The organism is Streptomyces sp. NPDC024632, from assembly GCF_055559175.1.
Genome location: NZ_JBVHLD010000001.1, coordinates 365,412 through 413,237 on the forward strand (window position 1 = coordinate 365,412; position 47,826 = coordinate 413,237).

General features: G+C 72.7%; 40 protein-coding genes. 30 read left to right on the forward strand and 10 right to left on the reverse strand.

Going from position 1 to position 47,826, the window contains the following annotated elements:
• Positions 1-123: 123 nt before the first annotated feature.
• Positions 124-333 carry a hypothetical protein gene (locus ACZ37P_RS01625; RefSeq protein WP_355334309.1) on the reverse strand — a complete coding sequence of 70 codons (210 nt, stop codon included), beginning with the start codon at positions 331-333 and terminating at the stop codon, positions 124-126.
• A 188-nt stretch (positions 334-521) separates the two neighbouring features.
• On the opposite strand from ACZ37P_RS01625, the gene ACZ37P_RS01630 reads away from it, so the two are divergent.
• From ACZ37P_RS01630 to ACZ37P_RS01685, 12 genes are all read left to right on the forward strand, one after another.
• Positions 522-1,706: a bifunctional adenosylcobinamide kinase/adenosylcobinamide-phosphate guanylyltransferase gene (locus ACZ37P_RS01630; RefSeq protein WP_391159828.1), complete on the forward strand. Its 1,185-nt coding sequence runs from the start codon at positions 522-524 to the stop codon at positions 1,704-1,706.
• Positions 1,707-2,257: 551 nt separating this feature from the next.
• Positions 2,258-3,448, forward strand: coding sequence for a nicotinate-nucleotide--dimethylbenzimidazole phosphoribosyltransferase (gene cobT, locus ACZ37P_RS01635; protein ID WP_467344281.1), 1,191 nt, complete (start codon positions 2,258-2,260; stop codon positions 3,446-3,448).
• A 90-nt stretch (positions 3,449-3,538) separates the two neighbouring features.
• Positions 3,539-5,293 (forward strand): phosphatidylglycerol lysyltransferase domain-containing protein, encoded by a 1,755-nt coding sequence (locus ACZ37P_RS01640; protein WP_355334317.1) that lies wholly within the window; start codon positions 3,539-3,541, stop codon positions 5,291-5,293.
• Between the two features lie 46 nt (positions 5,294-5,339).
• Entirely contained in the window at positions 5,340-6,071 is a 732-nt protein-coding gene (locus ACZ37P_RS01645; protein ID WP_391043852.1) for a hypothetical protein, read from the forward strand.
• Positions 6,072-6,170: 99 nt separating this feature from the next.
• Positions 6,171-6,965, forward strand: coding sequence for an adenosylcobinamide-GDP ribazoletransferase (locus ACZ37P_RS01650; protein ID WP_467344613.1), 795 nt, complete (start codon positions 6,171-6,173; stop codon positions 6,963-6,965).
• Positions 6,966-7,706: 741 nt separating this feature from the next.
• Positions 7,707-9,212 carry a leucyl aminopeptidase gene (locus tag ACZ37P_RS01655; RefSeq protein ID WP_355334322.1) on the forward strand — a complete coding sequence of 502 codons (1,506 nt, stop codon included), beginning with the start codon at positions 7,707-7,709 and terminating at the stop codon, positions 9,210-9,212.
• A gap of 238 nt (positions 9,213-9,450) precedes the next feature.
• Positions 9,451-10,839 carry a dihydrolipoyl dehydrogenase gene (gene lpdA, locus ACZ37P_RS01660; RefSeq protein ID WP_355334324.1) on the forward strand — a complete coding sequence of 463 codons (1,389 nt, stop codon included), beginning with the start codon at positions 9,451-9,453 and terminating at the stop codon, positions 10,837-10,839.
• Positions 10,840-10,890: 51 nt separating this feature from the next.
• The gene (sucB, locus tag ACZ37P_RS01665) at positions 10,891-12,723 is read left to right on the forward strand and encodes a 2-oxoglutarate dehydrogenase, E2 component, dihydrolipoamide succinyltransferase (RefSeq protein ID WP_467344285.1); all 1,833 of its coding nucleotides are present in this window, start codon (positions 10,891-10,893) and stop codon (positions 12,721-12,723) included.
• 162 nt (positions 12,724-12,885) lie between these two features.
• Positions 12,886-13,524: a GntR family transcriptional regulator gene (locus ACZ37P_RS01670; protein ID WP_355334328.1), complete on the forward strand. Its 639-nt coding sequence runs from the start codon at positions 12,886-12,888 to the stop codon at positions 13,522-13,524.
• A gap of 226 nt (positions 13,525-13,750) precedes the next feature.
• Positions 13,751-16,417 carry a pyruvate dehydrogenase (acetyl-transferring), homodimeric type gene (gene aceE / locus ACZ37P_RS01675; protein ID WP_467344287.1) on the forward strand — a complete coding sequence of 889 codons (2,667 nt, stop codon included), beginning with the start codon at positions 13,751-13,753 and terminating at the stop codon, positions 16,415-16,417.
• 343 nt (positions 16,418-16,760) lie between these two features.
• Entirely contained in the window at positions 16,761-17,756 is a 996-nt protein-coding gene (locus ACZ37P_RS01680) for a GNAT family N-acetyltransferase (RefSeq protein WP_467344289.1), read from the forward strand.
• A gap of 119 nt (positions 17,757-17,875) precedes the next feature.
• Complete coding sequence (locus ACZ37P_RS01685; protein ID WP_467344290.1) at positions 17,876-18,388, forward strand: DUF4240 domain-containing protein; 513 nt, start codon at positions 17,876-17,878, stop codon at positions 18,386-18,388.
• A 145-nt stretch (positions 18,389-18,533) separates the two neighbouring features.
• On the opposite strand, the gene ACZ37P_RS01690 is transcribed toward ACZ37P_RS01685, so the two are convergent.
• Positions 18,534-19,034, reverse strand: coding sequence for a GNAT family N-acetyltransferase (locus tag ACZ37P_RS01690; RefSeq protein WP_401303883.1), 501 nt, complete (start codon positions 19,032-19,034; stop codon positions 18,534-18,536).
• A gap of 73 nt (positions 19,035-19,107) precedes the next feature.
• Here ACZ37P_RS01690 and ACZ37P_RS01695 point away from each other — a divergent pair, with 73 nt between their 5' ends.
• Together ACZ37P_RS01695 and ACZ37P_RS01700 are read left to right on the forward strand one after the other, a co-directional pair.
• Entirely contained in the window at positions 19,108-20,001 is an 894-nt protein-coding gene (locus ACZ37P_RS01695) for a TIGR01777 family oxidoreductase (RefSeq protein ID WP_355334341.1), read from the forward strand.
• Positions 20,002-20,315: 314 nt separating this feature from the next.
• Positions 20,316-21,611: an NAD(P)/FAD-dependent oxidoreductase gene (locus ACZ37P_RS01700; protein ID WP_355334343.1), complete on the forward strand. Its 1,296-nt coding sequence runs from the start codon at positions 20,316-20,318 to the stop codon at positions 21,609-21,611.
• A 614-nt stretch (positions 21,612-22,225) separates the two neighbouring features.
• Here ACZ37P_RS01700 and ACZ37P_RS01705 read toward each other — a convergent pair.
• Entirely contained in the window at positions 22,226-23,731 is a 1,506-nt protein-coding gene (locus tag ACZ37P_RS01705; protein WP_467344293.1) for a regulator, read from the reverse strand.
• A 292-nt stretch (positions 23,732-24,023) separates the two neighbouring features.
• Between ACZ37P_RS01705 and lipB the strand changes: the two genes are divergently transcribed.
• The 4 genes from lipB (at position 24,024) to ACZ37P_RS01725 (ending at position 27,337) form a co-directional block, all read left to right on the forward strand.
• On the forward strand, positions 24,024-24,860 hold the full coding sequence (gene lipB / locus ACZ37P_RS01710; RefSeq protein ID WP_467344295.1) for a lipoyl(octanoyl) transferase LipB: 837 nt from the start codon (positions 24,024-24,026) through the stop codon (positions 24,858-24,860).
• 237 nt (positions 24,861-25,097) lie between these two features.
• Positions 25,098-26,087 carry a lipoyl synthase gene (lipA, locus tag ACZ37P_RS01715; protein ID WP_355334351.1) on the forward strand — a complete coding sequence of 330 codons (990 nt, stop codon included), beginning with the start codon at positions 25,098-25,100 and terminating at the stop codon, positions 26,085-26,087.
• A gap of 322 nt (positions 26,088-26,409) precedes the next feature.
• Positions 26,410-26,616, forward strand: a complete 207-nt coding sequence (locus ACZ37P_RS01720; RefSeq protein ID WP_355334353.1) for an SCO2195 family GlnR-regulated protein — start codon at positions 26,410-26,412, stop codon at positions 26,614-26,616.
• A 31-nt stretch (positions 26,617-26,647) separates the two neighbouring features.
• Positions 26,648-27,337, forward strand: a complete 690-nt coding sequence (locus ACZ37P_RS01725; protein ID WP_355334356.1) for a DUF4191 domain-containing protein — start codon at positions 26,648-26,650, stop codon at positions 27,335-27,337.
• Positions 27,338-27,430: 93 nt separating this feature from the next.
• Here the strand turns inward: ACZ37P_RS01725 and ACZ37P_RS01730 are convergent, their stop codons facing one another.
• Positions 27,431-27,898, reverse strand: coding sequence for an RDD family protein (locus ACZ37P_RS01730; RefSeq protein WP_188283232.1), 468 nt, complete (start codon positions 27,896-27,898; stop codon positions 27,431-27,433).
• A gap of 241 nt (positions 27,899-28,139) precedes the next feature.
• Here ACZ37P_RS01730 and glnA point away from each other — a divergent pair, with 241 nt between their 5' ends.
• On the forward strand, positions 28,140-29,549 hold the full coding sequence (gene glnA, locus ACZ37P_RS01735) for a type I glutamate--ammonia ligase (protein WP_188283233.1): 1,410 nt from the start codon (positions 28,140-28,142) through the stop codon (positions 29,547-29,549).
• Between the two features lie 245 nt (positions 29,550-29,794).
• Here glnA and ACZ37P_RS01740 read toward each other — a convergent pair whose 3' ends face one another.
• Together ACZ37P_RS01740 and ACZ37P_RS01745 are read right to left on the reverse strand one after the other, a co-directional pair.
• Complete coding sequence (locus ACZ37P_RS01740) at positions 29,795-30,331, reverse strand: DinB family protein (RefSeq protein WP_467344298.1); 537 nt, start codon at positions 30,329-30,331, stop codon at positions 29,795-29,797.
• A 149-nt stretch (positions 30,332-30,480) separates the two neighbouring features.
• Positions 30,481-30,645, reverse strand: coding sequence for a hypothetical protein (locus tag ACZ37P_RS01745; RefSeq protein ID WP_391043825.1), 165 nt, complete (start codon positions 30,643-30,645; stop codon positions 30,481-30,483).
• A gap of 196 nt (positions 30,646-30,841) precedes the next feature.
• Here ACZ37P_RS01745 and ACZ37P_RS01750 point away from each other — a divergent pair, with 196 nt between their 5' ends.
• The 5 genes from ACZ37P_RS01750 to ACZ37P_RS01770 all read left to right on the forward strand — a co-directional run bounded on the left by ACZ37P_RS01750 (position 30,842) and on the right by ACZ37P_RS01770 (position 37,422).
• Positions 30,842-31,633 (forward strand): VOC family protein, encoded by a 792-nt coding sequence (locus ACZ37P_RS01750; protein WP_467344299.1) that lies wholly within the window; start codon positions 30,842-30,844, stop codon positions 31,631-31,633.
• Between the two features lie 91 nt (positions 31,634-31,724).
• Complete coding sequence (locus tag ACZ37P_RS01755; protein ID WP_467344301.1) at positions 31,725-32,663, forward strand: Fpg/Nei family DNA glycosylase; 939 nt, start codon at positions 31,725-31,727, stop codon at positions 32,661-32,663.
• Positions 32,664-33,194: 531 nt separating this feature from the next.
• Complete coding sequence (locus ACZ37P_RS01760) at positions 33,195-33,875, forward strand: response regulator transcription factor (RefSeq protein WP_467344303.1); 681 nt, start codon at positions 33,195-33,197, stop codon at positions 33,873-33,875.
• 298 nt (positions 33,876-34,173) lie between these two features.
• Positions 34,174-36,039, forward strand: coding sequence for a hypothetical protein (locus tag ACZ37P_RS01765; protein WP_467344304.1), 1,866 nt, complete (start codon positions 34,174-34,176; stop codon positions 36,037-36,039).
• Positions 36,040-36,177: 138 nt separating this feature from the next.
• Positions 36,178-37,422: a serine hydrolase domain-containing protein gene (locus ACZ37P_RS01770; RefSeq protein WP_467344305.1), complete on the forward strand. Its 1,245-nt coding sequence runs from the start codon at positions 36,178-36,180 to the stop codon at positions 37,420-37,422.
• Between the two features lie 42 nt (positions 37,423-37,464).
• Here the strand turns inward: ACZ37P_RS01770 and ACZ37P_RS01775 are convergent, their stop codons facing one another.
• Complete coding sequence (locus ACZ37P_RS01775; RefSeq protein WP_467344307.1) at positions 37,465-39,447, reverse strand: galactose-binding domain-containing protein; 1,983 nt, start codon at positions 39,445-39,447, stop codon at positions 37,465-37,467.
• A 294-nt stretch (positions 39,448-39,741) separates the two neighbouring features.
• Here ACZ37P_RS01775 and ACZ37P_RS01780 point away from each other — a divergent pair, with 294 nt between their 5' ends.
• Positions 39,742-40,929 carry a serine hydrolase gene (locus ACZ37P_RS01780; RefSeq protein ID WP_467344309.1) on the forward strand — a complete coding sequence of 396 codons (1,188 nt, stop codon included), beginning with the start codon at positions 39,742-39,744 and terminating at the stop codon, positions 40,927-40,929.
• 69 nt (positions 40,930-40,998) lie between these two features.
• Here ACZ37P_RS01780 and ACZ37P_RS01785 read toward each other — a convergent pair whose 3' ends face one another.
• Positions 40,999-41,484 carry a DUF5990 family protein gene (locus ACZ37P_RS01785; RefSeq protein WP_467344310.1) on the reverse strand — a complete coding sequence of 162 codons (486 nt, stop codon included), beginning with the start codon at positions 41,482-41,484 and terminating at the stop codon, positions 40,999-41,001.
• An 89-nt stretch (positions 41,485-41,573) separates the two neighbouring features.
• Between ACZ37P_RS01785 and ACZ37P_RS01790 the strand changes: the two genes are divergently transcribed.
• Together ACZ37P_RS01790 and ACZ37P_RS01795 are read left to right on the forward strand one after the other, a co-directional pair.
• On the forward strand, positions 41,574-41,777 hold the full coding sequence (locus tag ACZ37P_RS01790; RefSeq protein WP_355334380.1) for a helix-turn-helix domain-containing protein: 204 nt from the start codon (positions 41,574-41,576) through the stop codon (positions 41,775-41,777).
• An 8-nt stretch (positions 41,778-41,785) separates the two neighbouring features.
• The gene (locus ACZ37P_RS01795; RefSeq protein WP_355334382.1) at positions 41,786-42,256 is read left to right on the forward strand and encodes a Clp protease N-terminal domain-containing protein; all 471 of its coding nucleotides are present in this window, start codon (positions 41,786-41,788) and stop codon (positions 42,254-42,256) included.
• A gap of 21 nt (positions 42,257-42,277) precedes the next feature.
• Here ACZ37P_RS01795 and ACZ37P_RS01800 read toward each other — a convergent pair whose 3' ends face one another.
• Both ACZ37P_RS01800 and ACZ37P_RS01805 read right to left on the reverse strand, forming a co-directional pair.
• A complete protein-coding gene (locus ACZ37P_RS01800) occupies positions 42,278-43,063 on the reverse strand; it encodes an ArsR/SmtB family transcription factor (protein ID WP_355334384.1) in 786 nt (261 codons plus the stop codon).
• Between the two features lie 306 nt (positions 43,064-43,369).
• Complete coding sequence (locus ACZ37P_RS01805; protein ID WP_391159978.1) at positions 43,370-44,386, reverse strand: NADPH:quinone reductase; 1,017 nt, start codon at positions 44,384-44,386, stop codon at positions 43,370-43,372.
• 236 nt (positions 44,387-44,622) lie between these two features.
• On the opposite strand from ACZ37P_RS01805, the gene ACZ37P_RS01810 reads away from it, so the two are divergent.
• The 3 genes from ACZ37P_RS01810 to ACZ37P_RS01820 all read left to right on the forward strand — a co-directional run bounded on the left by ACZ37P_RS01810 (position 44,623) and on the right by ACZ37P_RS01820 (position 47,704).
• Positions 44,623-45,096, forward strand: a complete 474-nt coding sequence (locus ACZ37P_RS01810; RefSeq protein ID WP_355334388.1) for a group II truncated hemoglobin — start codon at positions 44,623-44,625, stop codon at positions 45,094-45,096.
• 208 nt (positions 45,097-45,304) lie between these two features.
• Positions 45,305-46,531, forward strand: coding sequence for a cytochrome P450 family protein (locus ACZ37P_RS01815; protein WP_402712169.1), 1,227 nt, complete (start codon positions 45,305-45,307; stop codon positions 46,529-46,531).
• 333 nt (positions 46,532-46,864) lie between these two features.
• Positions 46,865-47,704, forward strand: a complete 840-nt coding sequence (locus ACZ37P_RS01820; protein WP_467344314.1) for a putative RNA methyltransferase — start codon at positions 46,865-46,867, stop codon at positions 47,702-47,704.
• Positions 47,705-47,826 lie beyond the last annotated feature (122 nt).

The window sequence follows — 47,826 nt, forward strand, 5'->3', positions numbered from 1 at the left end:
TGGCTACACAGCACCCTCCACTCCCCTCTTTCCTCCCCTACCGCCAAGCCCCCCCCCCCCCCCCCCCCCCCCCCCCCCCCCCCCCCCCCCCCCCCCCGCCGTCGTTCCGGACAGGCCCCGAGGTCAGTCCTCGTCGCCGTGCAGGCTCATCGGGCCGTAGATCTTGGTGTCGCCGTCGAATAGGTGGACCTGGTCGGTGCCGCCTTCCAGCAGTTCCTTCCAGACCTCGCCCACCCAGGACTCCGCGTCGCCCTGTGTGGTGAACTCCTCGGGCTGCACCGCGGGCTGCACCTCGGTGCCGTCGGCCTTCTCGAACCGCCACGTCCACGCCATGTGTGTCTCTCCTCGGTCCCGTCGGTCCACCGTGCCGCCCGCACTCCCGTTCCCGCCGCCGCGAGCTGCGGGGATCACCGGGCGCGTGCCGCCTGCACCGCAGCGTATCGGGAGTCCTCGCCGTATCGGGAGTCTCCGCATGGCGGACCCCGCGCGCCCGGCGCGGCAGGACGCGAGACGATCGTCCCGTGGAACTGACTCTGCTCGGCACCGGCGGCCCCGAGGGGCTGCCGCTGCCCGACTGCCCCTGCGCGGCGTGCGCGCTCGCCGTCGGCGCGGGCGCGCGCGGCGCGACCGCCGTTCTGGTGGACGGTGTGGTGCTGCTCGACCTGACGCCCGGGGTGGCGCTGGCCGCGGCGCGGGCCGGGCACACGCTCGGCGGGCTGCGCCTGGTGCTGCTCTCGCACCCGCACGACGGCCCGGCCGTGGAGATCCCGCCGGGGCTGCCCGCCCCGACCCGCGTCCCCGACGGGCAGCGGCTCGCGCTGATCACCGGGCACCATGTGCAGGCCGTCGCCATGGACGCGCCCGGCACCGGGTACGCCGTCGAGTCCCCCGACGGGCTGCGCGTGCTCTACCTCCCGCCGGGCGGCGCGCCCGCCGGGACGCCGGACGGGCAGGTGCCGTACGACCTCGTCCTGCTCGACGCCGTCGGACGGCCGGACGCCCTCGCCCGGCTGCGCGCCGCGGGCGCCGTCGGGCCGACGACCGATGTGGTCGCCGTCCACCTCGACCACGGGGCGCCGCCGCGGCCGGAGCTGGGCCGACGGCTGGCGGCCCTCGGGGCCCGCGCGGTCCCCGACGGTACGACGCTGACCGTCGGGGACTACCAGGAGGTGCCGGACATCCCGCGCCGGACCCTCGTGCTGGGCGGGGCCCGCTCGGGCAAGTCCGCCGAGGCCGAGCGGCGGCTGGCCGGTTTCCCCGGGGTCCTCTACGTCGCCACCGGGGGGTCTCGCGACGGCGACGACGAGTGGGCCCGCCGGGTGGCCGCCCACCGCGAGCGCCGGCCCGCCTCGTGGCGCACCGAGGAGACCTGCGACCTCGTCCCCCTGCTGACCGCCCCCGGCCCGCCCCTGCTCATCGACTGCCTCGGCCTCTGGCTCACGTCCGTCCTCGACAAGGCCGACGCCTGGGCGCCGGGGGCTTCCCTCGACGAGGTCCGCGGCCGTACCGCCGAGCTCGTCGCCGCCTTTCGCCGCACCCCGCGCACCGTCGTCGCCGTCTCCAACGAAGTCGGCTCCGGCGTTGTCCCCTCCCACCCCTCCGGCCGCCTCTTCCGCGACGAGCTCGGCCGTCTCAACGCCGCCGTCGCCGCCGAATCCGAATCCGTCCTCCTCCTCGTATCCGGCCTCCCCCTCCCCCTCCGCTGACCCCTTCGCCCGGACGGCGAACCGACCTTCTAGCGGCGCGGGGAACGCTCCCGCACGACACCACCCGCCCCGGCGGGGCAATGCGGCCGTCCCCGGACCACCCGCCGATGGTGGGTCGCCCGCGCAGTTCCCCGCGCCCCCCACGGGGCGAGGCGTCTCTTGTCCGGGCGCCAGCCACGTGTCTTTAGGGGCGCGGGGAACGCTCCCGCACGACACCACCCGCCCCGGCGGGGCAGATCGGTCGTCCCCGGACCACCCGCCGGTGGTGGGTCGCCCGCGTAGTTCCCCGCGCCCCCCACGGGGCGCACCGTCCTTCGCGCGGACGGCGAACCGACCTTCTAACGGCGCGGGGAACGCTCCCGCACGTCACCACCGGCCCCGACGGGGCAATTCGGCCGTCCCCGGACCACCCGCCGGTGGTGGGTCGCCCGCGCAGTTCCCCGCGCCCCTGACGGGGCGCACCGTCCTTCGCGCGGACGGCGAACCGACCTTCTAGCGGCGCGGTGAACCCGTGAGGCCACGCCGGCGAGGCGACCGGTAGGGTTCCACGGGTGAGCGGCATCGACTTGGACGACTTCGGCTCCCTCGTGGAGCGGCCCGACGCTGGGGTTCGACGCGACTCGCAGGAGCGCTGGCAGAAGCTGGTGCGTCCGGCGGGAGGGCTGGGGAAACCGGCCGAGCTGGCGGACTGGCTGGCGGCGGTGCGCGGCGAGGTGCCGACCGGGCCGATCGCGGCGCCGCGTGCGCTGATCTTCGCGGCCGACCACGGCGTGGCCTCGCTGGAGGTGTCGGCGCGGAAGGCCGGTACGGCCACCGAGTTGGTGAAGGCGGTGCTGGACGGCACCGCACCGGCCAGCGTGCTGGCGCGCCAGTACGGCGCGCACGTCGACGTCATCGACATGGCGCTGGACTGCGACCCGTCCGAGCTGCCGGACTACGTGACGGCGCACCGCGTGCGCCGCGGCTCCGGCCGGATCGACATCGAGGACGCGCTGACGCGGGAAGAGGCCGAGCAGGCGTTCCGGGTCGGCATGACCGTCGCGGACGAGCAGGCGGACTCCGGCACGGACCTCGTACTCCTCGGCGACCTGAGCGTCGGCGGCACGACGCCCGCCGCCGTACTGATCGCGGCGCTGTGCGGCACGGACGCCTCCGTCGTCACCGGCCGCGGCTCCGGCATCGACGACCTCGCGTGGATGCGCAAGTGCGCCGCGATCCGTGACGCGCTGCGCCGGGCCCGCCCGGTCCTCGGCGACCAGCTCGCGCTGCTGGCCGCGGTCGGCGGCGCCGACTTCGCCGCGATGACCGGCTTCCTGCTCCAGGCGGCGGTCCGCAAGCTCCCGGTGGTCCTCGACGGAGTCGTCAGCGCCGCGTGCGCGCTGGTCGCCCAGCGGATCGCCTTCCGGGCGCCGGACTGGTGGCTGGCGGGTCACGCCAGCGGCGAGCCGGGCCAGGCGAAGGCGCTGGACCGGATCTCCCTCGAACCGCTGCTCGACCAGGGCGTGCACCTCGGCGGCGCGGCCGGCTCCCTGCTGGCCCTCCCCCTCCTCCAGGCCGCGGCGGCGCTGTCGGCCGAACTCCCGTACCCGGCGGAGAAGCCGGCCCCGGAGCCGGAGCCGGACCCGGAGCCGGAGAAGGACACCGAGGACGCTGAGGAAGCCAAGGACGCCGAAGAGGCAGAACCGCAGGCAAAGGCCGAGACGGAGCCGGCGCCGCAGCCGGAAGCCGACCCCGCCTCGTAACCGAAAGCCCCTCGGCGGAACCGTCCCCGCCGAGGTGCGAGCGGCCCGGCGCGACCCCAAATCGGGCATTACGTCATAAAATCCCCTCCTATGGGAACGGGCAGCACCACCAGCACACAGCCGCGCCCTCACGCGTGTCCGGGACGCGCGGCCACCTTCGCCGTCCGCTACCTGCGCACCGTCGCGTGCGTGAATCTCCTCGGCGCCGTCTGGGTCTCCTTCGGCCAGGACATCCGCCGCCACAACGTCGAGGACTACTTCACCCCGTACCTGCTGAGCGCGGGCTTCACCTCCGGCGCCTTCGCCCTCTTCCTGGCCGTCACCATGCGCCGCCGCAAGCGCGCCGCGTGGATCCTCAACCTCGTGCTGTGCGGGCTGTTCCTGGCCGCGCTGTCGGTCAGCATGGTGTGGCCCGACATCCACCGGCACGCGCAGAACTGGATCTCGCTGGCGCTCACCGCCGCCTTCCTGGCAGCGCTGCTCGTCGGCCGCGGCGAGTTCCGGGCGAAGGGCGACCCCGCCAACCCGCGGGACGCGGCCCTGGTGGCCGCCGCCGGTCTGCCGCTGGCCGCGCTGCTCGGCACCGCGCTGGTCACGGTCACCAACGACGACCAGGGCGCGGGTTTCGGCGACTGCCTCGGCTACGCGGTCCTGCGGCTAGTGTCCCTGGTGCCGGACGACAGCGGCTCGCTGACCATCTCCACGCCCGGCTGGGTGGACGTCGTCATCAACGCCATGAGCGCCCTGCTCTTCCTGCTCGTGCTCTTCGTCGCGTTCCGCTCGCCGCGCGGCCGGGCGCTGCTGTGCCCGGCGGACGAGGAGCGGCTGCGCGGCCTGCTCGACCGGCACGGCGACCGCGACTCGCTCGGCTACTTCGCGCTGCGCCGCGACAAGAGCGTCATCTGGTCGCCCAGCGGCAAGTCGGCCATCGCCTACCGGGTGGTGGGCGGTGTCTCGCTGGCGTCCGGCGACCCGATCGGCGACCCCGAGGCATGGCCCGGCGCCATCGAGGCGTGGCTGGCGGAGGCGGCGGGGCACGCGTGGGTGCCCGCCGTGATGGGCGCGAGCGAGGAGGCCGGTACGGTCTACGCCCGGCACGGCCTGGACGCGCTGGAGCTGGGCGACGAAGCCATCGTGGACACCGCCGAGTTCACCCTTGAGGGCCGCGCGATGCGGACGGTCCGGCAGGCGTACAACCGGGTCGCGCGCTCCGGCTGCACCGTACGCATCCGCAGGCACGCCGACATCCCGGCCGCGGAGATGGCGGCGCTGCTGGAGCGGGCCGACCGGTGGCGGGACGGCGGCACCGAGCGCGGCTTCTCGATGGCGCTGGGGCGGCTGGGCGACGCGGGCGACGGGCAGTGCGTGATGGTCGAGTGCCACGACGGCGACGGCGTGCCCCGGGCGCTGCTGAGCCTGGTGCCGTGGGGTCCGCGCGGGCTGTCGCTTGACCTGATGCGGCGTGACCGGGGCGCGGACAACGGGCTGATCGAGTACATGGTGATCGAACTCGTCCAGCGGGCGGACGAGGTCGGCGTGGAGCAGATCTCGCTGAACTTCGCGATGTTCCGGTCGGTCTTCGAGCGCGGCTCACGGCTCGGCGCGGGGCCCGTCCTGCGGGTGTGGCGATCGCTGCTGACGTTCTTCTCGCGCTGGTGGCAGATCGAGTCGTTGTACCGGGCGAACGCCAAATTCCGCCCGATCTGGGAGCCCCGCTATCTGCTCTTCGGCAAGTCCAGCGAACTGCCCCGGATCGGTATCGCGGGCGCCCGCGCCGAGGGTTTCCTCGAAGCGCCCAGAATGCCGTCGCCACTGCGCCGCAGAGAACGGTTCACCGCCAAGTGAGGGGCCCCGCGCGGGCCGCCGGGGGGCCCGGCCCCGCGGAGGCGCGGTGAGCGCGTCCGACAAGGTGCGGGAGTTCGCGCGCGCCGAGTGGGGGCAGATGGCGTACGACGTACGCGACCGGCTCTGGGCGCGCGGGCTGCGGGCGATTCCGCTGACGCTGTGGTCCTGCGTGGGCATCCTCTGCCTCCAGCTCGTCCAGCACGCGCAGGGGCCGAGCGACTGGGTGGACCGGCTCGGCGGCATCTACTGCACCCTGCCGTGGTGGAAGGCGCTGCTGCGCACGCCCCTGTCGCTGTTCATCCCCGATCCGACGCTGCCGATCTGGGGGCTTGTCATCCAGGTCGTGGTGGTCTTCGGGATCGCCGAGACGACGCTGGGCGCGCGCCGGACGCTGGCCATCGCGCTGTACACGACGCTGGCCGGCACGACCTTCGCCCGCTACTCGTACTGGGTCGGCCCCGACGGCTTCCTCGGGCTGCCCGTCGTCGAACTCATCGGCCGCGACACCGGGCCCTCCGCCGCGGTCGTCGCGCTCGGGGTGTACGTCGCCTGCCGGTACCACGCCTGGTGGACGGCGGCGGCCGTGGCCATGTCCATGGTCATCGAGGTGCTCGCCCTCGCCAATCTCGCCGGTTACGAGCACCTGACCGCGATCATCGCCGTCCTGCTGCTCTTCGCCGTCGAGACCTGGTGGGCGCGGCGGCGGCGCCGTACCGATTCCTCCGGGGACGGCCCCTCGGGGGACGGCGGCGACGACCACGCCGACCTGGTGCGCTGAGCCCGCGGCCACGCTGACCTGGCGCGATAGCCTCACGCGGTGACCGAACCCGAACCCGAACCCGTGTCCGGGCCCTTGCCCGAGCCTTTGCCCGAGCCCTTGCCCGAGCCCGGCGGCAGGGCGACCGTCGGCGACGCCCTGCGCTTCGCCTTCGGCACGCTCAGCGTGCTGCCGGTGACGGTGACGCGCTGGGACCGGGCGGCGGCGCGCGGCGGGATGCTGGCCGCGCCGCTGGTCGGCGCCGTCGTCGGTCTCGGCGCCGCGCTCGGCGGCGGCGTCCTGACCGCACTCGGCGCGAGCCCGCTGCTCGCCGCCGTCGGGGCGGTCGCCGTGCCCGCCGTCGCCACTCGCGGCCTGCACCTGGACGGGCTCGCCGACACCGCCGACGGTCTCGGCAGCGGGCTGCCCGCCGAGGGGGCGCTGCGCGTCATGAAGCAGTCCGACATCGGGCCCTTCGGCGTCCTCACCCTCGTGCTGGTCGTGCTCGCCCAGACCGCCGCCCTCGCCTCCTGCTACGCGCACGGCTGGCGTTACGGCTGCACCGCCGCCGTGCTGTCCGCCGTCCTCGGCCGCGCCGCCATGACGCTCGCCTGCCGTACGGGTGTACGCGCCGCCCGGCCCGGCGGCCTCGGCGCCGCCGTCGCCTCCGCCGTGTCCCTGCGGGGGGCCTGGTCGGCCGGCGTCCTCTGCTGCGCCCTCGCCTGCGCCGCCGGCCTCCCCTTCGGCGGCCTCACCCCCCTCCGCGCCGGCCTCTCCGCCGCCCTCGCCCTCCTCTGCGCCGAACTCCTCCTCCGCCACGCCGTCCGCCGCCTCGGCGGCACCACCGGCGACGTTTTCGGCGCCCTCTGCGAAACCGCCACCACCACCTCCCTCCTCCTCCTGGCCCTGCGCTGACCCCCTCCGGGCCGTGCGGTGACCCGCGACAGCGTTCCCCGCACCCCTGAAAAGACCGGCTCGCCACCCGGACGAAAGACAGTGCGCCCCACCAGGGGCGCGAGGAACTGCGCGATCAGCCCCCACCGGCGGGTGATCCGGGGACAACCGAACCGCGACGCCGGGGCGGGTGGTGACCCGCGGGAGCATCGTGGCTTGTCGCGCAGTTCCCCGCGCCCCCAAAAAACTCGGCGCACCGCCCTGCGCCACGCGACGCCTCGCCCAGGACGTGCCCCGAAGGGGCGCGAGGAACTGCGCGAGCAACCCCCCACCGGCCGGTGGCCCGGGAACAACCGAACTGCCCCCCCCGGGGCGGGTGGTGACCCGCGGCAGCGTTCCCAGCGCCCCTCAAAAGACCGGCCCGCCGCCCGGACAAAAGACAGTGCACCCCACCAGGGGCGCGAGGAACTGCGCGAGCAACCCACCACCGGCCGGTGGCCCGGCGACAACCGAACTGCCCCGGGGCGGGTCATGACCTGCCGAAGCGTCGTGGGTGAGCGCGCGCACGCGGCGGCAGGTGGGGGGCGGGGAGGAGTGGCGGGAGAGGGGTGGGTGGGGGAGCGCGCCGCAGGCGTAGGGTCGGGGATTGGGCAACGGGCGCGTGCCGCCCCGCTGATGTGGCGGAATACGATGCCCGGGGCCGGGCCGGGCCAACCAACCGGCCGCAGCACAGGACCTCGACCGAATAGGACCCCCTCCACCGTGACTGCTCTGACACTCAGTACCTCCTCCGCCGCAGCGTTGCGTGCGGACGCCGTCGTCGTGGGCGTGACCAAAGGGGCCAAGGGCCCCAAGGTCGCACCGGGGGCGGAGGCGGTGGACAAGGCGTTCGACGGAAAGCTGGCCGCCGTACTGGAGACGCTGGGCGCCTCGGGTGCGGACGGCGAGGTGACCAAGCTCCCGGCACCCGCGGGCCTGAAGTCCGCGGTGGTGGTCGCGGTCGGCCTCGGCGACACCCCCGAGGACGGCACCGGCTTCGACGCCGAGGCGCTGCGCAGGGCCGCGGGCGTCGCCGCCCGCGCGCTCGGCGGCGCGAAGAAGGCGGCGTTCGCGCTGCCCGCCGCCGACCCGGCGGACCTGGAAGCGGTCGCCACCGGCGCGCTGCTGGGCGCGTACGCGTTCACCACGTACCAGGCCGAGAACGGCAAGGGCACGCTCGGCGAGGTCGCCGTGACCGGTGCCAAGCCGCGCGACAAGGCGCACAAGGCCGCGGCGGCCCGCGCCGTCGCGGTGGGCGCCGAGGTGAACCGGGCGCGCGACCTGATCAACACCCCGCCCAACGACCTGAACCCGAAGGCGTTCGCCGCCGCCGTACAGGCGGCGGGCAAGGAGCACGGCCTCAAGGTCGAGGTGCTGGACGAGAAGGCGCTGGCCAAGGGCGGCTACGGCGGCATCCTCGGCGTCGGCCAGGGCTCGGCGACGCCGCCCCGGCTGGTCCGGGTGGCGTACACCCACGCCAAGGCGACCCGTACCCTCGCCTTCGTCGGCAAGGGCATCACGTACGACTCGGGCGGCATCTCGCTGAAGCCGCCGGGGCACAACGAGACGATGAAGTGCGACATGAGCGGCGCCGCCGCGGTGTTCGCCGCGGTCGTGGCGACCGCGAAGCTCGGCCTCGAGGTCAATGTGACCGGCTGGCTCGCGCTGGCCGAGAACATGCCGGGCGGCGGCGCCACGCGCCCCGGCGACGTGCTGAAGATGTACAGCGGCACGACGGTGGAGGTGCTGAACACCGACGCCGAGGGCCGTCTGGTGCTGGCCGACGCGCTGGCCCGCGCCTCCGAGGAGGCCCCGGACGCGATCGTCGACGTGGCGACGCTGACCGGCGCGATGGTGCTGGCGCTGGGCGAGGGCCGGTTCGGCATCATGTCGAACGACGACGGCTTCCGTACCCGGATCCACACCGCGGCGCTGGCCGCGGGCGAGGACTCCTGGCCGATGCCGCTCCCCAAGGAGCTGCGCAAGACCTTCGACTCCCCCACCGCCGACATCGCCAACATGGGTGTGCGGCCGGGCGGCGGCCTGATCGCGGGGCTGTTCCTGAAGGAGTTCGTCGGCGAGGGCATCACCTGGGCCCACCTGGACATCGCGGGCCCCGCCTTCCACGAGGGCGCGCCCTTCGGCTACACCCCCAAGGGCGGCACCGGCACCGCGGTCCGCACCCTGCTCAGCCTGGCCCACCAGGCCGCGGACGGCGATCTCCTCTGACCGCCGCGCCGCACCCTGCTCCGAACAGGTGAGATAGGTCACTTACGGCCCCGGACGGCGCGTCCGGGGCCGTATTCGACGGGTCTCACCCCACAGGCCGATGACCCGTCCGCCGCGAACAAGTGCGAAGATGTGGTTCGGCACGACAGGGCCCCCTTTTAGACAAAGCGGCCGAACCAAAGCCGCCGCCCGGTCATGGTGGACCGGCTCCGGCGAACCCATGCATGGAGGACGTGACGTGGCGAACGACGCCAGCACTGTTTTCGACCTAGTGATCCTCGGCGGCGGCAGTGGCGGCTACGCAGCCGCGCTGCGTGCCGCGCAACTGGGACTGGACGTCGCCCTGATCGAGAAGAACAAGCTCGGGGGCACCTGTCTGCACAACGGCTGCATTCCCACCAAGGCGCTGCTGCACGCCGGTGAGATCGCGGACCAGGCTCGCGAGAGCGAGCAGTTCGGCGTGAAGGCCACCTTTGAGGGCATCGACATCGCGGCCGTCCACAAGTACAAGGACGACGTGATCGCGGGCCTGTACAAGGGCCTCCAGGGCCTGGTGGCCTCGCGCAAGGTGACGTACATCGAGGGCGAGGGGAAGCTGTCCTCCCCCACCTCGGTGGATGTGAACGGCCAGCGGATCCAGGGCCGGCACGTCCTGCTCGCGACCGGTTCCGTACCGAAGTCGCTGCCGGGCCTGACCATCGACGGCGACCGGATCATCTCCTCCGACCACGCGCTGGTCCTGGACCGGGTGCCGCAGTCGGCGATCATCCTGGGCGGCGGCGTGATCGGCGTCGAGTTCGCCTCGGCGTGGAAGTCCTTCGGCACCGACGTGACCATCGTCGAGGGTCTGCCGCACCTGGTGCCGGTCGAGGAGGAGAACAGCTCCAAGCTGCTGGAGCGCGCCTTCCGCAAGCGCGGCATCAAGTTCAACCTGGGCACCTTCTTCCAGAGCGCCGAGTACACCGACAGCGGTGTGAAGGTCACCCTGGCGGACGGCAAGACCTTCGAGGCCGAGGTGCTGCTGGTCGCCATCGGCCGCGGCCCGGTCTCGCAGGGCCTGGGGTACGAGGAGCAGGGCGTCGCGATGGACCGCGGCTATGTCCTGGTCGACGAGTACATGCGCACCAACGTGCCGACGATCTCGGCCGTCGGCGACCTGGTCCCGACGCTCCAGCTCGCGCACGTCGGCTTCGCCGAGGGCATCCTCGTGGCGGAGCGGCTGGCCGGTCTCAAGACCGTGCCGATCGACTACGACGGTGTCCCGCGCGTCACGTACTGCCACCCGGAGGTCGCCTCCGTCGGCATCACCGAGGCGAAGGCCAAGGAGCTGTACGGCGCGGACAAGGTCGTCACGCTGAAGTACAACCTGGCGGGCAACGGCAAGAGCAAGATCCTCAAGACGTCCGGCGAGGTCAAGCTCGTCCAGGTGCGCGACGGCGCCGTCGTCGGCGTCCACATGGTCGGTGACCGGATGGGTGAGCAGGTGGGCGAGGCCCAGCTCATCTACAACTGGGAGGCGCTGCCCGCCGAGGTCGCGCAGCTCATCCACGCGCACCCGACCCAGAGCGAGGCGCTCGGCGAGGCCCACCTGGCCCTCGCGGGCAAGCCGCTGCACTCGCACGACTGACCCTCCTCCACGCCACCCCATCCGCACAGATCGTTAGGAGTAACCGCAACCATGGCGGTTTCCGTAACCCTGCCGGCGCTCGGCGAGAGCGTGACCGAGGGCACTGTCACCCGCTGGCTGAAGGCCGAGGGCGAGCGCGTCGAGGCCGACGAGCCGCTGCTCGAGGTCTCGACCGACAAGGTCGACACCGAGATCCCCTCCCCCGCGTCCGGCGTGCTCGCGTCCATCAAGGTCGCCGAGGACGAGACGGTCGAGGTCGGCGCCGAGCTGGCCGTCATCGACGACGGCAGCGGCGGCGGCGCGCCCGCGGCTGCCCCGGCTGCGGCGGCCGAGCCCGAGCCCGCCCAGGCGCCCGCGGCTCCCGAGCCCGCCCAGGCACCTGCGGCTCCCGAGCCCGCTCAGGCGGCTCCGTCCACCGAGCAGGCGGCGCCCGCGCCCGCCCCGACCGCCGAGGCGGCCAGCGGTGGCGGCGGCGCGAGCGGCACCGACGTCGTCCTGCCCGCGCTCGGTGAGTCCGTCACCGAGGGCACCGTGACCCGTTGGCTGAAGGCCGTCGGCGAGAGCGTCGAGGCCGACGAGCCGCTGCTGGAGGTCTCGACCGACAAGGTCGACACCGAGATCCCGTCGCCGGTGGCGGGCACCCTGCTGGAGATCCTGGTCCAGGAGGACGAGACCGCGGAGGTCGGCGCGAAGCTGGCCGTGGTCGGCGCCGCTGGTGCCGCCCCGGCCGCGGCTCCCGCGCCCGCGGCCCCGGCTCCCGCCGAGGCACCCGCCCCGGCTCCGGCTCCGGCCCCCGCGGCTCCCGCCCCCGCCGCACCGGCTCCCGCACCGGCCGCTCCGGCACCGGCCCCCGCGCCTGTCGCCGCCGCACCGGCTCCCGCGCCCGCCGCACCCGCGCCCGCCGCTCCGGCTCCGGCGCCCGCTCCGGTGGCCCCGGCCGCCCCGGCTCCCGTCGCCACCAGCGGTGACGACGGCGCCTACGTCACCCCGCTGGTCCGCAAGCTCGCCTCGGAGAGCGGCGTGGACCTCGGCTCGGTGCGCGGCACCGGCGTCGGCGGCCGCATCCGCAAGCAGGACGTCATCTCCGCCGCGGAGGCCGCCAAGGCCGCCGCGTCGAAGCCGGCGCCCGCCGCGGCCCAGAAGGCGGCGCCCTCGGTGTCGCCGCTGCGCGGCCAGACGGTCAAGATGACCCGGATGCGCAAGGTCATCGGCGACAACATGATGAAGGCCCTGCACTCGCAGGCGCAGCTCACCAGCGTCGTCGAGGTGGACCTGACCCGCGTGATGCGGCTGCGCAACGCGGCGAAGGACGCCTTCGCGGCCCGTGAGGGCGTGAAGCTGTCCCCGATGCCGTTCTTCGTCAAGGCGGCGGCCCAGGCGCTGAAGGCCCACCCGGTCATCAACGCCCGGATCAACGAGGACGAGGGCACGATCACCTACTTCGACTCCGAGAACATCGGGATCGCGGTGGACTCCGAGCGCGGTCTGATGACCCCGGTCATCAAGGGTGCGGGCGACCTCAACATCGCCGGTATCGCCAAGAAGACCGCGGAGCTCGCGGGCAATGTGCGGGCCAGCAAGATCACCCCGGACGACCTGGCGGGCGCGACCTTCACGATCAGCAACACCGGTTCGCGCGGCGCGCTGTTCGACACGGTCATCGTGCCGCCGAACCAGGCCGCCATCCTCGGTGTCGGCGCGACCGTCAAGCGCCCGGTGGTCGTCGAGACCCCCGACGGCACGGTCATCGGCGTCCGGGACATGACGTACCTGGCGCTCTCCTACGACCACCGGCTGGTGGACGGCGCGGACGCCGCCCGTTACCTGACGGCGGTCAAGGAGATCCTCGAAGCGGGCGAGTTCGAGGTCGAGCTGGGCCTGTAAGGCCGCACACGGGCCTGTACGGCGTGTATGACGGAGCCCCCGTCCCTCTTCCGGGACGGGGGCTCCTTCGCGTCCCGGCGGGCCCCCGCAGCTGCCTGCGGGGAGGCAGCGCCGCTTCCTGGTCGTATCGTCTATGTCACGCAAACCGTGAAGGAGCGCCCCATGGCCCCTGCCGTCGTCCAGCACCTGGTCGTCCACAGCCTGCGTGAGCAGATCCGGGAGCACATCCTCGAAGGCATCGTGAGCGGGCGCTGGAAGCCGGGCGAGCGGATCGTGGAGCGCCGGATCGCGGTGGAGCTCCAGGTCAGCCAGACGCCGGTGCGGGAGGCGCTGCGGGAGCTGGAGACGCTGCGGCTGATCGAGTCCGCGCCCAACAAGGGCGTACGCGTACGGAGCCTGACCGCCGCCGACCTCAAGGAGAGCTATCCGGTGCGCGCCGGGCTCGAACAGGTCGCCGCGGAACTGGCCGCGGCCCGGCTCGCCGCCGACCCCGCCGCCCTCGAACGCGAGGTGGCCGCCCTGCGCGACGCCGACGCCGCCCTGGACAGCGAGGCCCAGGTCAGGCACACCGTCGCCTTCCACCACGAGCTGGTGCGCGCGGCCGACAACGCCGTATTGCTGCACGCCTGGGAGTCGCTGGGCATCGAGGTCTGGACGACGCTGTCCATCCGCTGGCTGAGCCCGGAGCCCCGCCCGTACGCGGCCGAGCACCAGGACATAGTCGACGCCTTCGTACGCCGCGACCCGGACATCTGCGGTCTCATCAAGTCCCACGTCCTGAGCTGCGCTCCCCAGGTCTGACGACACCCCCGCGGCCCCGGCGGCCGGCGGTTTCCGTGACATGCAAGGCCACAAGGCCGAGGCACCCCGTGCCTTAAGGTCTGGCACCCCGTGCCGTCTTGGAATTACTGGCCCGGAAGCCATTGATCGATCATCGATCGTCGGCGTATCGTCGTCGGTGGGGAACAGCCCTGTCGTGCCGACAAGCGCATTCCCCACCCCCAACCTCCGTTCGAAGGCGGCACCCATGCCCGACGACGTACGCCCCCCGCGGGGCCAGCTCGACCAGATCCCGGACCGCGACCCGGAAGAGACCTCGGAGTGGCTCGCGTCGCTGGAGGCGGTCGCCAAGGCGGCCGGTCCGCACCGGGCCGCGTATCTGATGCGTCGCACCCTGGAAAGCGCCGGGGCGGGCGTCGGGCTTCCGTCGCTGCTCGAAACCGAGTACATCAACACGATCCCGACCTCCGCCGAGCCCGCCTACCCGGGCGACGAGGCACTGGAGGCGCGGATCACCGCGTGGAACCGGTGGAACGCGGCGGCCATGGTCACCCGCGGCAGCCGCCTGGGCCTCGGCGGCCACATCGCGACCTTCGCCTCGGCGGCCTGGCTCTACGAGACCGGCTTCCAGCACTTCTTCAGGGGCAAGGAGGGCGCGGGCAGCGGGGACCAGCTCTACCTCCAGGGCCACGCCTCCCCCGGCATCTACGCCCGCGCGTTCCTCGACGGGCGGCTGACCGAGGGCCAGCTCGACCGCTTCCGCCAGGAGGCGAACGGCGACGGCCTGCCCTCGTACCCGCACCCGCGACGGCTGCCCTGGCTGTGGGAGTTCCCCACCGTCTCGATGGGCCTCGGCCCGCTGTCGGCGATCTACCAGGCGCGGTTCAACCGCTATCTGGAGCACCGCGGCATCAAGGACACCTCGGACTCCCACGTGTGGGCGTTCCTCGGTGACGGCGAGATGGACGAGCCCGAGTCGACCGCCGCCCTGGCGCTGGCCGGCCGCGAGGGCCTGGACAACCTCACCTTCGTCATCAACTGCAATCTCCAGCGGCTCGACGGCCCGGTCCGCCCCAACTTCAAGATCGTGCAGGAGCTGGAGTCCCAGTTCCGCGCGGCGGGCTGGAACGTGGTCAAGTCGCTGTGGGGCGCGGCCTGGGACGACGTGCTCGCCCAGGACGTGGACGGCGCGCTGCTCAAGCGGCTGCGCGAGGTCCCGGACGCGCAGTTCCAGACGTACGCCACGCGCGACGCGGTCTATCTGCGCGAGCACTTCTTCGGCGCGGACCCCTCGCTGCGCACCATCGGCGCCCGGCTGACCGACGCCAAGCTGACCGAGCTGTTCCAGAGCTCGCGCGCGGGGCACGAGCCGCGCAAGGTCTACGCGGCCTACCGCGCGGCCGTCGAGCACAAGGGCGCGCCGACGGTGATCCTGGCGCAGACCGTCAAGGGCTGGACGCTGGGCGCGGGCTTCGAGTCGCGCAACGCCAACCACCAGATGAAGAAGCTGACGGGCGCTCAGTTCCGTACGATGCGCGACCTGTTGGAGCTGCCGATCCCGGACAGTGCGCTGGACGCGGACGTGGTCCCGTACTGGCACCCCGGGGAGAACTCGCCCGAGGTGCGGTACCTGCGCGAGCGGCGGGCGGCGCTCGGGGGTCTCGCCCCGGCCCGCAAGGTGGTCGCCAAACCGCTGCCGCTGCCGCCGGACAAGGCGTACAAGGCACTGGAGAAGGGTTCAGGCACGCAGGAGATCGCCACCACGATGGCGTTCGTGCGGCTGGTCAAGGACCTGATGCGGGAGAAGGAGACCGGCCGCCGCTGGGTGCCGATCGTCCCCGACGAGGCCCGCACCTTCGGCATGGAGTCGCTGTTCCCCTCCGCGGGTCTGTACTCGCCGAAGGGGCAGACGTACGACCCGGTCGACCGCGACCAACTCCTGTACTACAAGGAGGCGAAGGACGGTCAGATCCTCAACGAGGGGATCACCGAGGCCGGTTCGCTCGCCGACTTCACGGCCGCCGCGACCGCGTACGCGACGCACGGCGAGCCGATGATCCCGTTCTACATCTTCTACTCGATGTTCGGCTGGCAGCGGACCGCCGACCAGTTCTGGGCGCTGGCCGACCAGCTCGGCCGCGGCTTCGTGATCGGCGCCACCGCGGGCAAGACCACGATGACCGGCGAGGGCCTGCAACACGCCGACGGCCACTCGCACTTGATCGCCTCCACCAACCCGGCGGCGCTCTCGTACGACCCGGCGTTCGCGTACGAGGTCGCGGTGATCGTCCGCGAGGGTCTGCGGCGGATGTACGGGCCGGACGCCGAGGACGTCTTCTACTACCTGACGGTCTACAACGAGCCGAAGGTGCAGCCCGCGATGCCCGAGGGCGTCGAGGACGGCATCCTCAAGGGCCTCTACCGCTTCCAGCAGGCGCAGGACCCGGCGGCGGACGCGGCCAGGCTGCAACTGCTGGCCTCCGGCACCGCGATCCACTGGGCGCTGGACGCGCAGCGGATACTGGCGCAGGAGTGGGGTGTGGCCGCCGACGTGTGGTCCGCGCCGTCCTGGACCGAGCTGCGGCGCGAGGCGCTGGAGTGCGACGCGGCCCGGCTGCGCGGCGAGGAGCGGGTGCCGTACGTGACGCGGGCGCTGGAAGGCGCGCCGGGTCCCGTGGTCGCGGTCAGCGACTGGATGCGGGCGGTGCCCGACCAGATCGCGCAGTGGGTGGAGCAGGACTGGACGTCGGTGGGCACCGACGGCTTCGGCCTGTCCGACACCCGCGACGCGGCCCGCCGCCACTTCGGGGTGGACCCGCGGTCCCTGGTGGTCGCGGCGCTCGCCGCGCTCGCCCGGCGCGGCGACATCAAGCCCGAGACGGTCAAGGAGGCCGCCGAGCGGTACGGCCTCTAAGGCCGATGGCGGACGGGCGCGGTACGCGTCCCGTCCGCGCCCCGAACAGCCCTGGTACGGCCGCGCGCGGACCTTCGCACCCCGCGCGGCCGTATCCGCCTCAGAGAATATTCATAGGTTTCAGCAGACGTTTCCGGCCACCCCCGAGTCACCCCGTGCCACCGGCCGCGGCGGCCCTCCGCAGAGCCCGCGAAACCGCGCGCGGCCCGTACCGTACGGGTTGTGCGGCGGTACGGGTGCGGCCCGGTGGAACGCGAGAGGTGCGTGAATCGGCTAGCGCCCGCTCCCGTCCTGGCCGGAAAGAGATTGCGGGCGCATACAGCTACCGGCTACGTTCCCTCGGATGCCACCAAATCCCAGCCCTCTGACGGCTCCGACCGCCGAGGATTTCCGCGCCTGGCACCGGGTGCAGTCGGCCGCTCTCGCACACGACCGGCCAGGTGAGCCCGTGCTGTCCGCCACCGCCCTCCAGGCGAAGCTGACGACGACGGGGAACCGCAGCAGGCTGCTGCTGTGGCTGGTGCGCAACGCGAACGAGGAGCCGGTGGCCACCGCGACCCTGCGGCTGTTCAGCGAACCGGGGCGCAGCCACCTCGCCGAGGTCAGGATGACCGTCCACCCCGCCTACCGGCGGCTGGGCACCGGCTCGCGGCTGCTGTCCACGGTGACCGAGGCCGCGGCCGAGGCGGGCTGCCGCAGCGTGGTCACCGAGGTCATGGCGGGTACCCCGCACGAGGGATTTCTGGCCACCCGCGACTTCCATCCGGTCCTGCGGCTGACCTGGCAGCGGCTCGCGCTCGACGACGTACCCGACCGTATTCACAAGCTCCCCGACGTCCCGCACCCCGGCTACCGGCTGACGTCCTGGGACGGCGTCGTCCCCGACGCGCTCGCCGAGAGCTTCGCGGACGCCCGGCGCGCCATGGACGACATGCCGACCGGCGCAATGGACTTCGGCGAGGTGCGCTGGGACGTGGCCGCGGTCCGCGAGGCCGCCGAGGTGATCGCCCGGCGCGGCGAGCAACTGCTGACGGTCGCCGCGGTGGACGCGCTCGACGGCTCCGTCGCCGGTTACACCGAGCTGGTGATCCCGGCGGAGGGCGCGGGCACCGCCCAGCAGTACGACACGGCCGTCCTCCCCGCGCACCGCGGCCACGGCCTCGGGCTGTGGGTGAAGGCCGAGATGCTGCGCCGGGTACGGGAGGAATTCCCGCAGCTCACCGCCGTGCAGACGGACAACGCCGACGACAACCGCCACATGCTGGCCCTCAACACCGCGCTCGGCTTCCGGCCGCTGCGCCGCACGGTCGAGTACCAGCTCACCCTCGGTCGGCGCTGACCCCCCGGACCTCGTACAGTGGGCGACCCACCCCGCACGGATGGAGTCCGTAACGACACGGGCGCATCCGGGGCACTCCGCGTGCGGGTGCGCGCGGCAACCGGGAAGCTGGACCAGTGATGGACGAGACGGAGTTCTGGGAGATCGTCGACCGTACGCGAGAGGCGGCGGACGGCGATCCGGAGGAGCATGCCGACCTGCTGATCGAGCGGCTGGCCCAGCTCGACCCGGATTCCGTGGTGGACTTCGCCCGGCACTTCGAGACCCGGTTCGTCCGGGCCTTCCGCTGGGATCTGTGGGGCGCCGCCGACATCATGCTGGGCGGCGCGGACGACGAGTCCTTCGACTACTTCCGCTGCTGGCTGATCGGCCAGGGCCGCCATGTCTTCGAGGGCGGTCTGGCCGCCCCCGACGACCTGGCCTTCCTCGTCACCGAGTTCGACCCGGAGACGGACGGCGACGCGGAGGATCTGGGCTACGCGGCGGACGAGGCGTACGAGCAGCTCACCGGGGTCCGGCTGCCGGACCTCGAACTCCCGCAGCCGGACCAGCCGGAGGGCGAGTCGCTGGACATGGACGACGAGCGGGCGATGGCGGAGCGGTATCCGCAGCTGTGGTCGCGCTTCGGCTGAGCCGGTTCTGGCGGCGCGGTTCTGTCGGGTTCTGTCGGTTCTGTCGGTTCTGTCGGCGCGACTCTGTCGCTCGACTCGGCTTTGTCGGCGGGGCTCTGTCGACGGGGCACCGTCGGCTCGGTTCTGGCGGCGCGGTTCTGTCGGCTCAGACCGCCGTGAGGTCGACCGCCCGGCCCATCAGGACGTCGTCCACGTAGGCGCCGTCCAGCAGGAACTCCCCCGGCAGCACGCCCTCCACGGCGAAGCCGACCGACTCGTAGAGCCGTCGGGCCGGGGCGTTGTGCCCCAGCACCCGCAGGGTGATCCGGACGGCGCCCTGCCGCCGCGCCTCGGCGACGGCGGCGTCCATCAGCGTGCGCGCGATGCCGCGGCCGCGCGCCCAGGTGTCGACGGCCAGACCCTGTATCTGCCGCACATGCGCGTTGCAGGCCAGGGCGGTCGGCGGGACCAGCTTGAGATATCCGGCCAGCCGGCCCTCGGCCTCGGCGACCAGGACGTACCGGTGTCCGTCGGGCGAGCCGTAGAAGGCGGCGCCGGGCGCCGGGGCTGGCTGTACGGAGTGCAGCGGGGACCAGGTACGGGCGTCGAGGGCCGCGAGGGCGGAGTCGTCGGCGCGGGTCGCGGGCCGGACGGTCGCTGAGGTCATGCCGGTCACTGTGCCATGGCGCGCCGCGCGCCGGCATCGGACGTCCCGGGCCGTCGGCGGGCACAATGCGACTATGCGTATCGCAGTCACGGGTTCCTCCGGTCTGATCGGCTCCGCCCTGTCCCGCTCGCTCGCCGCGGACGGCCACGACGTCGTACGGCTGGTGCGGCGCGCGCCCGTCGGTCCCGCCGAGGTGCGCTGGGATCCGGCGCGCGGCACGGTGGACACCGCGGGTCTCGAGGGCTGCGAGGCCGTCGTGCACCTGGCGGGCGCCGGGATCGGCGACCGCCGCTGGACCGACAGCCGCAAGAAGGAGCTGGTGGACAGCCGGGTGCTCGGCACCGGCGCCGTCGCCAAGGCCGCCGCCGCGCTCGACACCCCGCCTCGGGTCCTGGTCAGCGCGAGCGCGATCGGCATCTACGGCGACACCGGCGACACGGCCGTCGACGAGGACAGCCCGGTGGGCAGCGGCTTCCTGGCCGAGCTGTGCCAGGAGTGGGAGGCCGCGGCCGATCCCGCCCGCGCGGCCGGCATCCGTACCGTCCACCCCCGTACGGGCCTGGTCGTCGCCAAGGGCGGCGGCGCTTGGGCGCGGCTGTTCCCGCTGTTCAAGGCCGGGCTCGGCGGACGCCTGGGCGACGGGCGGCAGTTCTGGAGCTTCATCGCCCTGCACGACGAGGTGGCCGCCATTCGCTACGCGCTGGACACGGCCGATCTGTCCGGGCCGGTCAACCTCACCGCGCCCGAGCCGCTGACCAACCGTGAGATCACCGCCGAGATGGGGCGCGTCCTGCACCGCCCCACCGTGGCCGCGGTCCCGGAGTCCGTCCTGCGCCTGGTCCTCGGCGAACTGGCCCAGGACGTCACGGGCAGCCAACGCGTCCGCCCCAAGCGCCTCTTGGACTCCGGCTTCCGCTTCGCCTTTCCCGAATTCGCGCAGGCCGTGACGGCGGCTCTCGCCGAATAGCCGCTGCCGCGGCGCCTACGACGGCGGGGCGGGGCGTCGCGCGGGCGGAGGGGCGGCTCGCGAGCGGCGGGCCGTCGCGCGGGCGGCGGCCGGATTGGCGACCGGGCCGGAGAGGCGACCGGGCCGGAGAGGCGACCGGGCCGGAGACATTCGGCCGGGGGTGCCGAAAAGCGCTGGATAAGGGCTGGAATCGGCGGGTTGCCCCGGCATCAGATGGCTTTGATGAGGGCATGACCTTTACCAGCGTTCTGCGACGCCTCGGGCGTGACGCCGACGTGAGCGGGGATTCGAACCCGACCTCGGGGAGGGGCACAGTGCTCTCACCAGCACGCCGTGACGTCGCGGGAATCGTGGACGTCGTCGTGATCGGCGCAGGCATATCCGGGCTGTCCGCCGCGCATCAACTCATCGGCGGCGGCCTGTCGGTCACCGTCCTGGAGGCCGCCGACCACGTCGGCGGCCGCATGGCCACCGACGTGGTGGACGGCTTCCGGCTCGACCGCGGCGCTCACCTGCTCAACACGTCCTATCCGGAACTGCGCCGCACGCCGGGGCTGCGGGGGCTGCCGCTGGCGCCGCTCGCGCCCGGCGCCCTGGTCAGAGCCGACGGGCGCGGTTACCGGGTCGGAGACGCGCGCGGCTCCCGTACCGTTCGCGGCTCGGCCCGTGCCCCGATCGGCTCCACGCTGGACCGGGCCCGGCTCGGCACCACCCTCAACCGCCTTGCCGCGACGCCCGCCTCACGGCTCGCCAGCCGCCCCGAGACGACCGCCGCGCGGGCGCTGAGCGCACGCGGTTTCGCGCCGCGGACCGTCGAGGGCTTCGTACGGCCGCTGCTGGCCGCCCTGTTGTGCGACCCGGAGCTGCAAACCTCCAGCCGCTGCGCCGACTTGGTACTGCGCGGCTTCGCCCGCGGCCGTACGTGCCTGCCCGCGACGGGCGCGGCGTCCGTACCGCGGCGGCTCGCCGCGGGGCTCCCGCCGGGCGCGGTACGGCTCGGCACGCGCGCGGTGCGGGTCGCCGTCAACTGCGTGCAGACCGAGGACGGCACCGAACTGCCCTGCCGGGCCGTGCTGGTGGCCACCGGGGCGCGGGCCGCGGCCGAACTCCTGCCGGGGCTGCGGGTGCCGTCCTTCCACGAGGTCACCGTGCTGCACCACGCGGCGCCCGTCCCACCCGTACGCGAGCCGGTGCTCGTCCTCGACGCCGACCGCATGGGGCCCGTCTCGCACACTCTCCCGGTCAGTGAGATCGACCCGAGCCGGGCGCCGGCCGGGCGCGCCCTCGTCACGTCCGTCGTCCTCGGGCCGCCGCCCGACGGGGCGGGCGACAAGACCGTCCGCGCTCACCTCGCCGAGCTGTACGAGACCTCCACCGACGCGTGGGAGCTGCTCGCCGTCCACAACGATCCCGAGGCCGTGCCGGCCATGCCCGCGCCCCACGATTTGCGGCGTCCCGCCCGGCTCCTCGACGGTCTCTACATCTGCGGTGCCCACCGCACCACCAGCACCCCCCAGGGCGCCCTTCTCTCCGCGCGCCGCGCCGCCCACAGCATCCTCCGCGACGCCGTCCCCCACCCCGCCGACACCCCCACCCCCCAGGCCGCCTAGCCCCTGCCCCACCGGGGCCTCTTCTTCGCCCGCGCCACCGTCAGTGGCCGAGCGCGCAGTTCCCCGCGCCCCTGAAAAGATCGGCTCGCCGCCCGGCCGAAAGACAGTCGCCCCGCCAGGGGCGCGAGGAACTGCGCGGCCCGCCCCCACCGGCCCGGTGGACCGAACACAACCGAGCTGCCCCGCCGGGGCCGGTGGTGACCCGCAGGAGCATCGTGGCTGAGCGCGCAGTTCCCCGCGCCCCTAAAAGACCGGCTCACCGCCCCAACGAAAGACAGTCGCCCCGCCAGGGGCGCGAGGAACTGCGCGAGCAACCCACCACCGGCCCGGTGGACCGAACACCGCCGAGCTGCCCCGCCGGGGCCGGTGGTGACCCGCAGGAGCATCGTGGCTGAGCGCGCAGTTCCCCGCGCCCCTCAAAAGACCGGCTCACCGCCCGGCCGAAAGACAGTCGCCCCGCCAGGGGCGCGAGGAACTGCGCGGCCCGCCACCACCGGCCGGTGGTCCGGGGAGCCACCGAACCGCCCCGGCGGGGCGGGGGGAACGTCAGGGGACCGCGCCCCTGGGGGGGACCCACTTGCGGGAGGTGGGTAAGGGACCGTGACCGGAGGTCGTCATGGGGCGACCAGCCCCAAGGCGACGGCGCGGTCGCGGAAGGCGCGAACGGCCGCGGCATCGCGATACGGCTCGAGGCGCCGCCCGAAGTCCCGCACGTACTCGACGGCGCGAGCCGACCGCATCTCGGTGGCCTGATGCATGACCTCGATGCCGAGAGCACAGGCGACGTCCACCTCCCCGAGCCCGAGGCGAGCGGAAGCGAGCACGGTGCGGCAGAAGAGCCGGCTGCGGGCGTACGCGGGGGCGCGGAGCTGGAGGGAGCGCTCGGCGTGCTGCGCGGCGGCCCGGTGCAGTTGGAGGTCCCGGTGGCAGTGCCCGAACTCGTCGGCGAGCTGGGCCTCGTCGAAGAAGCGCGCCCAGGAGGGCACCTCGTCACCGGGGCGGGCCGCCCCGAGCGAGCGTTCGGCCCGCGCGAGCGCCGCGGAACACGCGCGGATCTCACCGAGCAGCCCGTGCCCGCGCGCCTCGGCACTGTGCAGCAGGGCCTGGACGACGGCGGGCGCGCCGGAGCCGACGCCCTGCTGGGCGACCCGGGCGAGCTGGACGGCCTCGCGGCCGTGCCCGAGGTAGACGGCCTGGCGGCTCATGGTGACGAGCACGTAGCCGCCGTAGACCCGGTCCCCCGCGGCCTGCGAGAGCCGTAGCGCCTGGACGAAGTAGCGCTGCGCGAGCCCGTGCGCGCCGATGTCGTACGACGTCCATCCGGCGAGCCGGGTGAGGTCGGCGACGGAGGAGAACAGGCGGCGGCCGAGTGCCTCGCCGTAACTGCCGCGCAGCATCGGCTCGGCCTCGTGCTCCAGGTAACGGACGAGGGCCTGGCGGGCGTGGCCGCCGCCGTACGCGTGGTCGAGGCCGCGGAAGAGGTCGCCGACGGCGCGCAGGGCGGCGATGTCACCGGCCCCGACCTTGGCGCGGGGCGGCCCGGCCTTGGCCGCGAGCCCCGGCCCCGGCGCGGGTCCGGGCGCGGCGGACGGTGGGAGCCCCAGGGGGCCGGGGCCGCGGCTCTGCGCGGGCACCCGTACCGGCGTGGCGTCGGCGCCCCGCGCGACCCTCTCGTCGGCGCGGCCGATCAGCCAGTCGCGGCTGGGCACAACGAGCCCGGCCGCGGTGAAGGCGATCTTCCGCAGCTCCGTCTGGTTGCCGGTGTCCTTGCGCCACAGGCCACTGACGATGTCCACCGCCTCGTCGGGCGACCCGGCGAATTCGAGGCCCGCGTAGACCGGCGCGCACGCGTCGAGCCCGAGGTCCTGGGCGGAGAGCCGGCGGCCGAGCCGTTGGGTGAAGACCTCGGCGATCAGCGCGGGTGTGGTGCCGCGTGGCTGCTGGCCGCGCAGCCAGCGGGTCACCGAGGTCTTGTCGTACCGCAGGTCGAGGCCGTGCTCTATGCCGAGCTGGTCGACCCGGCGGGCGAGCCCCGCGTTGGAGAAGCCTGCCTCCGCGATCAACGAGGCGAGTCTGCTGTTGGGACGGGTCGGGGTTCGCTGCGTGGAACGGTCCGTCATCGGCAGTGCGGTCCACTTCCTGGGACTGGGGAGGTAACCGGAACGGCGTGAATGTAACGGTCGGTACCGGGAAGCTCACCGTAAGACCTCGTTATTCGCCCGAATGGGCGATAAGGACCCTCAAGGGTCGGTAAACCGCCCCGGTCGGTCGGAGGCACCGTGCTATGGCGCCGCTCTCAAGCCCCGCCCCCACAGGACGGGAAGCTTCGGCCCCGCTCGGGCCCCACAGACCCGCCGCCGTACAGTGGCAGAGGCGCGAAACAAGCACCGCCGGGCACGCAGAGGAGTGGTCATGGGGTTTCCGCAGAACGCCGCGCGGACGGACGAGCTGCGCTTCGTCCACCTGGGGTTCGGGGCCGACGCCGTCGAGTACACCGAGGCGTGGCAGGAACAGCGCCGGGTGCACGCCGCACGCGTCGAGGACGAGATCCCCGACACCTGCCTGCTCCTCGAACACCCGCCGGTCTACACGGCGGGACGCCGTACGACCGACAGCGAGCGCCCGCTGGACGGCACCCCCGTGGTCGACGTGGACCGCGGCGGCAAGATCACCTGGCACGGCCCCGGCCAGCTCGTCGGCTACCCGATCCTGAAGCTGCCGCGCCCGGTCGACGTGGTCGCGCACGTACGCCGCCTGGAAGAGGCGCTGATCCGTACCTGCGCCGAATTCGGTCTGGAGACCACGCGCGTGGAGGGCCGCAGCGGGGTGTGGGTGCTCGGTGACCCGGTGGCGGACCGCCCGGCGGTCAACGGCCTGACCCTCGACCTCGACCCGCGGGTGGGAGCGGGCTCCCCGTCGAAGGGGGGCGAGGACAGCGAGTTCGACCCGCGACTGAACGGCCCCGAGTACGCGCCCTCCAACGCCGGACAGCGCCGCGAGGACCGCAAGCTCGCCGCGATCGGCATCCGCGTCGCCAAGGGCGTGACGATGCACGGCTTCGCGATGAACTGCGACCCCGACAACACCTGGTTCGACCGAATCGTGCCCTGCGGCATCCGCGACGCGGGCGTCACCTCGCTCTCCAACGAACTGGGCCGCGACATCGGCGTCACCGAGGTGCTGCCGGTGCTGGAACGGCACCTGGCGGACGTCCTGGGCGCGGTCGTGCCGCTGCCGCGGGCCGTATAGCCGGGGCGGTGGGCCGTACGACGGGGGCTCACGGGCCGTATCGCCGGCCGTACAACCGGGGGCTGACGGCCGGGGCCGGTGGCCGTACCGCCGGGCCTCGGCGGTAGCAGGTATCCGGCCGGGAATGCGGCTACGACACGGCTGGTTGCTTCCAGAGGAAGCCGCACGGATCAAGCCGTACGAATCACGGGCGTACTCTGGTGTTCGCCGAAGAATCGAAGCTTTAGGGAGCCGGTCGTGTCCGCAGTCGCACCCGACGGACGCAAGATGCTGCGCCTGGAGGTCCGCAACAGCCAGACCCCCATCGAGCGCAAGCCCGAGTGGATCAAGACCCGCGCCAAGATGGGCCCCGAGTACACCCAGATGCAGAAACTCGTGAAGAGCGAGGGGCTGCACACGGTGTGCCAGGAGGCCGGCTGTCCCAACATCTACGAATGCTGGGAGGACCGCGAAGCGACCTTCCTCATTGGCGGCGACCAGTGCACGCGGCGCTGCGACTTCTGCCAGATCGACACCGGCAAGCCGCAGGCGCTCGACCGTGACGAGCCGCGCCGCGTCGGCGAGTCCGTCGTCACGATGGACCTCAACTACGCCACGATCACCGGCGTCGCCCGCGACGACCTGGAGGACGGCGGCTCCTGGCTGTACGCGGAGACCGTCCGGCAGATCCACGCCATGACGGCGGCGCGCGAGGGCGGCCACACCAAGGTCGAGCTGCTCATCCCCGACTTCAACGCCGAGCCCGCGCAGCTCGCCGAGGTCTTCGGCTCCCGCCCCGAGGTGCTCGCGCACAACGTCGAGACGGTGCCGCGGATCTTCAAGCGGATCCGCCCCGGCTTCCGCTACGAGCGCTCGCTCGAAGTGATCACCCGCGCCCGCGAGGCCGGCCTGGTCACCAAGTCCAACCTGATCCTGGGCATGGGCGAGGAGCGCGAGGAGATCAGCCAGGCGCTCCAGGACCTGCACGACGCGGGCTGCGAGCTGATCACCATCACGCAGTACCTGCGGCCGTCCGTGCGGCACCACCCCGTGGAGCGCTGGGTGAAGCCCGCGGAGTTCGTGGAGCTGAAGGAGGAGGCCGAGGAGATCGGCTACGCGGGCGTCATGTCCGGGCCGCTGGTCCGTTCCTCGTACCGCGCCGGACGGCTCTTCCAGCAGGCCGTGGACAAGCGGCTGCGGGAGGGCGAGCGGCTGGCCGTGGGCCCGGTGGCGGCGCCCTCCGTATGACCCGGCCGTGACCCCGTCATGGCCCCGGCCGTGACCCCCGTCATGGCCCCGTTCCGACTCTCGGTTCCGACCCTCGTCGTGTGAGTCCGCTCACCGCCGACGACGCCCCGCCGGGCGAGTGACCTGGCGGGGCGCCGTGCTGCCGGACCGATGCTTTCATGCGAGATTGACCGAGTGGTCACCGACTGGTAACACGTTGTGGCGACCCTGGTGTCACGCACGGGGCTCTTCGAGTCACCGGCGCTGCCCGCACCACGCGCGTCATCACGTACCGCCCGCACCTTCCTACTCTCAGCTCTCAGCCGCATATGAGGGGGACGCCATGCCGTCCGAGTCCGTGCACATCCGTCCGGCCGTGGCGCTGCGCGCCGTGGAGTCCTTTCTGCTGCGCGGCGGGCAGCAGACAGCCCGCCGTAACGCCTGGGCAGCCGTCGTCGAGGACCGCCGCAGGGCCCGGGACCGGCGGGAGGCGCAGCACGAGATGGACGCCCTTGTGAGCGCCGCACGGGGAAGCGCCCTCAACGACTGAGCGGGCACCCCCCTCGCGTATCCTGAGCGGCATGGCGAGGAAGGAAACACCCGAGAACCCCGAGAATTCTGGACGACTGAAGCAGATCGTCCAGACCTACAAGATGACCAGGCAGGCCGACCCCAAGGTCGGGCTTGTCGTTGCGGCTGTGGGAATCGTCACCTTCGGTGTCATCCTCGCCCTCGGCTTCTTGATCGGTCACCCCATCTACGCAGGCATCCTTGGCTTCCTGCTGGCCTTCCTCGCGATGGCGGTCATCTTCGGCCGCCGGGCCGAGAAGGCCGCGTTCGGGCAGCTCGAAGGCAAGCCGGGCGCCGCCGCGGCCGTTCTGCAGAATGTCGGACGCGGCTGGACCGTCACCCCGGCCGTCGCGATGAACAAGAGCCAGGACGTGGTGCACCGCGCCGTCGGCAAGGCCGGTGTCGTCCTGATCGGTGAAGGCAACCCGAACCGTGTGAAGGGCCTGCTGGCCGCCGAGAAGAAGAAGGTCAACCGGGTCGTCTTCGACGTGCCGGTGCACGACTTCATCGTCGGCAACGGCCCGGACGAGCTGTCGCTGAAGAAGGTGCGCACCACGCTGCTGAAGCTGCCGCGCGTGCTGTCCGGCCCGAAGACGACCGAGGTGAACGACCGGCTGCGGGCGCTCGGGGATCTGATGAGCAACATGCCGATCCCGAAGGGCCCGATGCCCAAGGGGATGCGGATGCCGAAGGGCCGCTAGGCGGTCGGGGCACGGAGGTCGTTGTACGAAGGGGGTCCGGGGACAGCGTCCCCGGACCCCCTTTTCTGCGCCTTCTTCTGCGTCCCGGCTGGGTCAGATCCGTACCTGTACGGACTTGGCGGCCTTGTCGTGCAGGCCGCGGGTGTCGCGGTCCCAGATGACGGCGGGGACGACGAGCAGCAGCAGCGCCGTACGGATGACGACGGCGACGGCTCCCAGACGGCCGCCGTCGAGGCGTACGACGCGCAGGCCCATCAGCCGCTTGCCCAAGGTGGTGCCGACGGTCAGCAGCAGGACGACGCTGACCACGCCGAAGACGACGAGTGTCCAGGTATTGGACTTGCCGGCGTCACGGTGCGCGATCAGGCCGTATGCGATCAGCAGGCAGAGGAACCAGTCGATGAAGAGCGCCACGACGCGGCGCCCCACCGGCGCGATGGAACCCGGCCCGTTCTCCGGCAGTCCGAGGCGCTGCCCGCGGTAGCCGAACTCCACGCCCATCTGCTCGGCGGCGGCACCCGGGCCCGACAGCCACGATCCGATTGCATCCCTGTTGTCCACCCGACCACGGTAACCCGGCGCCGTCCGCGGCCCTACAGCGCGGTCGCGGACGGGGCCTTCCGGACGCCCACCCGTACGGCGCTGCCCGGGTGCCGCCCCGGCGTCGCGGTTAACGCCTCGGAAACAAATGGGTCATGCTGGAGAAATCCCTGATCCCTATGGTCGGGGCAGTGTGCGCCACCGCACTGGCGCGCCTCGAGTTGTCAACCCGACCCGTGGGGCCGGGCCTAGGAGGAGTGGGATGTTCCAGAACGCCGACGACGTCAACCGGTTCATTACGGACGAGGACGTCAAGTTCGTCGACGTCCGGTTCTGTGACCTGCCCGGCGTCATGCAGCACTTCACGGTCCCGGTCTCGACGTTCGACCCGACCGATGAGCTTGCTTTCGACGGCTCGTCGATCCGCGGCTTCCAGGCCATCCACGAGTCGGACATGGCGCTGCGCGCCGACCTCTCGACGGCCCGCGTGGACCCGTTCCGCCGGGACAAGACGCTCAACATCAACTTCTTCATCCACGACCCGATCACCGGCGAGGCGTACAGCCGTGACCCGCGGAACGTGGCGAAGAAGGCCGAGGCGTACCTCGCCTCCACCGGCGTCGCCGACACCGCGTACTTCGGCCCCGAGGCCGAGTTCTACGTCTTCGACAGCGTCCGCTTCCAGACGTCGGCGAACGAGTCCTTCTACCACATCGACTCCGAGGCCGCGGCCTGGAACACCGGTGCGGTCGAGGACAACCGCGGCTACAAGGTCCGTTACAAGGGCGGCTACTTCCCGGCCCCGCCGGTCGACCACTTCGCCGACCTGCGCGCCGAGATCTCCCTCCAGTTGGAGGCCTCCGGCCTCCAGGTCGAGCGCCAGCACCACGAGGTGGGCACCGCGGGCCAGGCGGAGATCAACTACAAGTTCAACACGCTGCTCGCCGCGGCCGACGACCTGATGCTCTTCAAGTACATCGTGAAGAACGTCGCGTGGCGCAACAACAAGACCGCGACCTTCATGCCCAAGCCGATCTTCGGTGACAACGGCTCCGGCATGCACGTCCACCAGTCGCTGTGGCAGGGCGGCACGCCGCTCTTCTACGACGAGCAGGGTTACGCGGGCCTGTCCGACATCGCCCGCTACTACATCGGCGGCATCCTCAAGCACGCGCCGTCGCTGCTCGCCTTCACCAACCCGACGGTGAACTCGTACCACCGCCTGGTCCCCGGCTTCGAGGCCCCGGTCAACCTGGTCTACTCGCAGCGCAACCGGTCCGCCGCGATGCGCATCCCGATCACGGGTTCCAACCCGAAGGCCAAGCGCGTCGAGTTCCGCGCCCCGGACCCGTCCTCGAACCCGTACCTCGCCTTCTCCGCCCTCCTCCTCGCGGGCCTCGACGGCGTCAAGAACAAGATCGAGCCCGCCGAGCCGATCGACAAGGACCTCTACGAGCTCGCCCCCGAGGAGCACGCGGGCGTCCCCCAGGTCCCCACCTCCCTCCCCGCCGTCCTCGACGCCCTCGAGGCCGACAACGAGTACCTCCAGGCCGGCGGCGTCTTCACCTCCGACCTGATCGACACCTGGATCGACTACAAGCGCACCGCCGAAATCGCCCCGATCCAGCTCCGCCCGCACCCCCACGAGTTCGAGCTGTACTTCGACATCTAAGCCCGGGCTGCCGCCCCGTGCGGCAACCCCCACCAGATGCACCGGAGCCCCGCCACCTCCCTCCCGGAGCGTGACGGGGCTCCCTCGCGTCGGCGGTGGAATCGATCCCCGGGACAGCTCCCGTCAGGCCGGAGAAAGCCAGCTGGCTGCGAGGATGACGTCCGCGTGGGCATCGGGCCGCGCTGCCCGTGGTCGTGGTCGGCCGGGTGGCTTCTGCTGATGGTGGTGTGTGCGAGGGGCGTCGGTTATTCGCCGGTGGCGCCGTCGATGGCCTCGCGGAGGAGATCGGCGTGGCCGAGGTGGCGGGCGTACTCCTCGATCACGTGCTCGAGGACGAAGCGCACGTCGGTGGCGCCGAATTCCGGGTTCGGCATGATGCGGGTGAGGTCGGCGGTCACCTTCGTGAAGAGCTGCCGCGACTCCTCGCACGACGTCAGGTAGTCCTCGTAGACGTCCTCGGCGGACGTGGCGTCCGACTCGTCGTACCACTCGTCGCCGTCGGGGGTGGTGTAGATCCGGTAGGGGAAGAAGCGAGGCGCGGTGTCGGCCAAGGTCCGCTGGAACCAGGCACGTTCGACTCCTTGCAGGTGGCGCATGAGTCCCAGCAGCGTCAACGCCGAGGATCGCAGCGGGCGTTGGCGCAGTTGGGCGTCCGTGAGGCCCTCGCACTTCCACAGGAAGGTCGCCCGGTGGTAGTCGAGATTCGAGGCGATCACCTCCAGCCAGGAGCCCGACAGCACGCGGTCGGGCCGGACGATGTTCTGCACCACGATGTCGCTCACGCTGGGGTCTCCCTACCGGTCGTGCTCGGCCGAGTTCGTACGTCCCCAGGAAGACCTCACCGCGTGCCGGAACTCATCGCCCGCCCGCGATTCGAGGAGAGGCGGCCAGGAGCGCGCCGCCGATCTCCACCGCGAGACCGGCGGAGGGCTCAGTCCGCGTCCGTGTCCGCTGTTTCGCTGGGCGTCGGCGGCTTCTTCTCGTCGACGGCTTCGCTGTATGAGGCCAGTACCTCGTCCATCACCTCGTCCTCCAGGGTCTCCCTCTGGTAGAGCGTCTTGTCCTCGGCGGGGGTGGTGCCCGGCTCATCCGTCATGACCTTCGCATGTCCGCGACGACGAGGTTGATACCGACCAAGGTCGCCTCCGATCCGCGGGAGACGCTCCGTAGGGGGCTCCCCACGCCGCCGGACACGGTCCGTGGGGGCGGGGTGGGGTTGGGGGGAAGGCGGGCGAGGGGGTGTATACCGTGTATACGATGGGGTGGGGCTTCTGGCCCATGGGTTTGAACTGATGACGGAAGGCAGGCACGTCAGCATGCTCACCACGGATTCCATTCTCGGATCGGCCACATGGATCGACATCGCGGCGAAGGACACGGTGGCCGCGGCCGGGTTCTACGGGGCGGTGTTCGACTGGACGTTCCACCCGGCGGGGCCTGACGCCGGGAGTTACGGGACCTTGCAGAAGGACGGGAAGATCGTGGCGGCGCTGGGGCCGCTGGTGGACGAGGGGGCGACCCCGGCGTGGACGGTGTACTTCGAGACGCCGGACGTGGAGGCCACCGCGAAGGCGGTCGCGCAGGCCGGCGGGGCGGTACGGGCCGAGCCGTTCGACGCGCGGGACGCGGCGCGGATGGCGGCGGTCACCGATCCGGGCGGGGCGGAATTCGCGCTCTTCCAGCCGAAGGCCCTGAAGGGGCTGGAGACCACGTCGGTGTACGGGTCGCTGGGGTGGGTCGAGCTCCAGACGGCGGACCCGGCCGCGGCGCTGGAGTTCTACCGCGGGCTGTTCGGCTGGCGGGGGGCGGACACGCAGGTGGGTGACGCGCCGTACACGTTCGTCTCGACCTCGGAGGGCGACCAGGGGGACACGGCCTTCGGCGGCATCACGGCCGCGCAGGAGGGTGTGAGCCCGCGCTGGGTGCCGTACTTCGACGTGGCGGACGCGGACGACATCGTCACCCGCGTCCAGGGCGCGGGCGGGACGGTGCTGGTGCCGACCGTGGACGTGCCGGGCATCGGCCGGATCGCCTGGTTCGCCGACCCCTCGGGCGCGACCTTCGCCGTACTCCAGCCCGCCTGATCCCGGCTGTCCCGCGCCGCCCCGGGGCCGTACGCCCCGGGGCGGCGGTCTGTCCGGGGCGGGTCGGGCGGCGGCAGGGCAGACTGGGGGTATGCCTGAATTGCCGGAGGTCGAGTCCCTGAGCAGGTTCCTGGCCGAGCAGCTGGTCGGCCGTACGGTCGAGCGGGTGTACCCGGTCGCCGTGCACGCGCTCAAGACGTACGACCCGCCGATCGGAGCGCTGGAGGGGCGGACCTTCGACGCCGTGGGGCGGCACGGCAAATTCCTCGACCTCACGGCCGGGGAGCTGCACCTCGTAGTCCACCTGGCGCGGGCCGGGTGGGTGCGGTGGACGGAGAAGATGGCGGACGCGCCGCCGCGCCCCGGCAAGGGACCGCTGGCACTGCGCGTACGGCTCACCCCTGTAGCGGGAAACGGGGACGGGGCCGGAAGCGACACCGAAACCGACGCCGGAAGCAGGGCCGGAACGACTGGCGGCGAGGGAACCGGCTTCGACGTCACCGAGGCCGGCACCCAGAAGGGCCTCGCGGTCTACGTCGTACGGGACCCGCTGGACGTTCCGGGCGTCGCACGCCTCGGCCCCGACCCCTTCGCCGCCGACTTCACCCTCGCGGCCTTCACCGAACTGCTGGCGGGCAAGCGCAGCCAGATCAAGGGCGTGCTGCGCGACCAGAGCGTGATCGCCGGGATCGGGAACGCGTACTCCGACGAGATCCTGCACGCGGCGCGCATGTCGCCGTACAAGCTGGCCGCCACGCTCACCGAGGACGAGGTGGCCACGCTCTACGACGCGGTCGGTACGACGCTGGCCGACGCCGTCGAGCGGTCGCGCGGGCTGCCGCTGCGCGATCTGAAGTCGGAGAAGAAGAGCGGGCTGCGGGTGCACGGGCGCAAGGGCGAGCCGTGTCCGGTGTGCGGGGACACGATCCGCGAGGTGTCCTTCAGCAACTCGGCGATGCAGTACTGCCCGACGTGCCAGACGGGCGGCAAGCCGCTGGCGGACCGGCGGATGTCCCGGCTGCTCAAGTAGGCGCACACGTGAGCTCGCGCGATCACTCCACCAGTCGCTCAGGCAGGCGCTCAAACAGGCGCTCAAGCGCTTGCCCGCGCGGCTGCCCAAGCGGCCGGTCAACTGGTGCCGCACGGGCCCGCGTCGAGGTCTCGCCCGCTCAAGTGCGGTACGCCCCGCTCCGGTTCGGCGGACGCCGGGGTTCCGAGTTGGTTGACCGGCGACGTTAACCGTTGGTAGCGTAATGAGGCAAAAATGTGATCACCTGCTACCGGGTGTGGGCTCCTGCCATGCCAGGTGGATACCAGGGGAGTGCCAGGTGTGATCGAACGCGATGGGGAACGCTCAGGCCCGTAAGTGCTCCCGCAGTCGCCCTCGTTGGCCGTTTTCGGCCGGTCGGGGTGGCGTCGCGTTGTGGAAAGGCGCCCGCTCGGGGGCAGGCCGCCGATGTGGTTCTTACTCGGAAGAGACACGGGCGGATTTATGACTTCGGAAATTCTCCACCATTCGCGTCGCATGCCGTTTCCCGCGCGGCTCCGCGTGGTGTTGTTCATGGAGGACCAGATCCTGCGCCTCGGGGTGCAGGCGATCATGTCGGGTCTCGCGACCGGTGTGGAGACGTACTTCGCGGCGAACGAGTTCGACTTCATCGGCAAGGTGCGCGAACACGCCCCCGACGTGGCGGTGTTGACCGCGACCAACCGGCGGCTGTGGACGGTCGTCGGGGAAGCCGGGAGCACCGGGGCGACCGGAAGGGTCGGGACCGCCGGGGGTGTCGGGACCGCCGGGGGCGAGAACCCGTCACCACGGCTGCTGTTGGTGATCGAGCAGCATCAGACGGGGGACCTGGCGGGGCTGCCCGCCGACGGTTATCTGATCCGGCAGGACCTGTCGGCGGCCGGAATGGCCCGCGCCCTCGACCAGTTGGCGGCCGGGGAGATGGCGATTCCGGTGGAGCTGGGCCGCAGCCTCATCCAACAGGCGGCGGCAGCGGCCCCGGTGAAGCGGCGCGGGGCGCTGACGTCACGTGAGAACGAGACGCTGGTGCTGCTGGTGCGCGGCCTGAGCAACAAGCAGATCGGCAGGCGCCTGTTGATCTCCGAGCACGGCGCCAAACGGCTGGTGAGCAGCGTCCTGCTGAAGCTCGACGCCACGAACCGGACCAGCGCCGTCGTCAAGGCGATCAGGATGGGGCTGGTCGACGAGGCGACGCTGGCGGACACCGCGAACTGACGGCTGCGCCCGCCCGCGTGAGACGTGAGCCCGTACGGACAGGGGCCGTACGGGCGCGGGCGGCGCTACGGCCACAGGCGGCGCGGGCGCGGGCCGTACGAGCGGAGACGGCACCGGCACCGGCACCGGCACCGACAAACGAGCGGCGGCCGCACGCGCCCACCTCGCCCGGCCGCAGGCCCCAACGGCTCGCCTCACGCGCCCGCCGCGAACACCCGCGTAAATTCCGTTGAACATTCGGCGTACGAGGCGGCCAACCCCGCCGTACCGCGCGGGCGCGCGGCTAGTGTCAGCGGCCGTGACCTCCGTTCCCGACATCGACGACGGCGCCGGGACCTCCGCGCGGCCGGCCCCCGGAACCGACCGGGCGCCGGGCCTGGACGCCCGCCCGGAAGCGGTCCCGACGCCCCACGGCCCCGGCGAAGGCGACCACGACCGCGACGGCGACCGCACGACCACCCCGTACCCCCTCCCCGTCCGCCTCGCCGCGGCCCTCCTCGGCCTCGCCGCCGTCGCCGCCATGTGCTGGAGCGGGCTCAACCACGACGTGCGGTACGTCCTCGGCGGCATGCGGGCGAGCGGGCGCGGCGGGATTCCGGCGTCCGGCACCTTCGTGCACCGGCCGCTCGCGTACCGCTGGCCGCTGTCGTGGCTCGACCACCTCACCGCCGGGCCGGTCGCCGTGCGCGAGGCGTCGATACGGCTGCTGGTGATCGTCGTCGCGGCGGCCGTCGTGTGGTGGCTGCGCCAGGGCCTCGCGCGCCATCTGCCGCGCCGCGAGGCGAACGCGGTGGCGGGAGCCGTGGGGCTCGCGCTGCTCTTCGCGCCCGCCTGGGACTTCCTCCAGCCGGAGTGGGTGGCCGTGCTGTGCGCGGTGGCCGGTCTCGCCGCCGCGCTCGCGCCGCGCCGCACCTGGGTGGCCGTCGGCCTCGGCGGCGTGCTGGTCGCGCTCGCGGTGCTGGTGAAGTACACGACCGCGCCCACGGCGCTGCTGCCGCTGGGCGCGCTCCTCGTCCTGGACCGGAGGCGCGGCTGGCTGACCACGGCAGCCGCCGCCGTCGCCGCCGCCGCGGGCTTCGCGCTGGCGATCCTCGTGCAGCCGCGCGAGTGGCGCTGGTTCAACGAACTGTCGGCGCTGAACCCCAACACCCCTTTGCAGAACGGCCTGCACTCCGCCGACGTGCACGCGCTGATCACCACGGTCGGCACCGAGGCGCTGATGAACCCGGTGGTGGCGCTGCTGCCCGCCGCCGTGGTGCTGCTCGCGCGCGGCAGCGCGTCCCGCGCCGCCCGCTGGGCGTGGCCGCTGCTGACGGCGGCCGGGGTCGCGGGCGTGCTGGCCGCGCTGGTGGTGCAGGGGCAGTGGTTCCAGTACCACCTGGCCGCGCTCCCGGTGCTGGCCGCCGCCCTGTGCGGTCTCGCCGTCGCCCGCCGCCCCGACCTGCCGCTGCTCGCCGGGGCCCTGCTGCTCGGCGTCGCCGTCCCCCTGATCGCCGGGCAGTCCTGGAACTGGCGGCACGCGCACGAGACGGCCGCGTACACGCTGGTCTCGGCGGTCGTCGTGGCGACGCTGCTCACGGCCTCGCTGCACGGGCGAGCACGGGTACGGGTACAGGTACGCGTACAGGCACGGGTACCCGGACAGGTGCCGGTACGCGCCCCCTCCCCCGGCCTCCTCCTCCGCTCCGTCCCGGCCCTCGCCCTGCTCCTCGCGCTGGCGATCCCGGTGTGGCCGACGACGCCGTACTCGTACGACACCCGGCACTCGACCTTCACCTCGCTCGAACGCGCCGACACCCGGCACGAGTTGACCCGGCGGCTGACCGGGGTCCGGCACCGTATCGGCGCGGACACCCCCGTCACGTACCTGGCGTTCGGCGACATCGGCTATCTGCTCGGCAACCCGACGCACTGCCGCTACCCGACGCCCGACTTCCTCCAACGCACGCGCTACGACCGGTCGATCACCAGTCAGGTCAGCTACCGCGAGAATCTGCGCTGCCTGAGCGACCCCGCCTCGCGCTACGCCGTGCTCGACACCTTCTGGTTCCCGCTGGGCCAGGTCGCGCCCGAGGCGGCGGACACGATCCGCGGCCGGTTCGACTGCCACCGGCCCGTCGCCGCCCTGCCCGCCTACCACTTGGTGATCTGCCCGCGCCGCTGACCCGCTGTCGGCGGCCCGGACCGGGGGTTGTCCCCACCGGGCGTTCGGGTGACAGCTCCATCGATCATGGTGCGCGGCGCGGGTTGGATGGACGCAGTCCGCACGGGGCGGGCCCGGGTCGTCCAACGGGGAGCCGTCATGAGGGTGTCGTTGTCGGGGAAGCGCACGATCGTGGCGGCGTGGTCGGTGGCACTGGCCGCGTCGGCGCTGGCGGCGGTGCCCGCGCACGGCTCGGGCGGCCGACACCACTACGGGCAGGGGGACTTGCGCGGCGACCTGGCCGCGGTGCGGGCCGCGGGGGACGGCCAGGTCAATGTCGTGGCGCGGGTCGACACCCCGGACGGGCCGCTGCGGGCGCGGTTCGGCACGGCGGGACGCGGCTCCAAGGAGCCCGTCCCGTGGGAGCCGGAGTTCCGCGCGGCGAGCACCACCAAGACCTTCACGGCGGTCGTGGTGCTCCAACTGGCCGCCGAGGGCAAGCTGTCGCTGGACGACACCGTCGAGCACTGGCTGCCCGGCGTGGTGCGCGGCCACGGCAACGACGGCTCGCGGATCACGGTGCGGGACCTGCTGCGGCAGACCAGCGGGCTCTACGACTACGTGGCCGACCCGTCCGTCCAGGACCGGCTCTTCCACCACTTCGACGAGAACCGCTACGACGTGACGCCCGCCCCGCAGCTCGTCGCCCTCGCGATGAGCCACCCGCCGCTGTTCACACCGGGACCGGCGGGTACGGCCCGGCAGTGGGCGTACTCCAACACCAACTACCTGCTGGCCGCGATGATCGCGGAGAAGGCGAACGACAGGGCGGAGCGGACGGCGGGCGGATCGGGCGCCACCTGGCGGGAGTTGGTCGAGCATCGCGTCATCGCGAAGCTGGGCCTGCGGCACACGTACATCCCCGGCGACAATCCGTTCCTGGTCGGGCCGCACGAGCGGGTGACCGTGGACGCTCCCGGCGGCGGGGTGCTCGACGCGACCGAGCTGAGCTTCCAGCACACGGCGGACTCCGGGGTGGTGAGCACGCCGGGCGACCTCAACACCTTCTTCCGGGCGCTCGCGACCGGCGAACTGCTGCCCGCCGAGCAGTGGCGGGAGATGCGCGAGACGGTGCCGTACGACGATCTGCCGGTGCCGCCGTCCGGCAGGCAGGGCGGTTACGGGCTCGGGCTGCGGGTGGTCCCGCTGAGCTGCGGCGGCGTCTCCTACCTGCACGAGGGCGACGGTTTCGGCGTGTACACCCGGCCCGCCGTGAGCGCCGACGGCCGCCGCGCGGTGACGGTGTCGGTGACCACCACCACCGCGCTGATCGACCAGGACAAGGTCAATCGCGCGGTGGAGGCGCTCACCGACGACGCGCTGTGCGACCGTCAGGCGCCGTGACCCGCGCCGACGGCATCACGAACGGCGCGGGTCGCACTCCGGTCAGGCGCTGTAGACCTCCAGTTCGGAGAGCTGCCCGGCGGGCCAGCCGGTGTTGGCGGTGAAGTTCAGCCGCACGTAGCGCGCGGTGACCGCCGACGGCAGGTTGATCGTCACGGAGTTCCCCGACGCGGGGTTGAACGTGTAGTTCTGCGCGGGGATCTGGGTGGTCAGCGGGACGCTGGGGCCGGCCTGTACGGAGATGGTCTGGGAGCGGGTGCTCCAGGCGGTGGGCGGCGGCAGCTTGAGCACCAGCCGCTTGACGGTGGTGGTGAGGCCGAGGTCGACCTGGATCCACTGCGGGAAGGCGTTGTTGTTGCTCTCCCAGTACGAGTTGGGATCGCCGTCGACCACGTTGCCCGAGCCGTAGACCTGGGTGTGGCTGCTCTCCGAAGTGGCCTTGCCCAGGGCGAGGTTGGTGCCCGGCGGCACGGTCGTCGCGTCGGTGGTGACGCTGACCTGGTTGGACGCGGGGGACACGTTGCCCGCCGCGTCGACGGCCTGGACGGTGAAGGTGTAGGCGGTGGACGGGCTGAGCCCGGTGACGGTGGCGGTCGTGGCGTTGCCCGCCGCGCTGGCCGCCTGGGTGCTGGTGGAGCCGGTGACCCGCATGATCCGGTAGCCGGTGACGCCGACGTTGTCGGTCGAGGCGGTCCAGGCCAGCGCGGCGGTGGTGTCGGTGTGCCCGGTGACGTGCAGCGTGCCGGGCGCGGTCGGCGGTACGGTGTCGCCGCCGCCGGAGACCAGCGGCTGGGTGGGGCGGACCGCGGTGAGGGCGATCTGGCCCTTGAGCATCTTGCCGCCGTCGCCGGTCAGCCGCAGGTAGTAGTCCGAGGAGCAGGCCGTACCGTCCTCGTCCAGCGCCAGGAAGCCGGAGTTGGTGGGCGTCCACGCCTGGGACTCGGCGGTCTTGGCGATCTGGTTGCCCTCGTTGTACTCGTCGAACATCGAGATGTAGATGCCCTGCACCCCGGCCCGGCAGACGTTGTAGAACTGCCGCCACATGAAGTCGCCGTGCGCGCGCTGCCGTCCGGAGACGTCACCGGGCAGGACGCACGGCTGGTAGTCGATGCCGTGCGCGGCGCAGTCGGCCTCGTCGCCGACGGTGTAGGTGTTGTAGGCGTTGTCGGAGTCGCCCGCGTTGCCGATCGCGCCGACCATCCACGGCGAGATCATGTTGAACGCGTGGTAGACGTCCGAGTAGCCGGTGCGGGTGCCCGCGCCGCCGGTGCGCCACTCGCGCGGCACCCCGCCGATGACGTAACAGCCCTGTCCCTTGAACCAGTTGATGACGTCGATGCAGGCGTCGGTGCTGAACGGGTGGTTGTTGTCGTTGAAGCCGAAGCCCCAGATGCAGACGACCGGCTTGCCGTTCTGCGTCGCGTACGCCGAGGAGGCCGTGTGGGCCTTCATCTTGTTGGTCCAGTCCGTCTTGATCTCGGACTGCATGTTCGTCCAGCCGGTGACGTCGTACATGATGTAGAACTTCCGGCTGTGCGACTCCGCGGCGCTGCGCACCTTGGTGGCCATCGCGTCGCGCGTCGGGCCTTCGCCGCCGGTGGGGTTGAAGCGCTGGAGCGCGGCGGTGTCGATGCCGTACTGCTGCATCCACTGGAAGTGCGTGTCGACGGTCTGCTGGTCGTAGGACGAGAAGAGCGTCGCGGGCTGGCCGTTGCCGAGGGCGGCGTATCCCGTCTGGTAGGTGTGGGTGTACTCGCGCATGTCCGGCCAGCTACTGATGCCGGTGTTGGACGGTGACGGGGTCTGGCCCCAGTTCTGCGTCCAGTGCCACCAGCCGTTGATCGGGGCGCCGTCGCCGATGCAGGCGAACCAGCCCTGATAGCCGACCGTGACCTTCCCGACCACGTCTCCCGGCCCGCTGGCCGCTGTCGCGCTGCCCGCGGCCGCGGTCTCCGCGACACCTAGGGTTCCTGCCGCAGTGGCCGCTATGGCGGCTTGCAGGAAGACCCGGCGTGTGACACCCATCTGGACTCCTCCGATCGGCTGTCAACTCCCGCCGCCCGCGCGGCCGTCGGGCACTCGGGTGAGTGCTCGGGCGAGTGCTCTGCGGCAGGGGCCGGAAGTCTGGTGCGGGGGATCGTAACGACAGGGTTACGTGAGCGCAATAGATCGCGCAGCAGGCGAAATAATTGACAGAGATGACGCAAGAACCGTTCTGTCGTGGTTTTCGGTGGTGCCGCGCGGGATGGGCGCAAAGGTTCACAAGATTGGAACCGGGATCTCAGCGGAATCCAAGAAACGATTCATACGGTCCTCCGCATGGATGACGAACAGACGTCCGGCGGAGCTGGGGGTGACGCCGGGAGCGGGGCCGGAGACGTGGCCGGAGACGTGGCCACGGACACAGCCTGGGACGATGCCGGGAACGAGACGGGGAGCGGGGCCGCCGCGCACTGGTGGACCCGGCGGCCCCTCGTGGTGTCCACCACGACACTCGCGGTGATCGCGGTGCTGACGCTGGCCACCGTCATCCAGTCGCCGTCCGCGCGGGCCGGGGCGGACGGAAAGGCGACCAGCGGCGCGACGGACAAGGCGTCCCCCTCCCCCGCCCCCACCACCGCGAAGCCCTTCACCCCGGCGCAGGCGCCCTCGACCGCCACGCCCTCGACCGCCACGCCCTCGACCACCACGCCGCCGACCACCACTCCGCCCTCCCCCTCGGCCGCTCCCCCGCAGAAGACGACGGCCACGCCCGCGCGGGACACCCAGGCCGAACTGCGCGCGGCGATCAAGGCCCTGTCCGACACCGGCTCCGGGCACTTCTCGGTCGCCGTGACCGAACTGGGCGGGGACAGCGACGACAGCGGCAGCACGGTCGCCACGTACGACAGCGGCGACACGACCGCGTACGACACCGCGAGCATCGTCAAGGTCGACATCCTGGCGGCGCTGCTGCTCCGGCATCAGCGCGCGGGCACCCAACTGACCTCCGAGCAGCGCGACTTGGCCACCGACATGATCGAGCAGAGCGACAACGACGCGGCGCTCGCGCTGTGGGAGGCCATCGGCGGCGGCCCGGGGCTGGCGTCCGCCAACGCCTCGCTCAGCCTGAGCCACACCACCCCCGGCAGCGGCGAATTGTGGGGCCTGACCCAGACCACCGCCGCCGACCAGATCACCCTGCTGCGCGCGGTCTACGGCGACGGCGACGACTCCCCGCTCAGCGCCGCCTCACGCGACTACATCTCGGACCTGATGCACGCGGTCACCGCCGACCAGCGGTGGGGCGTGTCGGCGGCCGACTCCGACGGCGGCGACTACGCGCTGAAGAACGGCTGGCTGCCGCGGAGCGCCACCGGCCTGTGGGACGTCAACAGCATCGGGAAGGTCGAGCACGACGGCCATACGCTGCTGGTCGCGGTGCTCTCCGGCGGCCATGTGTCGGAGCAGGACGGGATCGCGCTGGTGGAACGGGTCGCGGAGGCGGCGGCGAAGGCCGTGACGTAAGGAGAAGGCCCGTCCCGCAGGAAGCCAGGAAGCCAGGAAGCCGCCCAGGGGTGCCCGGGACTCCGGCGCTCAGCCCGCCGACCAGGCGATGACCGGCGGTACGACGCGGGCGCACAGCGGGTGCCCCTTGGGGTCGGTGAGACCGAGGCGCCCGGTGAGCCGCCCGGACCGTACGGCGGCGGCGAGCACGTCCGGCTCGACGGCTTCGAGCAGCAGCTTGGCGCGGCGGAACACCGCGAAGGACCCGTCCGCGCCGACCCCGCCCCACGACAGATAGACGAAGCGCCCGCCCGGCCCGCCCTGCACGTAAGGGCCGGTCAGCTCGGTGCCGTCCGCGACCGTCCGCGCGACGCACTCCAGCGTCCATACGGCGCGGTCCGCGTCGCCGGGGGTCGGGTCGAGCAACTCCCCCGGTTTCGCGCGCCGTTGAACGGCGACGTGGATGTCCGTGTATCCGGGTAAGCCGGGGGCGGCGGCGCAGGCGCGACCGGGAAGGCCGGTGCCTTCGATGCGGAGCGTGACGGGCGTGGAGGTGCCGGGCGTCGCTGGGGCCATGCGGTCATTCTGGCATTCCGCGCGTCCGGCCGGACGGGTTTGTCAGTTTGGATTGACGCGACATCGCGCGTCAGCCTAGCCTGACACCCATGGATACCAACAGTGTCTCCGCGGCCGTGAACTCGGACGACCCCGCGGTCGGCCTGCGGGCCGTCGGCGCGCTGCACCGGCTCGCCGAACAGGTCGAGGCCGCGCATGTGGCGCTGGCCCGCCGGAAGGGCTGGTCGTGGGAGCAGATCGGCGACGCCCTCGGGGTGTCGCGTCAGTCGGTGCACGCGAAGTACGGAAAGTGAGGCCCCCGATGCCGGAGAACACCGCTCACGCCCGGTTCAAGCTCGTCATGGAGCAGGCGGGCGAGGAGGCCGCCCGGCGCGGCGACCGCCGGATCGGCACCGATCACCTGCTGCTCGCGCTGCTCCGCGACGAGTCCGCCCAGCCCGCCCGCGCCCTCGGCGTCACCCTCGCCGAGGGGCACGCGGCCCTCGAAGCGCTCGACCGGGCCGCCCTCGGCTCGCTCGGCATCCACCTCGACATCCCCCTCGCCCCGCCGCCGGTCCGCGGCCGGCGGCGTATCACCCTCAATTCGGCCGCCCGCGCGACCGTCGTCGCCGCCAAGCGCGAGGCCGAGCGCGAGCGGCGCGGACGCCGTATCGAGCCCCGCCATCTGCTGCTCGCGCTCCTGCCCGCCCCGCACCCCGACCCCGCCGCGACGCTGCTCAGCGCCCTGGACCTCGACCCGGCCACCGTCCGCGAACGCCTGGCGGGCTGCTGAGCCCACCGCCGCCGGGCGGTCCTACGCCTCCGCCGGAGCCAGATCGTGCGGCGCGATGCCCAGGACCCGGTGGAGTTCGCGCTCGCCGAGCGCCGTGACCTTCACCGCGCGGCCGGTGCCGATACGGGTGGCCCAGGCGCGGGTGAGGACGAGGCGGCAGAGTTCGGCGCCCGCGGTGCCGCCCAGGTGGGGGCGCCGCTCGGTCCAGTCGAGGCAGGGACGGGCCAGCGGGCGGCGGGACGAGGGCGGCCCGGACAGATCCGCGCCGAGGCCGGTGAACCAGGCCACGCCGTCGTCGGTGAGGGCGAAGCCGGTGTCCTGCCGGAGCAGGCCGTTGCCGGTCAGCGCGTCGGTGAGGGCCACGCCCAGCCGGCCGGCGAGGTGGTCGTAGCACGTACGGCCGCGCGCCATCGCCCGGCCCGCGCTGTGCGCCCGCAGCCCGGCGCCCGTGGTCCGGGGTACGGCGACAGCCACCCGTTCCGCCATGTCCTCGACGAATCGGGCCGCTTCGGGACCGGCCAGGCGTACGTAACGGTGCCGCCCCTGGTGTTCGCGGGCCAGCAGCCCGCCGTCGACCAGGCGGGTCAGGTGCTCGCTCATGGTGGACGGCGCGACCCCGCAGTGCCGGGCCAGCTCCCCGCTGGTCCAGGCCCGCTTGTCCAGCAGCGCCAGGCAGACCGCGGCCCTGGTCTCGTCGGCCAGGAGCGCGGCGAGGGCCGCGAGCCGGGGGACGGCGGGGTCGGCGAGCGCGGGCGTACGGGGGTCGCCGGTCCTCGGCGCCCCCGGGGTCCTGGTGCGGGTGGTCATGTCCCCATCCTCACCCCGCGACGTTTCGGCGGCCACCGAAAGGCGGGGGCGGGAGGGCGCGGGGTCCGAGGCGCTACGGGGACGGGCGTCGGTGCGGGGACGGGGGTGGATACGGGGTTGGGCGTCGGTGCGGGGTTGGGCGTCGCTACGGGAACGGGCGTCGCTACGGGAACGGGCGTCGGCACGGGAACGGGCGTCGGTACGGGTTCGACCGTCGGCGGGAACCGTCCTTCGGCCCCGAGCCCGGGCCCGCGCAACGGACGGCGGGCCCGGGCCGGTTGGACCGGCTGCTCGTGTGACGAGGCGTCAGCCGGTGGGCGCGGCCACGTCGATGAGCACCTTGCCGATGACGCTGTCCTCCACCGCCTGGTGGGCTCGGGCGGTCTCGGCGAGCGGGAAGCGGTGGAAGGGCAGCCCGGCGTCGGGGCCCGCGTGGAGGGCGTCGTCGGCGACGGCGGCCGTGACCGCCGCGACGGCGTGGGCCTTGGCGGCGGGCGGGACCGTGTAGACCAGGACGCCCTGCCAGCGGAGGTTGAGCGCCATGGAGGGGCGGACCGGCACGGCGGCCGAGGCGTCGTCGTCGGCGTAGAAGGCGATGACGGCGTCGGGGGCGGCGACGGCCCGGTCGAGGGCGGCGTTGGCGGCCGGGGCGACCTCGACCACGATGTCGACGCCGTCCGGGGCGATCCGGCGGATCTCGGCGGCGGCGTCCTGGGCGCGGTAGTCCACGACGTGATGGGCTCCCGCGGCCCGCGCGAGGTCGCCCTTGGCGGGTCCGCTGACCGTGCTGACGACGGTGGCCCCGGCCCAGCGGGCGAGCTGGATCGCGGCGTTGCCGACGGCGCCCGCGCCGCCCGCGACCAGGACCGTACGTCCGTCGAGGGCGCCGGGGGCGAGGCGCTCGGGGCCGCCGTCCGCGACGGTGAGGGCGCGGTGCGCGGTGAGGGCGGGGATGCCGAGGCTCGCGCCGAGGTCGAAGGAGGCGTGGTCGGGCAGGGCGACGGCCTGGCCCGCGGGCAGCGCCACGTACTCCTGCGCGGTGCCGTCCGCGCGGCCGTACGCGGCCTCCCAGATCCAGACGCGCTCGCCGATCCGCGTCTCGGGGACGCCGGAGCCGACCGCGTCGATGACGCCGGAGCCGTCCTGGTTCGGCACCTGCGCCGAGGCGGGGGCGGTGTTGCGCCGCGACTTCCAGTCCGTCGGGTTGACGCCGGAGACGTGGACGCGGACCCGTACCTCGCCGGGTCCCGGCTCCGGGACCGGGCGCTCGGTGAGCGTGAGGACGTCGGGGCCGCCGTTGCTGGTGTAAGTGATCGCCTTCATGCCGCGTACAAGTGACGTGCCCGCCCGTTTCTTCCCCGTGGCCGGAATCCACTGGTCCATTTGATCCGCCCGCCGCGTAAATCCCGGTGCCCGCCGGGCCGCCGGGTGATCCTTGGCCGCAAAGCACCGGCCAGGCCGACCCTGGCCGGGACCACCGGCCGGGCTGCCCCCTGGCCGCGGCTATGAGGCGGCCGGGACTTCCCCGGCCGCGACCACCGGCACGACCTGGAGCGCCCATGACCACTCCGGATTCCCCCGTCGACCGCACCGGCACCTTCTACGAGGCGGTCGGCGGCAGTGACGCCCTGCGCCGCCTCATCGACAGCTTCTACGAGCAGGTCCTCGTCGATCCGCTCCTCGCCCCGGTCTTCGTGCACTTCACCCGGGCCCATGTCGACCATGTCGTCGTCTGGCTCACGGAGGTCTTCGGCGGCCCCGCCGAGTACACCGCCCGCCTCGGCGGCCACCAGGCCCTGCTCTCCCAGCACCTGGACCTGCGGATCACCGAGGAACAGCGGGCGCGCTGGGTGGAGTTGATGCTCGCGACCGCCGTGAAGGAGCTGCCCGCCGACGCGTTGCTGCGGCAGCGCTTCGCCGAGTACATCGAGTGGGGCACGCGGATCGCCATGTCGGTCTCCCACCAGGAGAGTTCCGATCTCGGCGACCCCGGTCCCGTACCGCACTGGGGCTGGGACGGGCTGGCGCGATAGTCCGGGTATTCCGTGAGTAAAAATTCGTCGCCGCCGGCTCCGGCGGGCATATTCGGAATAGCCCCGTCCGAAATTCTCCCCGGCGGGAATCGGCAGGTGGACGTTTGCGCATTCACCGCTCAACCCCTTTACGGGGCGGCCGAGTTCGGAGTCGTAGCCCTTTTGGGCAGCTGTTCGCCCGGCGAGCGCGCTTGTTATGGTGCCGGGCATGAAAACCTCCGAAACGCTGACACCGTTACTGCTCGATCATTTCGGCCAGAACCAGCACGAGGAGAACGTCGAGCTGCGCGCGCTCGGCCCGGTGGCGCTGGTGGAACTGCCCGGCGGGGTACCGGCCTGGGCCGTCACGCACCACGAGACGCTGCGGCAACTGCTGGTCGACCCGCGGGTGTCGAAGGACCCGCGGCAGTGGCCGCGCAACACCGAGGGGCGGCTGCCCGAGGACTGGCCGCTGCTGAACTTCGTCAGCCTCCCCGGGATACTCACGCGGGACGGCGCCGAGCACCGGCGGCTGCGCGCGCTCGCGGGCCAGGCGATGACGCCCCGCCGAACCGCCGCGCTGCGCCCGCGGATCGAGGAGCTGGCGCACCGCCTGCTGGACGAAGCGGCCGCGCGCGGCGACGAGTTCGACCTGCGCGAGGATTACGCGCTCCCGCTGCCGGTCAAGGTGATCGCCGAACTGCTGGGCCTGCCGCCGATGGACGGCGAGCGGCTGCGTACGCTCTCCGACGCCGTGCTCAGCAGCCACCCCGCGGCCAAGGGCAACCAGACGCAGGAGGCCCAGGACCAGCTCCTGGTCCTGCTCGCCGAGGCGGCACAGGCCAAGCGCGAGAGCCCCGGCGACGACCTGACCAGCGCGCTGATCGCCGCCAGCGAGGAAGGCGACCGGCTGAGCGAGGACGAGGTCGTGGTCATCATGCTCACCGTGCTGGTCGGCGGCCACGAGACCACCGTCAACCTGATCACCAACGCGGTCAGGGCGCTGCTCGCCAACCCGGGACAACTGGCACGGGCCCGGTCCGGCGAGGTCTCCTGGGGCTCCGTCATCGAGGAGGTCGTGCGCTACGACTGCCCGGTCGGCCACTTCCCGCTGCGCTACGCCCTCGAGGACATCCCGGTCGGCGACGTGGTGATCCGGCGCGGCGAGGCCATGCTCGCCTCCTACGCCGCGGCCGGCCGTGACGACCAGCAGTTCCCCGACGCCGACAGCTTCGATGTCGCGCGCCCCAATTCCCGCCAGCTCTCCTTCGGCAACGGCCAGCACTTCTGCATTGGCGCCGGACTGGCGCGGCTGGAGGGCGAGATCGCGCTGAGCGTCCTGTTCGAGCACTTCCCGAAACTGCGGTTGTCACGGCCGTCGGGGTGCCCGGTGCGGTCGTTCATCATCAACAGCGCCAGCGAACTGTGGGTTTCCGGTTCGGGCTCGGGTTCTTGACTCCGGTTTCAGCTCGGGTTCTTAACTCCGGTTCCAGCTCGGGTTCCAGCTCGGACTCCGACTCCGGCGAATGGGCCGTAATTTCCTGGGCTCCGCTGACGCCTTCGGTGGACACGAGGGTTCACCTCTGCTCGTAAACTGAAGGCGTGGCATTCATGAGCACCCCGCACCGCTGCTTCCCGTGACCGGGAGCCTTCGAGGGCGATGCCGGACGGCGTCGCCCTCCTCGGCGTGCCCATAACGCCGCCTTCTGGCTCGTTCCGCCCGCGGAGCGGGAATCCGGGCGCGCGCGGGCGCGGTCCCTTCCCTTCACCGTTGCCAGGAGTGCTCTCCATGCCCGTGCCGCTTCCGCCTGCCCTCGCACAGATCCTCGATGTCCTGCGCTGCCCGATCTGCCGCGGCCCCCTCCGGCCGGACCGGGGCGCGTTGCGCTGCCCCGCGGGCCACACCTTCGACCTCGCCCGCCACGGCTACGTCGGCCTGCTGACCGGCACCCGCGCCGTCAGCGCCGACGACGCCGCCATGGCACAGGCCCGCGCCCGCTTCCTGGCCACCGGCGCCTACCTCCCCATCCGGCACGCCGTGGCCCGACTGGCCGCCGACGCCGGGCCGGGCACCGTCCTGGACGTCGGCTGCGGCACGGGCTACTACCTGGCCGGTGTGCTCGCCCGGCTCACCGACGCCCGCGGCCTGGGGCTCGACGCCTCGGTACGCGCCCTGCGCTCGGCCGCCCGCGCCCACGAACGAGCCGCCGCGGCGAGCTGGGACGTCTCCCGCCGCTTCCCGGTCGCCGACCGCGCGGCCGACCTCGTACTGAACGTCTTCGCGCCCCGCAACCCGGCCGAATTCCGCCGGGTCCTGCGCCCGACGGGCCGTCTGATCGTCGTCCGTCCGACCGACCGCCACCTGGCCGAACTGCGGCACCGCGTACGGGCCATGGTCACCGTCGACCCCGCCAAGGAACAACGCCTGCACCACGCCCTCGACCCCCACTTCATGGCCGCCAGGACCGAGCGGGTCGACTACCTCGCCCCGCTCACCGGGTCCGACGCCCTGGACCTGGTGGGCATGTCACCGAGCGCCCGTCACGTGAGCCGCGCGGACGCCGGGAGCGGCCCGCTGCCAGGTCACGTGACCGTCTCCGTCCTGGCCACCGTCTACCGGCCGCGGTGACCGTCCGGGGGGGGGGGGGGGGGGGGGGGGGGGGGGGGGGGGGGGGGGGGAGGGAGAGGGGAGGGGGGGGGGGGGGGGGGGGGGGGAGGGGGGGGGGGAGGGGGGAGGGGGAGGGGGGGGGA

Excerpts from the sequence above, each read along its gene's own strand:
- ACZ37P_RS01625 (WP_355334309.1), bottom strand. The coding sequence starts at position 333 with ATGGCGTGGACGTGGCGGTTCGAGAAGGCCGACGGCACCGAGGTGCAG.
- ACZ37P_RS01640 (WP_355334317.1), top strand. The coding sequence starts at position 3,539 with ATGGGAACGGGCAGCACCACCAGCACACAGCCGCGCCCTCACGCGTGT.
- sucB (WP_467344285.1), top strand. The coding sequence starts at position 10,891 with ATGGCGGTTTCCGTAACCCTGCCGGCGCTCGGCGAGAGCGTGACCGAG.
- ACZ37P_RS01670 (WP_355334328.1), top strand. The coding sequence starts at position 12,886 with ATGGCCCCTGCCGTCGTCCAGCACCTGGTCGTCCACAGCCTGCGTGAG.
- aceE (WP_467344287.1), top strand. The coding sequence starts at position 13,751 with ATGCCCGACGACGTACGCCCCCCGCGGGGCCAGCTCGACCAGATCCCG.
- ACZ37P_RS01680 (WP_467344289.1), top strand. The coding sequence starts at position 16,761 with ATGCCACCAAATCCCAGCCCTCTGACGGCTCCGACCGCCGAGGATTTC.
- ACZ37P_RS01685 (WP_467344290.1), top strand. The coding sequence starts at position 17,876 with ATGGACGAGACGGAGTTCTGGGAGATCGTCGACCGTACGCGAGAGGCG.
- ACZ37P_RS01690 (WP_401303883.1), bottom strand. The coding sequence starts at position 19,034 with ATGACCTCAGCGACCGTCCGGCCCGCGACCCGCGCCGACGACTCCGCC.
- ACZ37P_RS01695 (WP_355334341.1), top strand. The coding sequence starts at position 19,108 with ATGCGTATCGCAGTCACGGGTTCCTCCGGTCTGATCGGCTCCGCCCTG.
- ACZ37P_RS01705 (WP_467344293.1), bottom strand. The coding sequence starts at position 23,731 with ATGACGGACCGTTCCACGCAGCGAACCCCGACCCGTCCCAACAGCAGA.
- lipB (WP_467344295.1), top strand. The coding sequence starts at position 24,024 with ATGGGGTTTCCGCAGAACGCCGCGCGGACGGACGAGCTGCGCTTCGTC.
- ACZ37P_RS01720 (WP_355334353.1), top strand. The coding sequence starts at position 26,410 with ATGCCGTCCGAGTCCGTGCACATCCGTCCGGCCGTGGCGCTGCGCGCC.
- ACZ37P_RS01725 (WP_355334356.1), top strand. The coding sequence starts at position 26,648 with ATGGCGAGGAAGGAAACACCCGAGAACCCCGAGAATTCTGGACGACTG.
- glnA (WP_188283233.1), top strand. The coding sequence starts at position 28,140 with ATGTTCCAGAACGCCGACGACGTCAACCGGTTCATTACGGACGAGGAC.
- ACZ37P_RS01745 (WP_391043825.1), bottom strand. The coding sequence starts at position 30,645 with ATGACGGATGAGCCGGGCACCACCCCCGCCGAGGACAAGACGCTCTAC.
- ACZ37P_RS01750 (WP_467344299.1), top strand. The coding sequence starts at position 30,842 with ATGACGGAAGGCAGGCACGTCAGCATGCTCACCACGGATTCCATTCTC.
- ACZ37P_RS01755 (WP_467344301.1), top strand. The coding sequence starts at position 31,725 with ATGCCTGAATTGCCGGAGGTCGAGTCCCTGAGCAGGTTCCTGGCCGAG.
- ACZ37P_RS01760 (WP_467344303.1), top strand. The coding sequence starts at position 33,195 with ATGGAGGACCAGATCCTGCGCCTCGGGGTGCAGGCGATCATGTCGGGT.
- ACZ37P_RS01770 (WP_467344305.1), top strand. The coding sequence starts at position 36,178 with ATGAGGGTGTCGTTGTCGGGGAAGCGCACGATCGTGGCGGCGTGGTCG.
- ACZ37P_RS01775 (WP_467344307.1), bottom strand. The coding sequence starts at position 39,447 with ATGGGTGTCACACGCCGGGTCTTCCTGCAAGCCGCCATAGCGGCCACT.
- ACZ37P_RS01780 (WP_467344309.1), top strand. The coding sequence starts at position 39,742 with ATGGATGACGAACAGACGTCCGGCGGAGCTGGGGGTGACGCCGGGAGC.
- ACZ37P_RS01785 (WP_467344310.1), bottom strand. The coding sequence starts at position 41,484 with ATGGCCCCAGCGACGCCCGGCACCTCCACGCCCGTCACGCTCCGCATC.
- ACZ37P_RS01790 (WP_355334380.1), top strand. The coding sequence starts at position 41,574 with ATGGATACCAACAGTGTCTCCGCGGCCGTGAACTCGGACGACCCCGCG.
- ACZ37P_RS01795 (WP_355334382.1), top strand. The coding sequence starts at position 41,786 with ATGCCGGAGAACACCGCTCACGCCCGGTTCAAGCTCGTCATGGAGCAG.
- ACZ37P_RS01800 (WP_355334384.1), bottom strand. The coding sequence starts at position 43,063 with ATGACCACCCGCACCAGGACCCCGGGGGCGCCGAGGACCGGCGACCCC.
- ACZ37P_RS01805 (WP_391159978.1), bottom strand. The coding sequence starts at position 44,386 with ATGAAGGCGATCACTTACACCAGCAACGGCGGCCCCGACGTCCTCACG.
- ACZ37P_RS01810 (WP_355334388.1), top strand. The coding sequence starts at position 44,623 with ATGACCACTCCGGATTCCCCCGTCGACCGCACCGGCACCTTCTACGAG.
- ACZ37P_RS01815 (WP_402712169.1), top strand. The coding sequence starts at position 45,305 with ATGAAAACCTCCGAAACGCTGACACCGTTACTGCTCGATCATTTCGGC.
- ACZ37P_RS01820 (WP_467344314.1), top strand. The coding sequence starts at position 46,865 with ATGCCCGTGCCGCTTCCGCCTGCCCTCGCACAGATCCTCGATGTCCTG.